This is a genomic window from Lysinibacillus sp. FN11, assembly GCF_024628845.1.
GTDB lineage: Bacteria > Bacillota > Bacilli > Bacillales_A > Planococcaceae > Lysinibacillus > Lysinibacillus capsici.
The window spans coordinates 115,343-173,013 of sequence record NZ_CP102383.1 but is presented as its reverse complement, the minus strand read 5'-3'; the positions used below and the strand labels follow the sequence as shown (position 1 = coordinate 173,013).

The following is a 57,671-nucleotide window of genomic DNA, read 5'->3' as shown; positions in this document are numbered from 1 at the left end:
ACTGTGCCGCAACCTGTTCAATATTTTCTACAGTAAACCATTCATTCAACGTCGACACCTCTATTTATACTGTAAAATTAAATGAAAAATTGTTAACCCTTCTGAAGTATTACGATATTCATGGGGTTGATGCCCTGAGAATACTAGTGTATCCCCTTCATCTAGTAATTCATGCATGTCTCCAGCAGAAATAACTGCTTGTCCTTTAATAACCATTACAGTTTCCTCTACCCCTTCTGTATGGGCTTCACTCCTACTAACTGCCCCTGGCTCCATTTCAACCTTATAAAACTCCCAGCCTCGCTCTGGATTATACGGAATAATGGAGTAGACACGATAGCGTCCCTCATCCTCATCTACATGTGGTACATCTTTACTGCTATAACGCATGTAATGAGCAGTTGGCGGCTGTAATAATGAAGAAAATGACATACGCATACCCGCTGCAATTTTCCAAATTGTTGAAACAGTCGGATTGGCCTCTCCTTTTTCGATTTGTGCAAGCTGTGCTTTACTGACACCTGTCGCTTTGGCCACATCATCGAGACTTAAATGACGTTGCTGTCTAATTTTCTTTAATTGAAATGCTAAATTTCGACTCATTTGTTCCATCTTTACTCACCAATTTCTATTGTTTATTTTATCAGACATATGTATACTTTAATAAACATCAAGAACTATCAAACAATTCCATCAATAGTATACATGGAAATTATCAAGAAAGGATGACCTATTTATGACAAGTACAACAGAGCTTCAACATGATGACACAACAAGCTCTTCCCATGACAGTTTTTTACAAGGCGTGAAAGATTGCGTGCCTACATTACTCGGTTATATTAGTATAGGACTGGCATTTGGGGTTGTAGGTTCCGCTTCAGGGTTATCTGTCCTTGAAATCGCGCTATTAACGATACTGATTTACGCAGGCTCTGCACAATTTATTTTTTGTGCACTTCTTTTAACAAGTAGCCCTGCCTCTGCTATCATTGTAACCATTTTCGTAGTGAATCTACGCCATTTATTAATGAGTTTAACATTAGCACCTCATTTTACGCGCTACTCCATGCTTAGAAATGTTGGCTTTGGTACATTATTAACGGATGAAACCTTTGGTGTAGCAGTAACAAAGCAAATGCAAACAGGTAAATTATACGGTAAATGGATGGATGGGTTAAATATAACAGCCTATATCTTTTGGATTCTTTCCTGTGTTACGGGTGCCTTTTTAGGACAGTGGGTAGCAAATCCTGAAAAATGGGGTTTAGATTTTGCCTTGGTTGCCATGTTTATTGCACTTTTAGTTTTGCAATTGAGCAGTGTTGGCAAAAGTAAAATCATGCATTATATCAAGTTAATTGGCTATATGGCGGTTATTATGTACGGTCTTTCTTTTGTAGTCCCTTCACATGTAGCTGTGCTCCTGGCAACCGTGATTGTCGCAACAATTGGGGTGGTGACAGATAAATGACAACAACTTCTTATATGGTCTGGCTTATTATCGGCTGCGCACTTGTAACATGGCTACCACGTGTCATTCCATTTATTTTTGTGCGTAGTGTAACACTACCTGATGTTGTGCTAAAATGGCTTAGTTTTATTCCTGTTTGTATATTAAGTGCTCTAGTCATTGAAAATTTAATAGATACTGAAAGCGGCAAAGTAGTGACACTTGATTGGCCAGTCTTTATTACATTTGTTCCTACTCTTATTATTGCCCTTGTCACAAAAAGCTTATCGATTACAGTAGTTGCAGGAGTAATCATTATGGCAGCAGTGCGATTTTTCATGTAAAAAGGTCAACTTATCCGTATACGTAATCGCTTTATTGTGCTTACAGCTTTTACATACGGATTCTTTTTTTATTCATTTTGTTAGTGGGGTGTTAAAAAGTTCTTAGTCATAGTAGTGGCTCCGAATCTTTTCTTTTCAATTAAACAAAAATGCCCTATAAGATGACCTTTTTCAAGTGTCTATCTTATAGGGTACAGTTTATTGCCTGGACTGACCTTTCGTTATTTATTCATTTTACTTGCTAGCCAAAAGCCTACTGTTAATGAAAATGCATCAATGACGAAAATAATAGGTGGGGATGTATAGCCTGCATATACTGAGGCAGCAATAAGTGCAATGGCTAATAATAATGCAACATAGCGATTATAGGTAATTCTAGTGAATAGTAATACCAATAAAGCTGGTATGAATAATGCTAACATCATTTTCCCAAAAACGTCCATTATACTTCCCTCGGCTCAGCTAATAATAATCCAATGCGGTAATGATCATTGCTATAAATCACATGTTGCGTTAAACGTAATTCATTGTTTCGGTCTAAAACCTCGAGACGACAATGAGCTGCATTTAATTGCAGTGCTTCGTATAACTCATTTTCTGTAAAAATTGACACACCATTTACTTTGCGGATACATTCCCCTGCAAGTAAGCCCATTTTCTCAGCAGGTGAATCAGGAAGCACGGCTGCAATAATAGCACCCTTTGTACTCGGAGCAACTGCATAATGATCTGTTTTTTCCTGTTGTGCATAGTAGATAGTAATTATAATACGGATAATTACACCAACTGCAAGTGTAATGTATCCAATCAATGGCTCAAAATATGCAGCCAATCCTCCTATTAAAATAAGCTGTCCTAGTAAAAAAACAGGTCGGCCAATTTTTGGATACATGTAAGCTGGTAATTCCTTTCTTGTCAGTTTAGTAAAGCCAATGACAAGTGGAAATAACACAAGTGCAAAGCTACTATGACCTATCGTAAACTGTGGCCAATATGGGAATATAGCCGAAATCGAATCGCCAGGAATAACAAAGAAAATAGGTAATACCCATACATTTTTTGACCGATAGACAATTGCCTGCATACCCCGCTTCGTTTTCTCAATACAAGGTGTTGTAACCTTCATCGCCATACGTCGAATTAATAGCCCTTCTGCAATGACACAAAGGCCCGCAAGAATGGTAATTGTCACAATTGCACCACTCTCTAAATGGACATCCTCTACTGAAATTTTCCACCAGGAAAATGACCAATTGTAATAGGACATACCCCATATGGCAAGTGTGGCAATCCCCATTGTCAAAATAGGTGACATTGCATTCATGACAAATAAGATAAGTGCTACTATAGAAACTGCCGTTAAAATGATTAAAAATTCCTTTGGGACAGTTAGACCTGCTCCAATACTAATGACAGAAATAATTAGTGCATAGAGCCACCCATCTTTCCATTGTCCGATTAGCTCCGTCCAGCCCCAAATAATACGTCTATTAAAATATTTACGCTCCTGTTTTACTCGACGATAACCTAAAATAATAGCAAATATTATGACTATATACAGTAATGGGTTGAGTAAAAAGCGGCCAATCGCTGTTACAATTTCTATTAATATCTCACTAACCATACGAACACCCGCCATTTCTTTCTTGAATACTATGAATTTATTGTATCAAAGGACTACACGCTTGCGTAGTACAAACTCATAGAAAGCTTTGTATTATGGTATTTTTGTTCTGTCAGCAAGTTTTATTGGTCAATCGTATGCAGTAAAAAACTAGTGGCCATTTGGAATTGTTGGTCATTTTGACGATCGGCTTTAAAATCCTTTAACGTTTCGTTTAAACTATTAAAGAAAGTCGTATCCATATAAAATTCATCTTCTGCTAGCTTTAATTTTTTCTGTTTACGATAAAGATTAACTGCTTCTGCGGTCGTTTCATCCATATAGCCATCTAAACGATCGATTTGATAGCCTAGTTTCTGCAAGGCATTTTGTGAATAGGAAATCTCTTCACTCATATCACCCACTTTAAACTTACCTGTTAGTGGATGAAGTTGAAAAGCAAACAATTCATTTTGCTCGATCATTAAACTGGCTTCAATGCCCTGCCCATGAATCCATTCCCGTTTTGGTGTTAGCCATTTGTTGGTTGATAATTTAAGCTCCCCGCCATTGGAAAGCTCCCAAGATTCTTGTACAGTCCCTTTTCCAAAGCTCTTAACCCCAACAAGTGAAGCGCGTCCCCAGCCTTTTAAAGCACCGCTCAATACTTCACTTGCAGATGCACTACCTTGATTTTGCAAAACAACAATTGGAATTTTATTCATTGTTTCTATATATTTTTCATCAAAGCCTTTTGTTTGCGTTTTTAATGGTTCCATAGCACCTTCCGCATTTTGCATATATGCAAATACTTTGCCATTGTCCAATACTGTGCTCAGTAGCGTTGCGACGCTATGTAAATAACCACCTGGATTATCCCGTACATCGATCACAATTCCTTCCACATCTTTACGAAGTAATTTACTCGTTTCTGCCACCCATTCATTGGCGGTTTTTTCACCGAATAATGAGATCACTACATAGCCAATGGCTGTATCTTCTACCTTCACTACCTCACTAGTTACCGTTTTATTGGAAATTGCTGCACGCTCCATCGTCATTTTAATATGCTTATCTTCACTTGGACGATAGACAACAATGGTTACTTTCGTTCCCTTTTCTCCTTGAATTAAATGCATTAATTCACTCATCGTTTTCCCATCTATCCGTACCCCATCAACTTGTACAATTTCATCGAGTGAACGCATGCCTGCTTTCTCTGCTGGTGATGAGCGAACAGGTGACACGACGATAAACTTCCCTTTATTTTCTGTTAGTTCAATACCGATGCCTACTCGTTCCTCAGCTAGCATTTGCCGATGTTGCTCAGCCTCTTCCTTGGAGTAATACGTACTATAAGGATCTTTAATGGCATCAGCCATCCCACGAAGAGCCCCCTCCACCAATGCATCCTTTTTTGTACTGTATACTGATTTTTCTTCAATGATTGTCATAGCCTCACCAATAGTATCAACCTCCGTAACAGGCTCCTTTTTATCGCCAATATTAAACCAATCAAAGTAAATACCACTGCCTACCACCAAACTACTAAGTAGGACTCCGACACCGGCTGTTAATTTGCGCAAATCTTCCCTCCTCCGTCTCTTTTACTGTATGACTCTATTTTTTCAAACATACAAAATTACCTTTCAAATTTGTTAAGAGAGAATATTTCACTTTACACATGCATGTTGGTTGTTGATTCTAGGGAATGTACCTTGGTTCCGCGAGTATTCATCCTGGCTTCATGAAAAATAAAAAAATCTGCTCGTTTCCACTATAGAAAACGAGCAGATTTTTTATGAATCAATCTAGTGCATCTACATAATCATTTAACATATCCACGTCCATCGGTCCTCTGATGGCGCGTTGAATAAGGCCCTTGGAATCAATAAAATAGGTGGTTGGAATCGTAATGACTTGATAATTCAAGCCAGCTTCATTGTCAGGGTCCAATAAAATAGGGAACGTTAGCTCAAAGCTATCTCTAAATGTCATCACTGTGTCCACTTTGGCATCAGCGGTCACATCACGTTCGGCTTCTGTTAAATTGACCGCTATAATTTCAACGTTTTTCTCTTCTGCGTACTCATCATAGAAGCTTTGCATATGCGGCATTTCCGCCTTACAAGGTGGGCACCATGTCGCCCAGAAATTTAAAACGACTTTTTTTCCACGAAGATCGCTTAACGTGATATCTTCCCCGTCTAAGCTTGTTAAGGTGAAATCAGGCGGTATATCGCCTTTGCTTAAGCCGGTTTCTAGCTCCTCCATATCCTTACCTAGGGCCGATTTATCAATAGCACGTTCTTCGTCAATTTGTTGTTTTACATATGTACCAATCATCGCAACCACTAATAGCACAACGATCAGCAGCCCAATATTTTTTTTCATTCCTTACCTCCCACATAGATTCGTTCATGCCGAATAGTTAAGCCCAAACAAAGTAGTATTACACTAACACCCACAGCTGTTTGCCCTATACCAAGCGGCTGTAAGATAGCCACTATCAAATAGCTAATTGTATAGAGTATGAGAGCTTGTTTCCCCGCTACTAATCTCCATAATATGACGAGCGTGACTACACTTAGCACAGCTAATGTTATAACTTCACTCGATATGTTGTTGTCATTAAGTAGCACAGCAAGCATTTGATAAATGGATTGCGTTAGAATAATAGCCCAGCTACCAGCTATCATCTCTTTTTCCTCAAGCTGTAGACTCTGTCGCTTTCTCCATATTTGCAAGGATGCTACGATGACACCGAGAAGAACACCCATTGTTCCGCCATTAAAATAAAGCAATGTAATTGGATTGTTTACTACCGTTTTGAAATCTGTCACAAGCAAACTTAACTTCCAAACAATAATAAAGGTGAAAATGGCATCACTATATAGCTCAGACCACTTTTTAGAAAATTGTAAGCGCAAGATAAGCCACACAATAAAAAAAGTAATAAGTAAAGCGACTGCAGTAGCTGGTAAAGTTAACGTCCGTATCGAGTACCACTCTGTATTTATCAAGTCAACGAATCCTCCTCCGAAAGCATAGCATAGAACCTTTTTAAAAAAAGACTATTTCACACTGTTTTAAGAAAATCTTCAGAAATAACAACATTAAAAATACCCCACTACGTATATATTCATCATAACATTATTTAGAATCTTATAATAGCGATGAAACTTTCAGTGGAATATTTCGCAAAATGAGAAAAGGGGAGGAGTTATACTTTCAAAGCGACTTATACTATGGATTGTTGCTATTTGTCTTAGTATTAGTGTTCTGATGCTGTACCCAGAGTATCGAACAAAGAATTTACTACAAGATTTTTTACCTAATAAAGATCTTCTAGAAATAATAAATAAGATAACCGTTTAGGAAGTTGACAATGGTACCAATAAAAGCTTTGCCATTATCAATCGTGACGATCCTCGATTAGAGGATATGCGTTTAGCCTTAAGTACTTGGGAAGTAAAAAGAACCTTATTAAATAACAAACAAGCTGATGTTGTCTATTAATTGGACATTACTTACTATGACCATACATTAAAAATATTGTTCTTCAATAATGGCTTATTGGCTGTAGATGGGCAAACCTATAAACTGATGAATGGTGAAACATTCGATGAAATATTAAAAGCTATACACTAGAAAACACTAGTGTATAGCTTTTATGTTTACAATGGAATATATTTCAGTGGATTTACACTGCCGACTGCTTGTCCTTTCCAAGGACCAATATGCACTTCAAAGTGTAAGTGTGGGCCAGTAGAGCGACCTGTACTACCCATCGCTGCTATTTGCTGACCTTGTGTTACTTCTTGTCCTACACTAACATTAAATGCACTTAAATGTGCATAAACGGTTGTATAAATTTGTCCATCGATTGAGTGCGTCACAATGACAACATTACCATACGAACTAAGTGGTGCTGCGTAAGAAACTACGCCATCTGCTGCTGCCCATATTGGTGTTCCTGTTGCATTTGCAAGATCGACACCATAATGGAATTCAGGTCCTGCTCCAAGATTTCGCCAACCATATGGTGATGTTAAGCGACCATTCGTTGGTTTAATCCATGTTCCGTTTGATTGAGGCGCATGAACTGTACCACCAGATGATCCGCCACCATTGTTAGCAGCAGCTGCTGCTGCGGCCGCAGCGGCTGCTTTACGTTTCGCCTCTTGCTGACGCGCAATTTCAGCCAAACGATTTTGTTCAGCAATAATTTGATCTTGCAATTCCTGACTTACTTCCAAAGCCTCCGAGTATTCTTTCTCAAGTAATACCTTTTCGGATTTCAGCTTTTCTTGCTCTTTCTCTAATTGGTCGACTAGTTTATTTTTCTCAGTTTTTTGACTGTCTAAGGATGCTTTTAATCGTTCAAGCTCAGCTTTTTTATCTTCAAGGTTTTTACGTTTCTCTTCTACACTTTGCTTTTGCTCTTCTAATTTTTGTTTATCATCATTTTGATCTTGAATAATTTGACGATCCGCTTCCAATAATGCATTAACTGCAGAGAAACGATCAATAAAGTCTACAAAACTATTAGAGCCTAGCAATACATCTAAATAACTTACAGAGCCCCCAGCTTGAATGGCACGTGCACGTTCTTGTAACAATAAATCACGCTCTTCAATTTTATGCAAAAGCTCTTCAATAGAAGCTTCTAACTTTTTAATTTCCTCATTTGTTACCCGAATATCTGCTTGTACTTTTTTAATATTACTATTAGTTTTGTCGATTTCAGCGTTCAATGCTTGAATTTGATCTAAGATTTGTTGTTGCTTTTCTTGATTAGCTGTAATTGCATTTGATTTATTGCTGATAGATGAATTTAACTGATTCTTCTTTGTTTCAACTTGTTTCTTTTCTTCTTTTAAATCCGATAAACTTGTTGCATATGCTGATGGAGTTTGGATAAAAAGAATTAGAGCAGATGCTGCTGCAAGTGTTTTTAATGTGTTTTTCGCCTTACTTTTCACCGATTGAACTCCCCTTCGACTATTCTTTTCTTTTTCACAAATATCTGTTGTGACTAAATTTTTAAAAACTTACGTACTGACATGAAACTTCCCCAAATACCGATCAGTACACCAATGAGTAACAGAAGACCGCTTACTTGATACACAAGTGGCGAAAAATCTAGTAATTGAACAAGCTCTCCTTGTAAACGTGGTGCAATAATTTTATATATATTGTGGTAAAGGGTTGTGACAACCGCAATCGGAATAATTGAACCTAAAATTCCGAGCCACATACCTTCTAATAAGAATGGGATACGCACGAATGAATTTGTAGCCCCTACAAGTTTCATAATTTCTATTTCATCACGACGAGCTATAATCGTTATACGAATTGTATTCGAAATTAAGAAAATTGCCGTAAATAATAACCCTAAAATAAGTACGATTCCTACATTACGACTAATATTTAAGAAGTTAAATAGTTTTTCAACTTTTCCTTCGCCATACATTACATCATATGTATACTCATATTTATCAATGGTTTTCGCAACTTTGGCTGTTTGCTGTGGATCAGCGGCTTTTACATAAATAACGTTACGTAAAGGGTTACTTTGTTCAAATAGTTTAAAATCATCACCGAAGTCTTTTACTAGCTTGGTTAACTCATCTTCCTTAGTGGAATATGTCATCTCGGAGACACCAGGCAATTTTTTGACTTTTTCGATGAGTGCTTTTTCCGCAGCTTCATCTGCTGTCTCATCAATTAGCACTTTAATTTCGACATCGTTTTCTAAATCCGTTGCTACTTTATTTAAATTCATCATAATAAGCGCAAAAACACCTACTAGAATAAGCGTAACGGTAACGGCACTGACAGAGGCAATGGTCATCCAGCTATTTCGACCAAGTGATTTGATACTTTCCCGGAAGTGGCGCTTTACTGTACTAAATTTCATAGCCGTATTCACCTCCGTGTTCATCACGGACAATTAAGCCGCCTTCAATGGCAATAACACGACGACGAATCGTATTTACAATTTCACGGTTGTGGGTCGCCATTACAATCGTTGTCCCACGTGCATTAATTTCCTCAAATAAATTCATAATTTCCCATGATGTTTCAGGGTCAAGGTTCCCTGTAGGTTCATCTGCAATCACCACTTTTGGAACATTGACGATTGAACGAGCAATCGATACACGTTGCTGCTCTCCGCCTGAAAGTTCATTTGGAAACATTCTTGCTTTATGCTTCAATCCAACTAGTTCTAGCACTTCCATAACCCGACGTCGGATTTCATCTGGCTTTTCCTCTATTACTTCAAGCGCAAACGCTACATTCTCATAGACATTTAAACGAGGTAGCAATTTGAAATCTTGGAAAACTACACCAAGTTGACGGCGCAAAAAAGGAACCTTCTTATTCTTTAAAGTTGCTAAATCAATACCATTTACAATTATTTGCCCTGATGTTGCTTTTTCTTCACGGTACATCAATTTAATAAATGTGGATTTCCCTGCCCCACTTGGGCCAACTACATACACAAATTCGCCTTGTTTTATATTAACGGAAATACCATTTGTCGCAACAACACCGTTTGGGTATTTCTTTGTCACATTTTTCATTTCTATCATGATTAAACCACCTAAAACTCTCATCTATGTAAGAGGTATTTCTTTTACTATTATAGCACTCTATTTCTGTTTTTTTATTACAGTTTCATTTCAATCCGTGGCAGTTCCTTCTATTTCATTCTTTCCTTGCCATTATCCTTAAAAATATGACAAAAATAAAAACAAGATTCGCCTCTATGTGCTAGGTCGAATCCTGTTTGAAAAGAAAAAGCATTCAAGCTTTACCTTGAATGCTCCTACTGTTAAATTTGTTGTTCATCTGTTGTTGTGTAGCGTACTAAAACAGCACCAGTTTTCGATTCACCTTCGATAAATAGGCGATTCGCATTTTCAACTTCTTTGTCGAAACGGACTACTTTGGATAAGAATTGATCTTGTGACTCCATTTTAGAAACATCCTGGATACCCACATCCACTTTACCGAAATTCGTAACGACTTTACCGCTCAATGAAATTGTTCGTGGGACATACAATTCCACTGCTCCAGCAACTGTTTGAGCTTTAATTTTAGAAGAATTTGTCGAGCATGTTGTTACGACTACATGTCCATTGACAGACTTAGCTTCAACTTCATCCAATGCGCCATCCAAATAAACACGCCCATTCAATGTTTCAGCCTCTAAATCCTTACCTCGAACATTCGTTAATTCAATGGAACCATTAGAAGAATCCACTTCAGCTTTTCCAAAATTAAACTTCGTACCTTTAATGGCACCGTTTAACGTTTTCACTTTTAATTCTTCAAATTCTGTATCCTGTAATGAAACACTACCATTCATTAGACGAACAGATAATTTTTCAAGTTTATCCTTTGGTACTAGCACCTTCACATTGACTTGAACAAGCTTTAATTGGCTCAAAATACGAAGTGATTGCTCTTCCTCTTTCACAACAAATTGCTCTAAGAAGTGATTACGAGTTTCTTCTTCACTTTCGTTCATCAAAGGTGCCTTTACCTTGCAAATCACCTGAATAGTTTCTCCTTCACTGGATTCCAATGAGAAGTTACCATTAGGTAATTCAACGATAATATTGTCTACATTGGCAGCAGCCACTTCTTCTGTATGGGTAAATTCAATTTTATCTCCAAATGGAGAAGCTACATCAAATTCCTTTACCTTTTTAACAGCCGTATTCATCATATCCATAAAAAGAGAACCGATTTGCGTTAAATCCTTACGAAAATCTTGCATTTCATCTTGGAAGTATTTCATAAAATCATCTTTTTTCTTGTCACCATCTTTTGATTTTTCTTCAAATAATGGCTCTTTTTCACTCGAAAAGGATTGCGTCTCTTTCGACACATCATTCATAACATGTTGAGTAGACTTGCCAGGTTGCTCTAATGCTTCTAATAATGTAATCGCCTCTTGTGCCGAAATTGTTCCTTTTTCTACAAGTTCTAAAATTCGTTGACGTTCATTTTGCATAAATAAATAGCCTCCCTCAGTTCGTTATACTATTTATACGATTCATCATGTGAAAAGTTTCACTGCAAAATTGAATAAATTGGGTCTTTTCATTTCAACATCGTCAGGCTTTTACCTATGAAGATTTTATTGCTCGTTTTTTAGATTAGTTGGATCACTTTTGACCTCTGTTTTAGTGGGTTCTTCACATTTCGAATCATTTTCAATCTGGATTGAGCGACTTTCCCCAATTTAAGATCACCTTTCAATCCAGATTAATCATTTCCGTTCGAATGTAAAACCCTTAAGACTTAGTAGCTTCTGCTAGCAATGCATCCATTCTCATACGATCACGTTCCAGAATTGGTTTTAAGTATTTGCCTGTATAGGAGCCTGCTACTTCTACTACCTCTTCAGGTGTACCAGTTGCAACAATCGTACCACCTTTGTCTCCGCCTTCTGGACCTAAGTCAATGATATAATCAGCTGTTTTAATCACATCCAAGTTATGCTCAATAACTAATACCGAATCACCGTTTTCAACAAGACGCTGTAAAACGACAAGTAAACGAGCAATATCATCGGCATGTAATCCTGTCGTTGGTTCATCTAAAATATAGAAGGATTTCCCTGTTGAGCGTCGATGTAATTCAGAGGCTAGTTTTACACGCTGCGCCTCACCACCCGATAAGGTTGTGGCTGGTTGCCCTAATTTCATATAGCCCAACCCCACATCAACAATCGTTTGTAGCTTACGCTGGATTTTTGGAATATTTTCAAAGAACACTACTGCATTTTCAATTGTCATATCGAGAATATCTGCAATACTCTTATCTTTATACTTCACTTCAAGTGTTTCACGGTTATACCGTTTGCCGTGACATACTTCACATGGTACATAAACATCTGGAAGGAAATGCATTTCAATTTTAATAATGCCGTCACCACGACATGCTTCACAGCGACCGCCCTTGACATTAAAGCTAAAGCGTCCTTTTTTATAGCCTCGTACCTTTGCTTCATTTGTTGCTGCGAAAACATCGCGAATATCATCAAAAACACCTGTATAAGTTGCTGGGTTTGAACGAGGTGTACGCCCAATTGGCGATTGATCAATATCGATTACTTTTTCAAGCTCATCGATACCTGTCACTTCTTTATGCTCGCCAGGCTTAACCTTTGAACGATTCAGCTTCTGTGCCAAAGATTTATATAAAATTTCATTTATCAGTGTAGATTTCCCTGAACCAGACACACCTGTCACTGCTACAAATAAGCCTAATGGAACATCTACTTTAACATTGCGTAAATTATTTTCCTTGGCACCTTTAATGGAGAGCTTTCGGCCATTTGGTTGGCGTCTTTCAATTGGTAAAGGAATAAACTTTCTACCACTTAAATATTGTCCAGTTAAGGATTTTTCATTATTCATAACTTCCTGTGGTGTACCTGCTGCCACAATTTGACCGCCATGGACGCCTGCTCCAGGTCCTACATCGATGAGATAATCTGCAGCAAGCATCGTATCTTCATCATGCTCTACCACAATCAGCGTATTTCCAATGTCACGCATATTTTGTAATGTGCTAATCAGTCGATCATTATCTCGCTGATGCAAACCAATCGAAGGCTCATCTAAAATATAGAGGACTCCCGTTAATCGTGAACCAATTTGTGTAGCAAGGCGAATACGTTGTGCCTCTCCACCAGATAATGTACCTGCTGCACGACTCAATGTTAAATAGTCTAAACCAACATTCACAAGGAAGCCCAATCGTTCTTCGATTTCTCTTAAAACTAATCGAGCAATTTGCATATCCTTTTCAGTGAGATCAAGCTCTTTAAAGAAAGTGTCTGCTTCCTGAATTGAATATTGTGTGACCTCACCGATATGTTTATCAGCTACTTTCACTGCTAGCGTCTCAGGCTTTAAACGATACCCTTTACATGAAGGGCAAGCCTGCTGTGCCATGTATTTTTCCATCTGCTCACGAACATAATCGGATGTCGTCTCTTTAAAACGACGCTCAACATTGCGCACCACCCCTTCAAATTCAATCATTTGATCTCGCACATTGCCAAACTCATTTTCATAATGGAAGTGTATCTTGTCTTTTCCAGAGCCATATAAAACTTTATCCATCTTTTCCTTTGGCAAATCCTTCACAGGCACGTCCATTGGAATATCGTAATGATCACATACAGCTTTTAGTAATTGTGGGTAGTACTGCGAACTTGTTGGTTCCCATGGTGCGATGGCATGCTCTAACAAGGAACGATCCCAATCAGGCACCACTAAATCTAAATCTACCTCTTGTGTTGAACCTAAGCCATCACAGCTTGGACAAGCACCAAACGGACTATTAAATGAAAACATACGAGGCTCTAACTCACCAATAGAAAAACCACATAATGGGCAGGCATGATGCTCACTAAATAGTAACTCTTCATGTTCCATCACATCGACAAGCACACGTCCATCTGCCAGTCGTAAAGCCGTTTCTAAAGAATCACTCAGACGAGCAGCAATCCCTTCCTTCATAACAACACGGTCCACTACTACTTCGATGGAATGCTTTTTATTTTTATCAAGTTCGATAGCATCATCTAAATCACGCAATTCCCCATCAATTCGTACACGAACAAACCCCTGCTTTTTTAAATCTTCTAGCAGTTTAACATGGGTACCCTTACGTCCAGAAACCATTGGAGCAAGGAGCTGCATCTTAGTTCTCTCAGGATAGGTTAATAAACGATCCACCATTTGCTCAATCGTTTGGGAAGTGATTTCTATACCATGATTTGGACAGATTGGTTTACCAATGCGGGCATAAAGTAAACGTAGATAATCATAAATTTCCGTTACCGTACCAACAGTAGATCGTGGGTTACGACTTGTCGTTTTTTGGTCAATGGAAATAGCAGGGGATAAACCTTCTATCGCATCGACATCTGGCTTATCCATTTGTCCAAGAAATTGACGGGCATACGCGGAAAGGGACTCAACGTAACGACGCTGGCCCTCCGCATAAATTGTGTCAAATGCTAGAGAAGACTTTCCAGAGCCCGATAATCCTGTTAAAACGACTAATTGGTCACGCGGAATTGTGACATTAATATTTTTTAAATTATGAGCACGTGCACCTTGCACGACGATTTCAGTATTTTTCACAAGTCATTCACCCTTCTACCTTCAATTCAAATATTGTATCTCGTAACTCAGCCGCACGTTCAAAATCAAGCGCTTTTGCTGCTTCCTTCATTTCGACTTCTAGAGAAGCAACAAGCTGTTCTCTTTCCGCCTTTGTCAGCTTTTTGCCTTTTGTTGCCTTTGTTACATAGGATTCCTCTTCTTCTGCTACTTGTGTTGCACGAATCACATCTGGGATTTTCTTAATGATCGTTTGAGGTGTTATACCATGCTCCTCGTTATAAGCCATTTGTAACGCACGACGACGTTTCGTTTCATCAATCGCCTTTTTCATCGAGTCTGTTACATGGTCTGCATACATAATGACATGACCATTCGCATTACGAGCAGCACGACCAATAGTTTGAATCAAAGAACGCTCTGAACGTAAAAATCCTTCTTTATCAGCATCTAGAATCGCCACAAGGGACACCTCAGGAATATCAAGACCTTCACGCAATAAATTAATACCAATTAGCACATCATACGTTCCTTTGCGTAGCTCACGGATAATTTCAATACGCTCTAGTGTCTTAATTTCTGAATGTAGGTATTCTACTTTTAAGCCCATTTCCTTCAAGTAGGCCGATAAATCCTCGGACATTTTCTTCGTTAGCGTTGTCACTAAAACTCGCTCATCACGCGCAATTCGATCTTGTATTTCATCGATTAAATTATCGATTTGCCCTTCAATAGGACGTACATCGATTAATGGATCTAATAATCCAGTTGGTCGGATAATTTGCTCTACCATTTCTGGTGTATGCTCCAACTCATAAGGACCTGGTGTGGCTGATACATAAATTGCTTGATGTATACGATTTTCATACTCTTCAAAACGTAATGGACGGTTATCTAGAGCAGATGGCAAGCGGAAGCCGTGTTCTACGAGCACACCTTTACGCGCTTGGTCACCATTGTACATCCCACGTACCTGTGGAAGTGTTACGTGACTTTCATCAACCACAAGTAAAAAATCTTCTGGGAAGTAGTCTAGTAACGTATATGGAGTAGCACCTGCTTCACGCAATGTTAAATGACGTGAATAGTTTTCAATCCCAGAGCAAAAGCCCATTTCACGCATCATCTCTAAGTCATAACGTGTACGTTGTTCTAAACGTTGTGCCTCTAGTAATTTATCTTCTGCACGTAATAATGCAAGTCGTTCCTCTAATTCTTTTTCAATATTTTCAATCGCTTTACGCAATTTCTCTTCTCGTGTAACGAAGTGGGATGCTGGGAAAATAGCAACATGCTCTCGATCCGATAAAATCTCTCCCGTTAGTGCATCTACCTCACGAATGCGATCGATTTCATCCCCAAAAAATTCCACACGAATACAATGCTCATCACGAGAGGCTGGGAAGATTTCCACAACATCTCCACGTACCCGAAATGTTCCGCGAGTAAAACTAACATCATTTCGCTCATACTGAACGTCCACAAGCTTGCGTAATAGCTGATTACGTTCAATTTCCATACCTGTACGAATGGAAACAACCATTTCTCGATATTCTTCGGGAGAACCTAAACCATAAATGCAGGACACAGATGCAATAATAATGACATCCTCACGCTCAAACAATGCAGAGGTAGCAGAGTGACGCAGCTTATCAATTTCATCGTTAATGCTAGAGTCTTTTTCTATATAGGTATCTGTCTGCGGTACATAAGCTTCTGGTTGGTAGTAATCATAGTAGCTGACAAAATATTCAACGGCGTTATTCGGGAAGAATTCTTTGAATTCACTATACAACTGGCCAGCTAGTGTTTTATTGTGTGCCATGATTAGTGTTGGTTTTTTGACTTGCTGGATGACATTCGAAATGGTAAACGTCTTACCTGTTCCAGTAGCACCAAGCAATGTTTGATGACGTTTGCCTGCTTTCACACCCTCCACTAATTCCGCAATGGCCTGTGGCTGATCCCCGTTAGGCTGATATGGCGCTTGTAAATCAAATGTTTGCACTCATGTCCCCGTCCTTTCCTTCCAATTTGTACATATATTTTAGCATAGCAATATTAAAATTTCGAACATTTAACGAACGAATGTTTGTAAAAATTTTTTTCATCTCTAAAATTTTTATTACATAACAATACGGTCAATTTAACTTGTTACTCTTATAATAGCCGTTTTATTAGGTTTTCAAGCTTCATCAATGGATGAGATTTCCTGTTTTGCTTTATGTGCAGCTCACACTCTCTCAGGAGCCGGGCTCTGTACTTTTGGAGCGGCTCTTCTCCTCTTATGAGCAGGGGCGCTTCCCTTTGGACCGGCTCTCACTTTTTTTATAAACAGCGTCTCAAACTTTTTAAATGACTTTCCACATTCTATAAGCAAAACCACTTCTTCTAACCAAAACATACACTCCTCACATCCACTGCAACTATTTTCAAAAGCAAAAAAAATCCCCCTCTCCAATAGATATGGAGAGCGGGTTCGTCAATATGATTCATCTTCTGTTTGCTGTAAGGAAGTTAGTTCGGATGCGTATTGATAAAATGCGTTTTCATCTTTTTCATCGAGTGCTCTATCTATCAGAACCATGAGCTGCTCTTGCCGATGCATACGCTGGATACGATTTAAAAATAAATCTAAATAAATCTCGTTTAATAATTTCTCTGCCTCATCAACTTTTTTCGACTGACCAACGGCTTTCAGAAAATCTGTATACGAATAATATTTATCCAACGATCTCACCTCGATCCTTTTCTAAATTATATGAAAATTGAAATTAAAAAGCAATGCTTACGATTCGAAAATATCTTGGATTAGCTATTAATCAATTGATATTTAGAGCAAATTCTCTAGGCGTTTCGCGCTTTTCTGAACGATTTTCAACTATTTCATTTAATTTAAGAAAGTCATATTCTGTTTTACACTACCGTTATCACTAGAAAAAAGGAGGCACTCCCTATATGACAACTAACTTTGTAAACGGCTACTTAATGTCATTCAATACTTATTTACTGCAACCTATTCAGCATGACTCCAAAGTCTTCACGCATGTGATTGATAAGCATAATGAGCTGATTGTTACACGCAAACCGATGCATGTCCTTCGAAAATCCTGTCTCTCATTAGGATCAACTTATGAAGCCGCAAAACAATCGGCTAAACGTTTTTTCGGCAATCAACACAAGCTACCAATCGTCGTGGCCTTTGATTACGGTTATCCCTGTATTTTTCTGCCAACTTATTCACCCAGCTCCATTCACAATATATGGATAGGGCTTCATGCAATTATTAATATTACACCTAGTGAAATGGGGTGTATTGTAACGTTAAAAAATAATAAACAAATCGAACTACCGATTCGATATGCTTCCATTAGTAAACAATTTCTTAACGCTTCTATGCTGTATAAATATTACATGAATGAACGAAAACAGCTTAGCCAAGATGCACCCTATCATCCACCCTTTTAACAAAAATTCCCCAAGAGTATCTCACTCTTGGGGAATCTGGGTATTAATTTATTTTTGAACGTAAATAGGCATTAATAAATGGATCTAAATCGCCATCCATCACAGCACCCACATTACCTGTTTCTTCATTTGTACGATGATCCTTCACCATCGAGTATGGATGGAAGACATACGAACGAATTTGGGAGCCCCAGCCTATTTCTTTTTGTTCACCGCGTATTTCATCTAATTGCGCCTGCTGTTTATCAAGTTCTAATTGATATAGCTTCCCTTTTAACATCGTCATCGCTTTTTCACGGTTTTTAATCTGTGAGCGCTCAGCTTGACATTGTACGATCGTACCAGTAGGAATATGCGTAATACGAACGGCAGAATCTGTGGTATTAATATGCTGACCACCTGCACCTGTTGCACGATACGTATCAATTTTTAAATCCTCTGTACGAATATCGATTTCAATATTGTCGTCAAACTCTGGCATAACATCACAGGAAACGAAAGACGTATGACGGCGGCCAGACGAATCGAATGGAGAAATACGTACTAGACGATGCACACCTTTTTCCGCTTGTAAATAACCGAAAGCATTGTGACCTTTAATTGACAATGTTACAGATTTAATCCCAGCTTCATCTCCTGGTAGATAGTCCACTGTTTCCACTTTAAATCCACGCTTCTCAGCCCACCGTGTATACATACGTAATAGCATTGAACCCCAGTCCTGTGACTCCGTACCACCAGCACCAGGATGCAACTCTAAAATGGCATTGTTTTGATCGTATGGGCCACTTAGCAGTAATTGAAGCTCAAAATCAGCCATCTTTTGTTGAAATTCTGCTAGTTCTTTGCCTAATTCTTCTTGTAATTCTTCGTCTGGTTCTTCACGCAAAAGTTCCAGTGTCATATCTAAATTTTCATGTGTTTCCACTAAATCTTTATATTCATTGACTATCGCTTTTAAGCCATTTCCTTCATTGATAATCACCTGAGCACCCTGCTGATCATCCCAAAAGCCTGGCTCTAGCATCATTTCATCTAGCTCCTGAATACGTGCCTCTTTGTTCTCTAAGTCAAAGAGACCCCCTAAAGTCCGCCAATTTTTTGGCTGTAGTGTCTAATACATTGCGTACATCTGCTAATTCAATCATCGTTAAATCCTCCGAACGTTAGTCATGAAGCTAACACTTTATTCATAAAGCTCCGTATCTTTTTATTATAACGTTTTTAGAAACGAAAACATACTATCTAGCAGATGTTTTGTGGAATTAAGTCAACTATCCTGCGTCTCGTCCTCAAACATATTCTTGGCAAGACGTTGAAATACTTTCACACGGTCATACTGAACAAGTAAATATTTTGTTCGTTTCTCTAGTCTATATTTTAATAAAAAAGCTCTTTGAATCCGAGACTCTAACGCATTGACACTGACATCCACAATAAATTCCTTGCCATTCATAAAAGTAACCTTTGTCCTCTTTTTATCCACAGCGACATAGTCATCTATATGATGAACAGCGAACCAGATACAGTCAGGATGTAAAGGAGACCTACTAGGAAACCATAAAATATTACAACGTTCGTGCACGACGATAGGATTTTTATTAAGCTTGCCTAGGATCATTTTCGAACCATCGAACGCTCCTCTTAAACTAGAACCAAAATAACGCAGATTAAAGTCCAATAATTTCGTTGGTGGTAGCGTAGATATATACTCATTATTTTTCTCATACACCTGCGTACATAAATTTCCAAAGGAATCATACACAGGCATATACATCATTGTTTCACTATTCATAATATCTTTTTTATGCATCTATAGTCCCCCTTTATACATTTTATGTTGCTTCCAGTCAAAATAAAAAGGAATATACTAAATATGCGTACATTCCCGCTATTTTCAATGAGTAAGATTGCTTGAAAATTCCGATCCTCCTTAAGACTTAGTATCACCATCAAAAATTCAGGATAATAATAGGATCAATAACTTGTACTATATACCTATTATTACAGCTATTGTATACCCATATTTTTCAATTGTCTATAAATTCTGACTTTTTATACTAAAATTTCTTCATTTTTGAGTTATTTTACAAAGAAAAAATCATTTCAACACGTAGTTAAAATGATTCTTTCACCTAGATATTATTGAGCTGTGCCATGACAGTTTTTAAATTTCTTACCGCTACCACAAGGACATAAATCATTACGGCCAATGTTTTCAGCTTTACGTACTGGTTGCTTTTTCGGCGCAGTGCCACCTTCTTCTTTTGGATTAACAGCCTGCCCCTTAGCCACCTCTTCACGCTCCAGATTATTGCGGATTTCTGCTTTCATCGCATATTTCGCAACATCCTCGCGAATAGAGGCTACCATATCCTCAAACATTGCAAAGCCTTCTTGTTGATATTCACGAAGAGGATCGTTTTGACCATAAGCACGCAGATGGATACCTTGACGTAGTTGATCCATTGCATCAATATGATCAATCCATTTTGTATCGATTGATCGTAATAAAATAACCTTTTCAAACTCACGCATACGCTCTGGTGTCAGTTCTGCCTCTTTTTCATCATAACGAACATGAACAGCATCAGAGATTAGCTGATTAATATCTTCAGCAGACTTGCCTTGGAAATCAGATACTTTAAGTTGACCTTCCTCTAAAAGATTAGCCGCTACAAAGTCTTCAATAGCCTTTAGGTTCCAATCCTTCTGTTCACCTTGAGTATACAGGCTAACAACATTATCGATTGTTTCTTGAATCATAGACTCAACAAGCACACGCATATTTTCTGTTTCTAGTACATCATAACGCTCTTTATAAATAATCTCACGTTGCTGACGTAGTACATCGTCATATTGTAATAAGCGTTTACGCGCATCAAAGTTATTACCTTCGACACGTTTCTGCGCTGATTCTACAGCTCTCGACACAACTTTAGATTGCAATGGCTGGGAATCATCCATACCTAAGCGCATCATCATCGACTTCATATTATCAGAGCCAAAACGACGCATTAAATCATCCTCTAAGGATAGGTAGAATTGTGTAACCCCTGGATTCCCTTGACGACCAGAACGTCCACGAAGCTGATTATCAATACGACGTGATTCATGTCGCTCTGTACCGATTACCGCTAAACCGCCAATTTCGAGTACTCCTTCGCCAGGTTTAATATCTGTACCACGTCCAGCCATGTTAGTTGCAATTGTCACTGCACCCTTTGTACCAGCGTTCGCAATGATTTCAGCTTCACGTTCATGATTTTTCGCATTTAATACATTATGAGGAATTTTATGTTTATCCAATAGTTTAGAAATAATCTCAGACGTTTCAATAGCAACTGTACCAACAAGAACAGGTTGACCAGCTCTATGACGCTCTGCGATATCAGCAGCAACTGCTTTATATTTCCCTTCCATCGTTGCAAAAATCAAGTCAGCACGATCATCACGAGCAATCGGTTTATTCGTCGGAATAGCGACAACATTCATATTGTAAATATTACGGAATTCCTCTTCCTCTGTTTTCGCTGTACCTGTCATCCCTGCAAGCTTTTGATACATACGGAAGTAGTTTTGGAAGGTAATTGTCGCCATTGTCATCGATTCATTTTGAATCTCAACGCCTTCTTTAGCCTCAATCGCTTGGTGTAAGCCATCAGAATAACGACGACCCTTCATCAAACGACCAGTAAAGCCATCAACGATCACAATTTCGCCATCCTGCACAACATAATCGACATCATTATGCATACTAACATGCGCCTTTAATGATTGATTGATCGCATGATTTAAACGAACATGCGTCAAATCAAATAGATTATCGATGCCAAATGCTTTTTCTGCCTTTTCCACACCTGCATCTGTTAACGTAACACCTTTTGTTGACTCTTCATACGTATAGTCTGTCTCTGCATTTAACATACGCACAAACGCATTAGACTGTTTATAAAGCTGTGCTGATTTCCCAGCTTGACCCGAAATAATTAATGGCGTACGCGCTTCATCAATTAAGATCGAGTCCACCTCATCAATGACAGCATAGTGCAATGGACGTTGGACACGTTCCTCTTTGTAAAGCACCATGTTATCACGTAAGTAGTCAAAGCCTAGCTCATTGTTTGTACTATACGTAATATCAGCCTCATAAGCAGTACGTTTTTCATCTTTTGAAAGGCTATTCAGATTAAGCCCAACAGATAAGCCTAAGAAATTATAAAGTTGTCCCATTTCAGCAGCATCACGACTCGCTAGATATTCGTTGACTGTTACAACATGTACACCTTTACCAGTGATCGCATTTAAATAAACAGCCATTGTCGCTGTTAAAGTTTTACCTTCCCCGGTTTTCATTTCCGCGATATTCCCCTCATCAAGAGCAGCTGCCCCCATGATTTGAACGCGGAATGGGTACATCTCTAATACACGTTTTGCCGCTTCTCGACAAACAGCAAACGCTTCGGCACGAATCGACTCTAAATGCTCACCCTCAGCGTAGCGCTTTTTAAATTCATCTGTTTTCGCTTGTAGTTGATCATCTGAAAGCTGTTCCATTTGAGAAGCGAATCTCTCAACTTGGTCAGCGATTTTTTCTAATTTTTTTAGCTCACGTTTATTGAAATCAAATAATTTATTTAATAGGTTTGCCATGAATGTTTTTCACTTCCTATATAGATTCAACTTTCATTTTACCATTGTGTAACAGTTTCATGCAAACTGTCACCCCGGCTACATATGATTGTCATACCAAAAAAAGGCCCTCGCCATCGCGAGAGCCTTCGTCATCATGAAGTTTTAAGTAGTTTCAATTAAGCCATATTTTCCATCTTTACGTTTATATACAATATTTGTGCCGTTCGATTCAGCATCTGTAAAGACATAGAAATCATGTCCAAGCATATTCATTTGTAGAACTGCCTCTTCTTGATCCATCGGTTTTAAATCAAATTGCTTTGTACGAACAATTGAGTATTCTTCTTCCTCTGACACAGCATCAGCGGCTGCTTGAGTAGTAGCAAAATAAAGGCCTGCACCTTCACGCTCGCGGAATTTACGGTTTACTTTTGTTTTATGCTTGCGGATCTGACGCTCTAATTTATCAACAATTAGATCAACAGCAGCATACATATCATTATGACGCTCTTCAGCACGAAGAGTTAGATTCTTCATTGGAATAGTGACTTCCACTTTCGTTTGTTTGTCATTGTAAACCTTTAAATTGACATTAGCGTTGGCATTAACATCTTCGTTAAAATAGCGTTCAACTTTATCGATTTTGTTCTCAACATACTCTCGAATAGCTGGAGTTACCTCAATATTTTCACCACGAATGTTAAAGTTTAACATGTAAACTCCTCCTTTATAACTGCTATACTATCTATTTCTACACAAGTGTGTGAAATTCCTCTAAAATCATTCTTTTTTTTACAAAAATTTTTATAAATTATTATTTTGTTTTTTCGCTTCAGCTGCTTCCTTTTTTCGTCGAAGCTTTAGCTCTTCAATAATCAAATCTTCCACGGGTCCTTGATTATTGAAATAGATGCCGTATTGCTTGCCATTCCCAAATGGACGACTCCAAATTACTTCTCCATAAGCGCGAACTTCTTGTGTATCAAGCACAAAATGGATATCTAATGGAGGAGGGTTTATACCTAAATCCACTTCCGTAAACATCTTCAACCCACGTGGACTAATATCCAACAAGTCAGCCATAGCCGTTTGGCCATGATTGACCTTTCCATTCTCATAAATAGCAAAAGTTATTTGAATAGGCTCCTTAAATTTAAATCGGAAACCTTCTTGACGCTTAAAGATCATATTCCCACCCCAGTACTCTTTTAAACATGTTTATTGCTTTGATTATGCCATGATGCCCAACTAACAGCCACAGGGAATAAGTAACATATTTTACCTTTGTATGGCCTAATTTATGACTATTTCGTGATCATAACGATTTAACAAAAAAGAGACCATCACTTTCGATGGTCTCTAATTGTGTCTAAATTTGTCCGCTGTTTCCCTGACCAAATTGCTGTTGTCGATTAATGCGAATTACTTCCTTCCACGTATCGCGAAATTCTGTCACAAATCCTTCCACTTCCTCAATAATGGCAACATCATTTTGAATGTTGGCTTCAATTAAACGACGATTTAAAAATTCGTAAAGAGGTAGCAATTGCTTGGAAACCTCAACGTCCATATTGAGTGTTGACATCAGTTCACCGATAATGGATTGTGCTTTTTGAAGGTTCGTATTTTTTTCTTGAATATTCTTTTCTTGAATAGCTAGTTTCGCCTTATGCAAGAATTTTAGGCATCCATTATAAAGCATTAATGTTAGTTCGCCAGGTGAAGCAGTAGTCACACTATTTTGTTTATATGCATTTTGTGCTGTTAAATTTGCTGCCAATAAAGGACAACTCCTTTGATAGGTTACTTATTTACTAGTTTAAACCATTTTACGAAGAAAAGCTATTTGATCAATTACGTCTAGTCGTAATTGTGTCTGGATTTTGAAGTGTGGACACAATTCCTTCGAGGTTCGATCTTCCATTCAACTGGCGATTTCCTTTATGCTGAATGAAGGAAATCTATTAATTCTTTTTGTCATAATATATCCCATCCATTACACGAATATTCGAATAAGGATTGAAATATTGCTGTTCACTTTTTTTCGTTTTTTGTAGGTTTGCCATATCTTGTTTGACTGCATCCATAACAACTGCTAACCGCTCTTTAATGCCATTATCTAGTTCCAATAGTGTACGATGAATTCTATTTTGTTCATCGAAACGAAATCCTTCCTTCATTAGGTCTTCCATAATCGTACCACGCTTGTCCAACATGCTGTTAATCGTGACGATAAATTCGTCTCGTTCTTCACCTTTTGGAATTTCACCCAAATGCTTAAATAAATTAGCTGACGTTTGCAATAATTGATCTATGTGTTGCATAGTACACTCCTATTCTAGCTAATTAGTTGCCACCAGCAAATTGCATGAACATACCAGATTGTTGATTTGCTTTATTAATTGCTTGTTCCATAGCCGTGAATTGTTTCCAATATCGAGATTCAATGTTTTCCAGTTTTAGTTTCCAAGTGTCAATACGTTTATCCATATCAATAAGATTTTTACCAATAGAGTATTGACTGTCAGTCATTGTTGCACGACCAGCTTTACTTTCTATCTTTTTACCAAATTCATCCATAGCACTACGTAATCTAACAATAACTCCACGTGTATCCGTACCATCCGCTTTCTTTTCACCCGTTTGTGTTAAAGTACTCATTACACGATCTGGATCGTCTGCTAATGCTTTACGTAACTTATTTTCATCAATTTGTAACTTACCACCGTCATTATAGGACTTTGTTGTTGTAATACCCATTTCTGCTAAAGTATCAATGACATTATCACCTAGACCATCAACATGTCCACCAAGAGCACTACGCATATCACTTAAACCTTGTCGTAGCATGGCATCGCTTCGTAAGAGCCCACTCTTCGCTTTTTCATCCCACATTTTTTGCTCAGTTTCAGTCATTTCTTTACGTTGTTCATCTGTTAAAGGCATGTAAGAGCGATATTTAGTTTCTTTTAACTGATCATTAATACCAGCTATAAATTCATTGTATTTATTGACAAATTCTTTAATTTTATCAACCATATGATTAATATCGTTAGTTGATTTTACTGACACTGTGTTGGCAGGATCAATTCCACCTTTATTGAATTCACCATTTAATGTAATTTCATATCCTGAAACATTTACCAGATTAGAAGTACTTTCCATATCTAATCCATTGATAGTGTATTTCGCATTTTGTCCTTCTGTACCACCACCAAATTTTGTTAAATCAAATGTATCAATATCATTACCATCTTTATCCTTAGTCTTTCCATCAGGTGCAGCACCGAATCCTAACGCATTGAGCATATTCGTAGCATCATTGTTATCGCCTTTTAAAAGCTGAATACTACTTGTACTTCCGCCTTTTACCTCACCAGAATTATTAGCACTCATTGTCAACTTACCATTAGAAAATAATGCCGTTACGCCAGCTCCCGAGCGATTTAAGCTAGTAATAAAGGAATCCAGTGTGTCGGATTTATTGAAAGAAATCTTAGTTTGTTTAGTTTCTCCATTTGCTTGAATAACATTAAGTGTTATAGAGCCGTTTTCTAACCCTAGCTCCCCTAATCTCGTGCTGCCATTCGGAGTGACTCCAAACCCTGGGCCGCCATCAACAAATTGTGAATCACTAACGCCATTTGACGAAAAATTTAATACTTCAGCATTTGTTTGACTAATAACTGTGACATTATTTCCAGCCATTGAAATTTGACCAGTCGCTGCATTAAAGGAAGCATTGGATACACCTACATCCTTTAATTTTTGTACAAAATCTGATATTTTATCAGTTGGTTCAAATGTAACTGTTTTTTCTGTAGCATTTCCCTTATCATCTGTTATTTTTAATTTTAACTCACCTTGTGATGCAATACCTATCTCACTTAGTATATTATTTTCTCCTGCAATTTTACGTTGAGTGTTACTAACATTTACAACATCTGTTTTTGCATTCGACGCTAGTTGTGACACTTGTTGAATTTCTAGATTACCAGATGCTCCTGCGCCTGCTTTTACCGATACTTTATCGCTACTTCCACCACTCACAGAAGCTGTTTTCTTCATAAAATTACTAGATAGAATGATGTTATCAAATGAGTAGTCATTAAATGTCTTCATTTTTGTATTAATTGAACGATAAGCGTCTCGTTGCCATTCAGCAATTTGTTTTTTCTGATATAATTTATTTAATGGAGCTCTTTCTGCAGTCATTAATTTTGCAACCATACTATCTATATCCATACCTGATGCTAATCCGCCAATTCGTGTTACCATAATGTTTCCTCCTAATTACAATAATTATATTTTTTCGTCTACAATAATCCCAAGCATCTTTTGCATCTCATAAAAAGCATCTAATAAACGCTTTGGTGGAATTTCCTTAATAACTTCTTCTGTGTCTCTATCAACTATTGTTACATAATAACGTTCTAACCCTTCATGAAACATAAATTTTGAAGCACTATGATTTGTTTCTAACATATCGTTCATAGTAGAGATTGCTTGTTGTAAAACTTTTTTTGTACTCTCCTCATTCTCTGGAGATAATACTGGTTCATTCTGGGTTGGACTATTAGAAGTAATCTCAATTGCCTCAGTATTATTTTCTTCCATAGCTTTTTCGTAAGTCATAGTTTTATTTGGAGTAGCCGCTAGATCAATCGAACTCTGTCCTGTAATTCGCATATTAAAAACCCTCTCCTATTAAAATCATTTTATAGTAATTATAATATCGGCTTAATTTACATATAATGTAGAAGTATTAGTAACTAAAATTCGACATGTTCATTGAAAAACATAAATTATTTCATTTCATTGTTTTTTCTATACTATAGTCATGAGTATCTGGAGTTAGGAGATTAGGTTTTTATTTTTATTGTTATTTTGAATATTTATCGGAATTTCCCACTAAAAATTAATAGATATTTATGTATGACACAAACTCGCTAAATATTAACAACAAAAAAAACCTTTGACATTGGTACAATTACATACCGTTGTCTAAGGTACTTTATCTTTAAAGATACTTATTTTGCTTCAATTATTCTTCGTTAACAATAGACAAAATGGTAAATTATTTCGTTTATCGCCATGCACGATTGTATTGACTGTTTTAACTGAACATTTAACTTTTTGATTTCCACCTAAGGAAAGCATATGCGACTAATGATTTCCTCTCGTCTAGAGTCTCTTGGGTCTTCTAAAATACTATCTTGTTTCACAATTAAAACTTTCTCCAAGAAACTGTTTTCAATCTCCCTCTTTACAGTCCATATTGATCCTTTCCAAAAGAGAAATGCTTATGTATATATTAGAATGAGTAAACGCACAAATTCATTAATTTAGTTTTGTACCTTTTCGAATGTCCATTCAGAAGCACTTTCAAACATTGGGCCGATTTCATATTCAAATAAGTCAGCTACTGTAACAAAGTCACCAATTTCTAATGCTTCGTTCACTTCATTTAACATGTCCACAACTTCTTTCAATCTACTATTTACTCGAAAGAAGTTTTCTGCCATATGCTGTTCTACAGATACAAGCCAAGCAATTCCTTCACTTAGATTGGCAATCACCTCAAAAGCTTCCGCCTGTTTACCTCCACGCAAGTAGTCAGCTATTTGTTGGCAACCACCTTTTATTTTAACGACATAGTCGTAATAAGATTGTTGAGTTTCCATTAATAATTCGTTTTGCATCATAAATTCCTCCAGTTGTTCTTTATTCTATTATATCGGTTTATGTTTATTTTTATATAGCCTTTATATCTACAACCGGTAATTGCCTCGTAGATTCGGTAAAAGTGCTAAATAGGAGCTATTAATTTCGCTAGAAGTGCTTGTAATGATTGTTCTATTTGTTGAATAGTTTGGTGAGCAGTTGCTTCATTCTCATTTCGAACGCCAATATAAAATTTACATTTCGGTTCCGTTCCAGAAGGTCGAATACAAATCCAACTACCATCTTTAAGAATATATTTCAGGACGTCCGCTTTTGGTAAGGCGAGTATAGCTTCTTTACCCTTCACTTGACCGCTCTGATAGTCTTCAAATCGTATAACTTCAATGTCAGCAAAGTACTTTGGCTGATTTTCACGGAAAGTATGCATAATTGACGAAATCATTTGCTGTCCTTGCAATCCGTCAAATGTAAAAGAAATTAACTTTTCTTGAAAGTAACCAAACTGCTCATATAACATTTCAAGTGCGTCAAGTAAGCTTTTATTCTGCTCTTTATAAAAAGCAACCATTTCAGCAGTCAATAATGCAATTTGTACAGCATCTTTATCACGTACAAAATCTCCCGCTAGGTAACCGTAACTTTCCTCGTAGCCAAACAAAAAAGTATGACTCCCTGTTGCTTCAAACTCTGCGATTTGTTCTGCAATATATTTAAAACCGGTTAATGTATTTATTGTTGTTACACCGAACGAATCCGCAATCATTGTTCCTAGTTCTGAAGTCACAATCGTTTTTATCATTGCTGCATTCGCTGGTAATGTTCCGTTTTCTTTATGCGTTTTTAAAATGTAATAAAGTAATAAAGCACCAAGCTGATTACCTGTTAATAGCTTATATTTGTCACCACTCCAAATAGCAACGCCGAGGCGATCAGCATCTGGATCTGTTGCAAGTAGAAGATCGGCATTTACTTTTTGCCCAAGTTCAATAGACATTTTAAACGCAACTGATTCTTCTGGATTAGGATAGGCCACTGTCGGAAACTCACCGTCCTGCTTCGCTTGCTCCGTTACAATATGTACATTCGTAAAACCAAATTCCTTTAATCCACGCATTGTAGGTACTAACCCCGCTCCATGAAGTGGCGTATACACAATGGAGACATCCTTTTGTACAGTTGGCCGCAAACTTAGTTTCTTTAGCGCTTGAGCATAACTGTCATCTAGGTTATCTAATATTTCGACGCAGTAACCTGATGTTGGTAGTTCTGATTTTTCTAATGAATTAATTTCAAAAATATCTTCCACATCATTCATGTATGCTTCAATTTGATTCGCAATCTGTGGTGTTAATTGCGCCCCATCCTCACCGTATACTTTAAAGCCGTTGTACTGCTTTGGATTATGGCTCGCTGTAATGACCACACCTGCAAAGGCAGCTAAATAGCGCACCCCAAAGCTTAACTCAGGCGTCGGACGGCTCTCACTAAAGACATAGCTTTGAATACCATGTGATGCTAGCACACCTGCTGTTTCGTAAGCAAATTCCTTTGAGAAATGGCGCGTGTCATATGCAATGACAACGCCGCGTAATTTCGCATTGTCTCCCTGTGCTGCAATTTGGCGTGCAAGCCCTTCTGCAACTAGGCGAATTGTGTGCACATTTATGCGATTTATCCCCGCCCCAAGTTTACCACGTATACCGCCTGTTCCAAATGGGATTATTTGGTAGAAACGTTCGGTGATTTCAGCAGTGTTACCTTTAATGGCTGTTAGTTCTTCGATATAATTTGATTTCTCTAGCCACCTATGATATTGCTCATACATTGACTTTCACCACATTTTCTTTTAATAATTCCAACATTTTTGATTTGTAAGCTTCAACACCTGGTTGATCAAACGGATTGACTTCTAATAAGCTTGCACTAATTACACAAGCTTTCATAAAGAACATCATTAAGTAGCCAACATGATAAGCATCAAGCCTTGGTAGTTCAATTTTAAGTACAGGTACTCCGCCTTCTTCATGCGCCAATGCCACCCCATCCTTAGATGTCGCATTAATATCATTTAGTGAACGACCTGCTAAATAATTGAGTCCATCTAAATCATCTAGCGAAAATGGAATTTCTAGATCCTCCTCAATTTCATCAAAATGAACAAGCGTTTCAAACATAATTCGGCTACCTTCTTGAATAAATTGACCAATTGCATGTAAATCTGTTGAGTAATTAACAGTTGAAGGATAAAGCCCTTTATATTCTTTTCCTTCACTTTCACCAAATAACTGCTTCCACCACTCATGTAACTTGTTTAAACGTGGTTCAAAAGAAGCTAACAATTCTACTGAATAACCTTGTTTATACAATTCATAACGAGCAAGTGCATAACGGTATGCATCATTTTCTTTTAGATTTTCACTAGAAAAATCCTCTTCTGCCTGCTTTCCTCCACGTATGAATGCTTCAATATCAATACCAGCAACAGCTATTGGTAACAGCCCTACCGGTGTAAATACCGAATAACGTCCACCAACATCTGTAGGCACATTCAACTGATGGTAGCCTTCCTTTTCTGCTATTCTCTTTAAAATACCTTTTTCAGAGTCTGTCGTCACAATAATTCTTTGCTGAGATTCATGACCATACCTAGACACCATATATTCTTTTATTACTCGGAAAGCAAGTGCAGGTTCCATAGTAGAACCTGATTTTGAAATGACATTCACATATACTTCTTTTGAGTCTAAATAGGTAAGTAGCTGATTTAAATACGTACCACTCATGTTATTTCCAGCATATAAAATTTCTATATCATTTTTTTTACGGAAATATGGCGTAAGTGCATCTATTACAGCGCGAGCCCCAAGAAATGAGCCGCCTACTCCTATGACTATTAGGATTTGAGTTTTAGTCATAATTTCAGAAGCTAACTGATGAACTTCATGTAAATCATCAACAATAAAACGCTTATGTGGAGTAACAATATCTAATGGATATTCTATTTTATTGATTAATCTATTATTGAATGTTAGCATAATGACCTCTGTATTTTTAAAATTAATCAAGTAGAAGGGAGCGACTAACTCCCTTCCTCTCATATCACCGTACATACTGATTCGTATACGGCGGTTCCATAAAGTATGACAGACAGCATCTCCCTGTCCGTTTACCCACAGATATAGGCTCATAATATACAAGCGCAGTCTTCTTAAAGAAATATGAAATAATCCCGTCATTCAGCCGAAAAAAATGCGTGCATCGAATCTTTTCACGCAGTATCGAAAAAAGAAGAAGTGTATCAAACCCACTATGACAGCTTTGAAATGGTGCGTGTTGTCTTATTTAAATACATCGCGACCTAATACATTAGCAAATAAACCCACTTTGGCATTTATTATTTCACACCCGATGAATAAGAAAAAATGAGCCTTACAGTATCGTGAAAACAAGGGGGAAAAGAAATTTACCCCACAAGATATTTCGTGAGCAACATATATATTTTGTCGCTCAACATCCTGGGTAGTTTGCCCAAAGGCTCTTTACCTTAGCCGACTACCCAGGATGTGAAACACTCCAAAAGTGGGCGTTTCGCAACACAAAAAAGAAACTTGAAAGCGTATAAACCTTGACGCAGACCAGCATTTATACTTTTTTATTATTATTTTTCATTAAATAATATTTAATCGTAATATCTATAGCTTCTTTAAAAGAATACACCGGTGACCATGCCAATTCATTTCTAATCTTGCTTGCATCTATGGCATACCTAAAATCATGTCCTGCACGATCTTCTACAAAAGTTATTAATTCTTTGAATGATGCAAGTTCACTATTACTAAGCATATCTTTACATTTGTCATCCAAAAGCTCACATATTGTTGTTGCAATTTCAATATTTGTCCGCTCGTTATTACCACCTATTAAATAGGTTTCACCAGCTACTCCATTTTGAAATACTAAATCAATTGCTCTACAATGATCTTCTACATATAACCAGTCCCTAACATTATTACCTTTTCCGTAAATAGGTATTTCCTCAAAAGATAATACTTTTTGTATAATTGTTGGAATTAACTTTTCCTGATGTTGCTTAGCTCCAAAATTATTCGAACAATTAGTCGTTACAACATTCATGCCGTATGTATGATAATAACTACGTACTAACATATCAGATGCTGCTTTACTTGCTGAATAAGGACTGTTTGGTGCATATGGCGAAAATTCTGTGAAATATCCTACTGCTCCAAGTGTTCCGTATACCTCATCAGTCGATACATGATGAAAACGTGCATGTTCAAATTGCTTTTTATAGCGATTTGGTGCCTCCATCCAAAAATTTCGAGCTACATCAATTAGATTGAAAGTTCCATTCACATTTGTTTCTACGAAAGTACCGGGATTTTTAATAGAATTATCTACATGTGACTCAGCTGCAAAATGGATTACACCATCAAATTGATATTGTTTAAATAAGCTTTCAATTAGTACTCGATCGCAAATGTCTCCATGAATAAAATGATAATTTTGATAATCTTCAACTTCACTTAAATTATTTAAATCACCTGCATAGGTAAGTAAATCTAAATTAATAATATTGACATCTAAATACTTATCAAGCATGTAATGAATAAAATTTGAACCTATAAATCCTGCACCACCAGTGACTAATAGATTTCGTTGTAAATTCATAACGCAGAGGCACCACCCTAATTAATGATATTTAGAGAAACAAATTACCTTATGTATAATCAGAAATATTCTATCTCTTTGTAATATATTCTTTTGAACGCTCGAATCCTACGTTAAAAAATAAATCAATTATACTAACTCCGTGTACAAACTCTCCAAATTGTTGATTATATATCGGATATCCCTCGTAGCTCATCCACTCTACATTAACTCCATTTGCATTAAACAAATTTTCATCCAGATATGCTCTGGCAGCCGGACCTGAAACATAATGTGTAGTTTCAGTAGCCTTACAAATATCTAACAACCTTAAATTGCGGTCGCTAGATACATCAAATTCCGAAGAATCTCTAATAGTCGTACTGATATTTAGAATACTACTAAATTTTTTTATGAATAATAAATTTATATCCGAAAGTTTTATTAAACTTCTGCACTCTAAATAGACTTCTTCAAGAAATGCTATGACCTCATCATAAAATGGACTTTTAATATAGTTTTGCTTTACTAAAGATAAATGACTATTTATCCAAGAATCAGAAACAACCTCTATTGAATCAATATTATCGAAAAAACAACCTTTTTGTTTTACAGGGATAGTTATCCATTTCAATCCATTTGGAGTTTTAATATAATTTCTATTTCGCCAATCACGTTTTGTATATTGAACGGAATCCAGTATTATAAATTCATCAACACTATTTATTAAATCAAAATAGCCTTTCCATGGAATATAATTTGACTGCAAAATAGCTAATTTCTTCATTAAACATCACCACTCCATAATTCCATAAAATACACTATACAACAATACATCCTTTTATTTATCCCTCCACCTATGTACTTTAGCCGTTAACGCTAAACAAGACTAGGATTCTATGGATTTGAATACTTATATCAGATACTAAATCATTCATTAATTATCTTCACACTTGATTTTTTCCCACCAATCCTAGTACCTTGATAAAGATTCTCATAAAAAAAAGATTCAAATCCATTATTCTTCATCTTTTTAGCAATACTATCAATATCGTATTTTACTCTTTTCAAAAGAATATTTTCTCCATCCAAAATCGCATAGGATGCTCTGGCATCTCCATCTCTTGGTTGTCCAACTGAACCAGGATTACAATAAACTTTTTCATTAAAATCAACTAACGTTTGTACATGTGTATGACCTGAGAAGAAAAATTTCCCTGCTATTTCTGAAAAATAACTTAAGGAAATGCTATACAAGTATTCATCTATAGGATCTTTCCATCCACCATGAATAAAATTTATGTCCCCCATCGTTAAATATTCCCTAGAATTTTCCAACCATTCCCTATTTTCTTCTTTAAGAATAGCAGATTGAAATTCTATACAACGATTAGCAGAATTAGAGCGTGGACAACCAGTTCCTTGAATTAAGTACTGGTCATGATTTCCTAGCAAATTTATTACGTTCCTACCACGTAATTCTTCAATGCACTCATTAATCATACAATAATATCCAGCTACATCACCTAAGCATATAATTTGTTCACAACCTACTTCATCAATATTCTCCAAAACTCTTTTTAATGCTGGATAATTTCCATGTACATCAGATATTATTGCTATCATAAATTATCAAATCCTTAACGTACCTTACTGCAGAGCCTTTTTTGATTTCACGTAATAAAGGCACTTCCCCTCTTAAATAATACTCAATACACATTTCTGCCTCATTAAAACCAAAAGAATTTCGAATTGAAGTAGATGAAGAAATTCTCGGATTAATTTCTAATAGCAAGAATTCCCCCTGATGTTTACGAAATTGGAAATTAGTTGGACCGATTGGTTTAAATATTGAAACTAATTGATCTACAATTTGATTCAACTCTACAATGTCAACAACTTTTGCCTTTGAGGTTGCACCATCTGATCCTAATACTCTTTGTAACGATAACTTTTGTGCACTTTGTCCATCTCCTAATCCAAATACTCCTACCGTATACTCTGAATTAGTATTTCCAACAATTTGTTGAACCATAAAGTTATCTTTCATTTTCAACTTCCAATAGTCATAATCTATACGATTTTCTATTTGATGAATACCTTTTGAAGCATATGATCTTCTTGGCTTTAATAACATCGGAGTCTTTAACTGATTTTCTATTTCATAGAAATCTCCATCAATGTATGTTTTTATTACAGGTATTTTATTCTCAACTAATTGAAGATGAGTATTCCACTTATCATTAGCAATCTGTATTAACTCTATATTATTTAAAGCGAATTCCACATCTAAGTGTTTAAATTTGTCAAATTCCTTTACTATTCTATTAATATCCTGTTCTATACCCGGAATAACTAAGTTAATATTATATTCTTTAATAGTTTTAATTAAAAAATTCGGATACTCTTCATGACTGGCCATTACTCCCGGTACAAATGCATCGCACCATTCTTTTCCTACAGCATCATTGTAAATATCAGTTCCTATTATATTTACTTTAAAATTTGAAGATCTTAATGATTGTATAATCCCGTATCCGATAATTGCACCAACACCTGTAACTAGAATATTATACATACTATTCTCACCTGCTATTTTTATGACATGGCAACTTTTTATTTATTATAGAGATTCTTTTTAATTAACCTTATACCATGATACAAATCAATTTGAGGAATGTAATTTACTAAGTTAAATATTTTAATACGATCCGTAGGGATATACACTTTTTTTATATTTTCTTTCATCGAATCGAAACAAATTTCCCCTTTCTTCTCAAACACCTCATAAGCAATAGATGCTATTTGACTTAAACTATAGTTTTGCAGGTCACAACACGGGAAGCTACCTACTATTTCACTATCTATTAATCTAATAATAATATCCACCAAGTCTCTGACGTGTAAAAAATTTCTGGTTACATCTAAGTCTCCATATATAATAATATCTTCGCCTCTACTAGCTTTATCTATAATATAATAGAAAAGTGGTTGATGTTTCTTTGCTTCCCCGAACTCATCATAAATTTGTGCACATATTAGTTCAACAAAATCAATTCCCTCGTTTTTACATATTAACTCTAAATAATCTGATCCATGCTTTTTTGATATACCATAAGATCCATAATATTCATTTTCAATATGTTTATAGGTGAATATACTAGATAAGTAAATAATTTTTTTACAGTTAAGCTTAGTGGATAAATTTGCAATTTGAATAGCCCCTAAGGAATTAATAATTACGTTTTTAGTACATCCCTCCGTATCATCCCCATAAAAGCTTGCTGCGCAATGAACAATTACATCCACTTTTATATCCTTATTCAATATTTTCGTATCCATTTTCTCAAAATCAATATATATGTCTAAATCGTTTCCATTTCTACCTGCAGTGAATACATTATAAATCCCTTGATTTCTTAATTGATTAATAAGTCGCTTACCTATCATGGAATTATTTCCAATTACAAGAATATTCATATTCCCACCTATTTATTCATTTATTTTCCAAACATATCCCCACTAAAATTGCTGCACATAATTCTGGATAGTTAATACCTACTTTAAGCATTGAATTTAAAATTTCTTTCGAAAGCTCTAGATCTTTAATCTGTTGAGTTGTAATCGGTTTAAGAAAAATTCCCTCAACATGCTTAATGCAATATCCATTTCGAATACATACATCCTTCAATTTTTCAAGATTATATATTCGCTTATGACCTAACTGTAAATCTGCTTCGGTTAGTTCGGACATATTATTAATTAACCCAGCTTCATAACCAAACCGTTTATTTAGAGCGTCACTGTTAGGTACTGCTATATATACTGTACCGTTTGGTTTTAACATTTTTTTATATTTTTCTAGTATTAAATCCGGATTTTCTACATGCTCTAAAATAAATCCCATAACTATCACATCAAACTTTTCATCAGTTTCAAACTCTTCAAAATAGGAGTGAACAATATTCATACTTTCTGCTTCTTTATGTTTTTGTAAAAAGTCAGAAATTATTTCTAGCGATCCATCCACAACAACGTGTTTTTTAAAGCTTTTTGAGAAAATCACAGAGGTATATCCATGACCTAATCCTAGTTCTAAAATAGACTCTCCTGTAACATGATTTAAAACCCTTTTAGGGTACCAGTTTAACATCAATTCATTATCCAAAGAATAAGCAAAACTGTCACTATACGCCTCTGAATAGTCATCTAAATAATTTTTTTTCATAAATTAACCCTCTCTATATTTCCATCTTTAAATAGTTACAATTTTATTTTTAAAATCGGGTGACATTTATTTAAATTTTCCTTTTTTTTAAATACCGACTGATAAGTGCAAGGCTAAGAGTAAATACGATCAAAAGATGGTGAAGTCAAACCACATATTTGTACATTAAAAAACCCTTAATTATGTTTACAATTTCAATAATATCTTGATTAGATAGTTCTAAATGTAATGGCAATCTTAAAAGTCTATTGCTTTCATCGGTTGTCCATTCATCATCAGAAGAGAAACGTCCATATTTCATACCAGCAGGTGCTGTGTGTAATGGAACATAATGAAATGATGAACTTACTTTGTTTTCTTTTAAATAATTTATGAGGCCAATTTTTTCTTTTTTATCTTTAACCTTAATATAAAAAATGTGACCATTATGTGTTATCCCCTCTGGTATAACAGGTAAAGTTATTCCCATTTCTGTTACTAAAGGTTTAAGTGTTTCATAATAAACATTCCATTTTTCCAGCCTACGATGTAATAATGTACTCATATCATCTAATTGAGCATATAAATATGCAGCAGTTAATTCATTCGGTAAGTATGATGATCCTATATCTTGCCAGGTATATTTATCGACTTCTCCTCGGAAAAATTGTGAGCGATTTGTACCTTTTTCTCGAATTATTTCAGCTCGTTTCATAAATCGCTCATCATTAATGAGCAATGCTCCACCTTCTCCAGAAACAAAATTTTTTGTTTCATGAAAACTATATGTTCCTAAATGACCAATTGTCCCAAGCATTTTACCTTTATATGTAGACATTAACCCTTGTGCAGCATCTTCAACAACAAATAGTTTATAACGATTGGCAATATCCATAATAGTATCCATTTCGCATCCAACACCAGCATAATGTACAGGTACAATTACTTTTGTATGCTCAGTAATTGCAGCTTCGATTTTAGTCTCATCAATATTCATTGTATCCGGTCGAATATCAACAAAGACAATTTTCGCACCCCTTAGCACAAATGCATTTGCAGTTGAAACAAATGTATAGGATGGCATAATAACTTCATCGCCTGGCCGAACATCTAATAGTAGAGCTGCCATCTCAAGAGCATGTGTGCAACTCGTCGTTAATAAAGCTTTTTTTGCTCCTGTATTCTTCTCTAACCACTCATGACAAAGCCTAGTATATTTACCATCTCCAGCAAGATGTCTACTATTCACGACATCTTGTATATACTCAACTTCTTTCCCAGTTACTGGTGGCACGTTAAACTTAATCATAACTTTCTCCTACTAATTCAATTAGATATTGACCATAACTATTTTTATTGTATGCTTTTACTATTTCTGTTAACTGGTCTTTTGTAATCCATCCATTGTTATAAGCTATTTCTTCTAGGCAAGCAATCTTGTAGCCCTGCCTCTTTTCAATTGTTTCAACAAATTGTCCAGCCTCTAATAAGCTACTAAACGTACCTGTGTCTAGCCATGTAAAACCTCGGCCCAATATTCCCACTTTTAATTCTTTTCGCTCTAGGTACACTTTATTGATATCCGTAATTTCAAGTTCTCCACGTGCAGATGGGTGTAGCTGTTTCGCTATTTCAATCACCGAAGAGTCGTAGAAATATAATCCAGTAACAGCATAATTTGATTTTGGTTGAAGTGGCTTCTCTTCTATTGAAATAGCATTCATATGATTATCAAATTCCACTACCCCAAAGCGCTCTGGGTCCTTCACAGCGTATCCAAATACCATCGCTCCTTTTTGAATGTCAGTTGCACTTTTTAATACCGGTGTAAACCCTTGTCCATAGAAAATATTATCTCCTAATATTAAGCAAACTGAATTATCACCTATAAAATCCTCAGCTAGTATAAATGCCTCTGCAATGCCATTAGGTACTTCTTGAATATAATACTCAATCTGAATCCCTAGTTGTTCTCCATTACCTAGTAATTTTTTATAAAGTGGTTTATCATTTGGAGTTGTAATAATGCAGATTTCCTTAATGCCACTTAACATCAATACAGATAAGGGGTAATAAATCATCGGTTTGTCATATATCGGTAGTAGATGTTTAGAAATTGATTTTGTTAATGGAAATAGTCTTGAACCCGTTCCTCCTGCTAGTAAAATCCCTCTCACTTCTCTTTACTCCTCTTTTCAAATCTTTGTTTAGCTAGTTCAAAAATCTTTTTTAAATCTTCATTTGTATTTTTAAATGAAAAATAGTCCTCTATACGCCTAAACATTGAATATGACCTTTCTTCGTAGTATTTAATATCATTTTTTAATTTTAAAATCTCCTGAGGATATTCATTCAAACATATACAATTATCCTTTCCAGCAAATTCACCAACATCTGAAACAGGGTTGTTTGTAATAATAGGCAATCTAGCTTTCATTGCCCATGCAGCACTGGTTCCTCCTGCTTGGCGGACTGGATTGACATAAACATCACATATTTTATAAAAATCAAATAATTGTTTCTCATACGGTATAAAAATTATTCTCTTCTCGACTATATATCTTCCATAATTATTTTTTATAATTGATATATTCTTTACACCAACAATTAACCACTTAATATCCTTATCACTATCTAAAGTTTCAATTATTCTATCTACAAATTCTACTGTGATTTCTGATTCCAATCTATTTCCAACAGTAACTATTACAAAATCTGAATCCGATAATTTATACATAGCACGGCTTTTTATCGTAGTACTTTTAGGTGTTTCTACACCTATTCTATGATGATAATATTCTTGTTGTATAATATTTTGTTCATCATACATTCGTTTCATATCATATTCATGGTATCCACCTGTAAATATATCTACAAACTCACAATCTTCTGCTCCACCCATTGTATGACTAATTATGGGGAAGTAAGGATATAATAAATCCACACTTATGTTATAAATTGAACTCATTTTATAAATAATAGATGGTCGGAAACTAGCAATCGCATTCATATCCTGCTGAATTCGTTTTTTTCTTTCTAATTTACTATCAGAGTAATACACTTCTATCTCTGAATGTAGAAATTCTTTATGCTGTTCATGACACATAGCTGAATTAGCTGATGTAAAAATATTCATCCAAGTTAATTCCCCTGGTGAATAATTCGCCCAATCCTCCACAAAAATTTTAATTTCTAATTCTGGATTATACTTTTTCAACATGTTTGCATAATCTATAGCCCATTTTGTAGGGGCATGACTGATTCCTAAAAGCTGCCCTGAAACAATAGCAACTCTATTACTAATTCTTTTTTGTACTTTTGGAAGATAAACTTTTTTTCTAAAAAAATGGTTTATCTTTCCCATTAAACACATGCGATCCTTAGATAATTCACTATATGTATTTTGATTTAGCATAGATTGATAAAATAAACTATTTGTGATTAGCGCATGAACTTGAATCGGATTCAATACATTATAATTCTTTTTTAAAAATGTATATTGTCTCTTCAATGCTGATTTGTCTTCAAGTAACATACAAAAATAATTATAATCTGCAAATGTTTGTAGTGGCAGAGTCTCAGTATCAATATATTCAATAATGTAATTTAATAATTCATCCTTTTTATTAACTTTAACTGCATGGGTTAAAATACTTCGTAAATAATAATTTTTATCCTCTAATGAAAATGTTTCTATGCTCATGAAAAATTTTAATAATTGATACATTCCGAACGATTCGAAAAGGTAAGTAACGGGGTCGTCTTCTATATGCAAATCATCATTTTGAAAATAATTTTTATTATTTAAAGAAAAGTTTGTTTCTATTGACCCTCCATCAATTTCAAATATAGAATCAAATCTCAACTTTTCAACTTTCTCTATTTTTATATACTTAACAGGTTCAATCTCGTTAAATAGTCGATTTAAATATAAAAATTTTAAGTAATCTAAGTCTATTTTGTTATTGTCATGAATGTAAATTTTGTTTAATCTCAATTTCTCCATATTCGTTCGAAGAACCTTTAGCATAAAATTATAATCCTTCAGAGTATCAGTTAATAGCTCGACATTTTTCGTAATAATAATAACCGCATCTAATAATTCCGCATAAAATTTAGCACAGAAGTGACCAAGGTCTGCTACATTTGTTTGTAATACAATTGATGTATTTAATAGATCAACTCCTACCTCTTTTTGTAAAGTATTTATTATCGCTTCAACAATATCTGGAAACATTTCATTGACAGAGAATTGATAGTTATAGATTTCAAATTTATCTGGTACTTCATTAGAGAAGGATTCAAAATCTTCAACTGTTAAACTTTTCGAAAAAAGATTGATTAGTATTTTTTTCATATATATCTCCCATTCTTTAGTAGTAAGGATTATACTCAAAAACCTTCGTGAGCTGTTAAACACATTTTAAAACTAATAATGTGTACTTGCTGTCAATTTAAAGTTATAGAAACCCACTTATTGGTGGTATATAGACTGAGAGCATAAAGTCTTTTGTATACTCTTTCGTTTGTTAGGGTAAATTAGAAGAATGATTTTTATAATCATGGCTAACTGCCACATCCGCTACACAGCGCAAACTTTTCACTAAAAGTATAAAAACTCCTAAAATTATGAAACAAGTGTGTAAACGTAGCACTTTCAGACAGTAACTACGAATCCATATTTGATTAAATTTTCATCTATATATTCAATGATTAATACTTAGAGTTTTAAACAAAGATATTCTACTGTAGATTCCTGTATTTTGTTGATTTTACGATTAAATATCTGAACCGCTTAACATATTTGTTCGCTTTAGGATAGAATAAAAACTTAAAATTCAACAATTGTATATTGGGTTTCTTAGTCACCGAATACTTCACCTGTTTCGTAATCTAGTACACAATCAGTTTCATGCCTTGATGACGACCATATGTATAAATCTTTTTTGCTTACCTTTAGCAAACCACTTGTTAGAAATCTTTTGGGAATCTTTAATCACTGACTCTTCTTCAATCAAAATGCTGTCTATATGTCTGTTAAGGAGCTTTTAATAACCGTTTCATATACTTCTTTAAAAAGCTCTTGTTTCGCTACATCCGCTTTTTCCAATGTGTATGTTGGTTTCGTATAAGAGATACAGTAGGTCACGTGTACCGAGGTCGGTGTATTTAACTTGATACTTCTGTTCAATCCATTTTCAAACGAGTGGTGCTATCCAGTTCATTTCTATAGGAAAACCCACATCCATAGGTCTGCATTCGAAAACCGTTTGATACACATGTTGTTTCTGTTCAGGTGTTGAAAGTTTTGGACGACCCATCACAAATTTTCCCGCAAGACTAGCTAAATCTTTTTCATAGTAAGCTTTTCAATAAATTAAAAGCTGTTACTAGTGATACCCCTTAATAAGAGGCAATTTTCCCATAGGCTTGACTTCTAACTCTCAGTTAAAAGTAATATTTGTTGAATATTTGCTCGCATAAAAAAAAATCCATCTCCGTATCGATATCTAATGACCGCTCTTTTGACATAATATATGCTTTGGTTTCGCTAGTTAAAAATGACCGTTCTTTTAGTAATGCATCCACCTTTGCCACATATATCGCCCCGTTTAAAGCATAGACATCTGGTAAATCCTGACGTCTCTCTATTACGTGGCTCTGCTCAAAAAGTGGCTTCATATTCCCATGATTGACTGTATACATCCAATACGGAGACTTTTCTGATTCCGATACAGAAACACAATAATTGGCTTGTTGCTCTAATATATATTCGATACACCCATCAATATCTTCAATTTTTCTTAGGGGGGATGTGGGTTGCAATAAAACAACATAATCATATCCTGGACATTGTTCAATCGCGTGTAAAACTGGAGCAATTCCTGGAGTATCATCCTGTGCTAATTCTAGCGGACGAACAAAAGGAACATCACATCCATGTTGCTTTGCAATATCAATTATTTCTGGATCTTCTGAAGATAAGATTGTTCTAGTTATATATTTTGATTTTTTTGCCTCTTTAATTGTCCATGCAATTAGTGGTTTTCCAGCAAACATCCTTATGTTTTTTCGTACCACCCCTTTTGAACCTCCACGAGCTGGTATTATTGCTAAAATAGACACCATTTTAATTCTCCCAAATTGGATTTTTCAAAACCCATTCTCCAAATTTATTTTTCTCAAATATTTCATTATTATAAAATGAATCTATAATAGAATAAAAATCTGTTAGAGTGTATCCTAAAAAATCACAAAATTCTTTTACCGATCTTTGATCAATTCTATGATCATATTTTTTTACTAAATCTATACCTTCATCTCTAGAAATCAGTCCATATCGAATAAATTTTGATGCATAATCCGTAGCACTTGCATGTCCAAATTTAGGATATTTCAACCATGGATGAATTAAGTAGGCAGGTGTTTCTATTTGATCAAAATTTTCAAATGTATGCTCCCTAGTCCATTCATGCGATAAATCTTTGAATCCATTTTTCTTTGCAAAAATATAATTTGCATAACTATTCCATCTAACAAAATAACTTAGGTAAATTGGATTTAATTTATCAATGACCTCTTGATTAGGCGGTTTACAAAAAATTAAATCATTAATTGAAATATTATCATCTAGTAATTCATCATACGGAATATCTGAAGCTACACCATTATTTAATTGATTTTTAGCAGAATATGTTTCTATTCTCTCTTTACCACCATATTCATAGCTAATATTTTCGCCATAAATAATTAGAGGTATATTAAATTTATTTGCAATATGAAGAGGGTAAGTATAAATCAAACGATCAATATACCATGTAGGTTTACCATATTTTTCGAAAGTTTTTTTCATTATTGCCTTCTGTGCTTTACGATTAGGCTTAAGAGTTATTAGGTGGCATCCAAATCTTTCTGAAATATTTTGTAAGTTATGTTTACCCGCACTAGTCATCTCAAAATTGTCTTCAACTGAAACTAATAATGGATTCATATTCATTATCTCTTTGAAATAGTGTACTTGAAAATGACTGTCCTTTCCGCCACTCACCGCAATAATACAATCATATTCGCCTTCATTATTTCTACGATATTTATTGCAAATATCATCTAAATTTTTTCTTCGCTCATTCCAATTTGTTAGATCTTTTTGCTCTTCTGCACGACAAGCCTGACATATTCCCACTTCATCAAAATAAATCCCAGGTCTAGTATCTGGCATCACACATTTTTTACAATAATTCATCTTAACTTTCCCTCTCTTGCTTTTAATTATATTTATCAAACCAATAATTTACTCTAAATGGTGCGTGAGTTACTTAAAATACTTCGTAAAAATATTTTTTATATACTATTATCTTTTAATAGGCGAATAATCTTTTTGGGCTTTTTCAAAATCATCAACATGACCAATATCTAACCAATACTCTCTTATAGGAAACACTGTTGTTTGTTGTTTGTTAGATATAATTCTTTGAAATAAATCGGGCATATCAAAAAATTCATCCTTCGGAATATATTCAAATACCTCTGGATTTAATATATATATTCCTGCATTTACAAATTTTTTATGTACAGGCTTTTCATGTATAGAAATCAAATTTGGTCCATCCGTTTCAATTACTCCAAATGGAATTTGGTATTCATATTCACGCACGCACATAGTTGCAATAGATTGATGTTCTATATGAAATTGCATTAGCTGATCAAAATTTACCTGTGTTAATAAATCGCCATTCATCACAAAAAAGGGTCTCGTCGGTCTATTTTCTAATAATGAAAGTGCACCAGCTGTTCCCATTCTTTTGTTTTCTTCAATATACTCAATCGTCACATCAAAAGCTTCTCCATTTTGAAAATAATCCTGGATTACTTCCTTTTTGTAATTTACGGAGAAAATAAAATGCGAATAGCCATATTGTTTAAAACCTTCAAGGATGGTTTCTAAAATCGGTTTATTCCCTATTTTCAACATTGGCTTGGGTATATTATTAGTTAAGGGGCGCAATCTAGTACCTAATCCCCCTAGCATTAAAACGACTGTATTTTTATTTAATGAAGTGGCTAAATTATCCGCAAATATAATATCTATTATTCTATTAAATTCATCGACAATCGGTAGCTGCTTTAGCATTTTAGATTTCATTAATTGCTTATATTTATGATACTTTAATCCACTTCTCGCGCTTATTGGGGTTGGATTCATAATAGATGTAATCGGCACATCAAGCCCTTCTCCTCGTAAAATACCACGGCGAATATCCCCATCCGTTACTGTTCCTAGTAAGCGCTGTTTTTCATCAACGACCACCGCAAATTGTAAAGATGAATCATCAATAATTTTCATTGTATTTAATAATGTATCCTTGTTAGTAACTATTGCTTTTTTCCATTGTTTCATAAAGCTACACTTCCTTTGCAGGTACACCCATTGCTTTACTACCAGAAGGAATGTTATGAACAACTACTGATCCAGCGCCAATTAAACAATTAGATCCTATGTGGATTCCCTGAATAATTGTTGTCCCCGTACCAATATGTGTCCCTTGCTGTATATGGACGCCTCCTGATACTTTAGTGCCTGGTGCAATATGTATGTGGGTACCAATATGACAATCATGATCAATTAGCGCACCTGTATTTATAATACTATTATCGGCAATACTCGTATTTGTTTGAATAATAGAACCTGCCATTATTTGTACTCCTGTCCCCAATTTTACAGAGGGAGCAATAATAGCAGATGGATGAATAACAGATCTAAAATGATAATTTTTATTGACATAAGTATAAAATATTTTTTCTCGTAATGGTGACGGCTTAATTGTTCCTATTCCAAGTACTAGTTCAATGTCATTCGATTTATAGCTCTCTATCGCTTCATCTGTTCCTAAGTAAGATAAATGAAATATATTATCCTCATGAGTAGGTGCAGTGAAACCGATAATCGTTTGCTTTTGTGCAAGCAAAATTTCAGTTAATACAGAAGCATGTCCACCATTCCCAATGATAATAATAGGTTTATTCATCTATTAACGCATCCTCATCATATGATTTTAAAGCTGTTTCTCCAATATATGACCAGTACTTCGAAGGCGCAATGCCAAGTCCAGGCCTTTTTACAGTTAAATTATCTGTAGTAAATAATTCGCCTGCTTTTATAGGCGTTTTAGCAACTAGACTTTTGCGAGCAGGCATACGATTTTGTAACTCAATAGTAGTGGGTTTTTTAATACCATCACCTAATGCTAACTCTACATCCCTAATTCCTTTTACCATTGCCTTTAACTCTACTGGATTTAAGGATGCAATATGATCTGGACCTTCTAATGTTTTATCCAACGTAAAGTGCTTTTCTATTATCTTAGCTCCCATACTAACAGCAACTATGGGAATATTAATACCTTCTGAATGGTCAGATAAACCAATAGGTAGATTAAAAATTTTCACCATTTCATTCATTGCTCTTAAATTTATAGAATCTATTGGTGCTGGATATTGTGTCGTACAATGTAATAATGTTACATATTTTTTTAATGCTTCTTTGGCTTCTTTCGTCTCATAAAAAGCACCCACATGTTTCAATATCACTGGTTCATTAGGTTGAGCTAAACCATAAGCAATAAACGCCAATGCTTCATTAATTTCCTCAATAGTAGCCATACCAGTTGATAAAATAATTTGCTTCCTTTTAGTCGCAATATAATGAATGAAAGGTGCATTTGTTAATTCTCCCGAAGGAATTTTAGCCTTTGTAATTGCTAATTCATCAAGCAAAAAATCGACACTCTCAAAATCAAAAGGTGTCGACAGAAATTCAATTTGCTCTTTTTGACAAAACGACTGTAATTCAACAAATTCATTGTAGGTTAATTCCAGCTTTTTTAACATCGCAAATTGAGACGAAGCCTCTCCTAAATTTTCAATTTGGTAAGCTGCTTGCTGTGCTTGCTTTGTTACTAGGTTCTCAGCTTTAAAAGTTTGAAATTTTACTGCATCTGCTCCTGCTTCTTTAGCAACCTTAACTAGCTCCTTTGCCATTTCTAATGAGCCATTATGGTTGACGCCTGCCTCAGCAATGATATATGTGTTCTTTTTCATAAATCATAAAACTCCTTTTGCACAGAAAATGATGGTAAATTACGTAATATTTTCAATATTTTCTTTGATACTTTCCCATCACCAAAAATATGTTCATATTCACCTCTGAATTTCCTTGCTTTTTCAATAGTGGAATAAATCTCATCAGCATATATCTCGGTATTAAACACCGAATTTGGTTGCTCTCTGCCAGCTTGACGGGTTCCACAATTAACTGTAGGTGTCTCTAAATAAGGCACTTCAATTAGACCACTGGAGGAATTTCCGATCACCACTTCAGCATACTTCACTGCACTTAAATAATTTAATTGACCAAGCGAATCATATAGTTTAGCATTACTGTGTTTTAATACAAATTGTTGGATAGCATCATTAATTCTGCGTCCACCATTATCCGCATTTGATTTAGTAAATAACAAATTAATATCAGGATATTTTTCTAATACTGTTAATAATTCATAAATCCCATCTGTTTGTCCATTCGTTTCAGGATGATAAGTAATTAAAAACATAGGACGATGCTCATTGAGCTCTAGATATTGATATAGTTCATGTTTCGTCAGGAGATTTAAATTTATAATGTTTTCTATACCAATTGCACCGACATTTATAACACGATCTGGAGATTCACCTAATTGAATAACTCGTTTACGATGTGATTCTGTACTTGTAAAATGCCAAGTAGACATTTTTGTAATAGAATGACGAATAGCATCATCGTACGCACCAAAAGTACATTCACCACCATGAATATGTGCAATAGGAATTTGCATAATAAGTGCCGTTTGAGCAACTGCTAGCATTTCAAAACGATCGCCTAAAATAATTATTAAATCAGGTTGTAAACGGTTAAATGCATCTGCAAAACCAATTGAAGCCAGTCCTATCGATTTAACGATGCCAGTGGCCGAGTCAGCAGATAACAGTATTTCTACTTTTTCATCAATTAAAAAACCATCATTTTCAATTTGTTTATATGTGTTCCCAAACTCTGGAGATAAATGCATGCCTGTTACGACCATTTGTAATTCAAAATTATTATCTTCTTTAATTTCCCTTGCAAGGTTTGACAGTAAACCATACTCTGCTCTAGTTCCAGTTACAATACAAATTTTTCTTTTCAATAGTTATACCTCATTTAATGGCGTACTCGGAATATTGACAACACTGCGATTTAAGTGGTCCGTCACACTCAAATCTGCTCTTGGACAATTTTTATACATGATAAGTTTATGCATTGGAGTCCAAATAGGGCGGCTCATTATACCCTTTTCATTTAAAAAGTCCAATATCTCGTCACGGTTATATCGTTCATCAAGTAATATCGTTTGTAACCAATAATTACTTTTAGTTTGTGCAGGTTCCTTAAATAAGTGTACACCATCTATATTTACTAACCAGCTCTCATAATGGTTTGTTAGCTCTCGTTTTTGTTCAATAAACGTTGGCATTTTTTCTAGTTGCGCACAGCCTAATGCAGCATTTAAATTCGGCATGCGATAATTATAGCCAATTTCATCATGTTCATATGCCCAACGATGTGGAGTTTTAGCAGTCGTTGTTAAATGTTTTGCATAATCCGCTAATGCATCATCATTTGTCACAATTGCACCCCCACCTCCAGTTGTCATAATTTTATTGCCATTAAAGCTAACTGCACTTACTTTTCCAAAGCTACCTGAATGTTTTCCCTTATAATACGAGCCTAATGATTCTGCCGCATCTTCAATAAGTGTAAGATGATACACCTCGCATACTTCGAGTAAACCGTCTAAATCAACTACATGCCCGAATGTATGCATGGGTACAAGTGCTGAAATTCGCCGACCTGTTTTTCTATTATAAAGTTCGTTGTTTCGTAGCTCTCCAATTTGCATTAAATAGCTTTTTAACTTTTCTGCATCAACACCTAATGTATTTAAAGAAACATCTACAAAATGTGGCACAGCGCCCATATACGACACAGCATTCGCAGTTGCAATGAAAGTAAGCGCAGGCATTAAAATTTCATCCTCCGCTTTAACACCAGCAACTTTTAAAGCAATATGCAGTGCTGCTGTACCATTTACTGTAGCAACAGCACGTTTAACACCAACAAATCTAGCTAAATCCTCCTCAAAGCGATTAACATAAGCGCCAACTGATGAAACCCAACCTGTTTTTATACAATCCGTCACATAATCAATTTCTCTTTCATTAAATGTCGGTTCATGTAAAGGCACAAACTCTTTTCCGTAATATGACTTTACATAATCTGTGAATGTTAACCATTGATTATTCATATGTTATAAACATCTGCCTTATATTGAGATAAGTTCTTTGGATTCGTAAACCATTCAATTGTTTCTTTAAGACCTCGGCGGAAACCTTCCTTACCACCGTACTGTGGTTCCCAGCCAAGCAACTCCATCGCCTTTTTATTTTCTGCCCAAAGACGCTCCACTTCACTTTTTTCTGGCCGTAAACGCTGCTCATCGGTTTCAATCGTTAATTTCACATTCATAATATCCGCAATCATTTCTGCAGTTTCACTAATTGACACTTCATAATTTGACCCAATATTAATCACTTCACCAATCGAATTAGGAGATTCCATCACTGAGATAAAACCATTTACTGTATCTTTTACATAGTTAAAATCACGAGTTGGGCTAACTGCTCCGAGCTTTATCGTCTTTTTGCCACTTGCTAACTGACTAATAATAGTCGGTATAACTGCACGAGCCGATTGACGTGGACCGTATGTATTGAATGGTCGAATAATCGAAACTGGTGTTCCAAATGAACGATAAAATGACAAAGCCATTTGATCAGCCCCAATTTTAGAAGCCGAGTAGGGCGACTGCCCCTGCAATGGGTGATTCTCATCAATCGGCACATAGAGAGCTGTTCCATACACTTCACTTGTTGACGTATGAACAACTTTCTCTATACCCAATTCACGTGCTGCCTGAACAATATTTAATGTACCATTAATATTCGTATCTACATACGTAGCTGGTGAATGATATGAGTAGGGTATTGCAATTAGAGAAGCTAAATGCAATACATGCGTACAACCTTTCATCGCTTCTTTCACACCATAAGCATCTCGAATGTCTCCTGTAAAAACATCTAATGTTGCTTTAATATCACGTGGGGACTGATCTAGCCAGCCCCAAGAGTTAAATGAATTATAGTATACAAAGGCACGGACATCGTAACCTTCACGCACAAGCTGTTCAGTTAAATGTGAGCCGATAAAACCATCTGCACCTGTAACTAATACTTTTGTCAATGAAATAACCAACTTTCTTATAGAAAATTAAAAATACTCATTTAAAATCTTTCTTTTCTACATTACAATCTATGACCAATTTCGGTCGATATCCATTCATTTTTAATGTTTTATTAGGTAAACATTTGGTACTATGCCCGAAGCCATCTTCCATCTTAATAACTCCATCTTCTCCTATACAGCTACCACGTAGAAGTGCAAATTCGGTATCATCCTCATTCAAATCATTTACCCAACTCGCTGTTACAGAGTCAGCATTCCATTTTAAATTATTCGTCTTAATATCAGATTGAGACACTAAATATCGATCCCACTCACTGTTCTGTAAATCAGGTGAACTAGTTAATAGACTAATAATACCCTTATGCTGATTTTGTGTAATCTCTTTATTTATGATAACATTTTTACTAATATTACTTTGAAGAATGCGATCAGCAACTAATGTTATTTGATTTTCATTTTTATCTACTGTTATAAAATAAAAATCTCCATCAGGATTAGATGTAGCTTCAAGCGGTAAAGTATCTGCTGTTTCATCACCTAGATTAGTAAAGTTACCTAACTCATTATATCTAGCTTCATAATGGCAACGTATACGCTTACCAACCTCTAGTTGTTCCACGTCTTCAACTTCATCAATATGATAAACCCGACCATCCTCTGATATTTCAACACCTAATATATTACAATGCACTTGATTCGATAAAATTTGAACCGTAACTTCATGCATACCTTCTAATAATCTAGGGCTTTCAAATAATATATAAGGATAAAATGATGAAAATCTATCTTCATCGATTGAGTCCCGTATAGTCACAATCTTTTCTTTTTGATTAATTGTAAACTTTAGCCTCAAATCACTCTTCGCATGATTTACACCAATTAGTTTAAAAGCTGTCCCACTAAACTTAAATTTTAATGTAGCCCCTGTTGCTAACGCTTCAGCACTAGTACCATACAATTCCAACATACCATATTCACTAAACTCTTGACGCATTAACCATTTTTTTCTCCAATCACCTTCATAATGGATTACACCACTTGATGATTCATAAAATTTAAACCCATCTTGTACACCCATTTTTGAAATCACATGCATTTGTAAAATCGGAGAGATTTTTTGGTAAATATTCAATGTCTTTAGCATATATTCACCATACACTTGACAAACCGTTTTGATTTTCTCACTTGTTTTTATTATACTCTGACACAACTTTACATCGGAATAAAACCGTTCCGTGTGTATACTTATGAGCGGACCAATTATTATTTCAAACAGTGGATTTTTTGTTAATTCACTTAATAATCTATACATTTTTTCAAGCATCCGATTCAATTCCCTTGGATTATTTGAATCGGCTTTTTTCTCAAGTCTCCTTAATAACTCTTTCATATTGTTATACACAGCTATATAGTCTTTACAAGCTTTAACTAATCGCTGAATTACTTTAAAATTCAATTTCTCTGTTGGTGTTCCTAGTTTCCCCCACCATTTCTCTTCTACAACAGACTTCTTAAGGTTACTAATAATATCATCTAATGGTTGATATTGCGTACCTGCAATTTTTGCTCCACCCTTTGTGGTGTTTATAATCTTTAAGTCAGGCATAAGTTGAATATATTGTTCCATTTCCTGACGCATTTGTATATATCCCTGTTCTGTTTGTACTTGCCCACCGTAAACATCTTCAACATATATGGCTTTCTGCTGCTTTATACTATTTTTAAATTCTAAGGAATTATAGCGTTCTATCTCTTCTGCATAAAATATATCATTTTTATAAGCAAAATTTTGACCAACTAATATTACCTGTTCCACTTGCAATTTATGTAATAACTGTAGAGTAACATTGGAAATGGTTGTTGCATCATTTACTGTAGCAAATGATGTTTCATGTAAAAAAGGCGTGATTTTATCTCGATTCATAACCATATGAATTAATGGACCGGGAAACATTGATAAAGTTTCATGTCCTACCGAAGTACCGAAAATAATTGGAATATCAGTAATATGTTGCGCTGCTAATTTCTCAAATACTGTAGCATTTATGACTGTGGGGTCATAGGATAGAACTGCGTCAGGATAAATTTCATGAGCAATTAATGCTTCATTTGCTGCCCCCACCGCAAATATATAAGCTAAACGTTGTTCTTTAATTATACGTAAATTATCGAGTTCCTCTGAAAGTGATGGTCCTGCAGATACTAGTAAAACAGGCTTCCCTTCTAAAGGATTTTCTTGTTGACTTAATATATTTGGCGTAGAAAACGTATATTTAGCATTCATAATCGTGTTAATTAGCCAACGCTCATTAAATGCGTTTGTTATTTGTTTTTGTCCCTTTGTATTCTCCACTATTTCTTGGAATTTATTAGAAAATTGTTTAAATGGTTGTTGAGCAATTTTTTCATACACAGGATGAATTAAGATAAAAATACGCTGTGCTAAATTCACTTTAAATTCATTCAAATTATTTTTGATGTCCTCTTCCGTTCGCTCAACATACTGACCAACTAGTTTATTAACATGTATACCAATAACATTTTTATTAGAAATAAATGAGTCGAACACTTCTTCAAAAGGCTCATAAATAGAAATAAGCTTTTCTGGATAGCGCTGTTGTGCCACCTTTATATGGTAGCCTAAACCCACGCCGTAAAAGAAAATATGATCATTTTCTTCTATTTGTGAAGCATAAGCATCTATCAATCGCTCAGCTTCAGAAACAGGATTATATTTACTATGTACAGGAAGCATATGTCCCTCATGTTCTACTTGGATTATAGGAAGGTTACTCTTATTAAAAAGTACTTCTATATTTTTTTTCGCCACTTTGTATACCCCTTTAACTTATTTCGAATCTTTTATTTATACCTATAATTTTAATTTACTTCACTTATAATATATCGGCACAATACTATTTTTGTACACAAAAAACCTTCCAACTATTAAAGTTGAAAGGTTTTTGATTTATTCAGGTATTAACCTAATAATTGAAGTACGCCTTGTGGTTGTTGGTTCGCTTGCGCTAACATAGATTGAGCGGCTTGAGTTAAGATGTTATTCTTAGTGAATTCCATCATCTCTTTCGCCATGTCAACGTCACGGATACGAGACTCAGCAGCTGTTAAGTTTTCTGAAGTTGCACCTAAGTTATTGATTGTATGCTCAAGACGGTTTTGTACCGCACCAAGGTTAGAACGTTGCTCAGAAACTTTTGCAATCGCTTTGTCTAGTGTATCAAGTGCATTTGTAGCACCTGCAGCTGACGATACATCAACACCTGTAATGCCTAAAGATGCTGAACGCATATCACCAATACCAAATGTTAATGACTGACCTTTGTTTGCACCAATTTGAAGCGTCATGCCTCCATTACCTGCAGCAGAAGTTTGTGCTTGGGATAAACCTAAGTCTTTAACTGCTGTAGAACCAGCTTTATCAGTTAAATTAACCGGACCTGTTTCACTAACGATTTCAAAACGACCATCTTCAGTCACATTTACTTTCACTTTAGCAATAAATCCTGCATCTGCAGCTGAAGAAGCACCTGCTAATGCATTTGCTCCAGAAATAGCTGCATTTAAGCCACTTTGTAAAATAGCAGCACCAGACTCCATTGTTGTTGTATTACTAAATTCACCTGCACCTGATAATGTTACATTTAAAGTAACACCATTAATATCAGCTAAGAAAGTAGATCCTGAAGCAATGCTTGATCCATTATAGTTAGTTGTTCCTGCTGTTGAAGTACTAGCACCAGTCATAACATCAGCAACACCACCACCTGTGCCAACAGCAATTTTAGAGTTTGTTCCTTGAGAACCACTTTCAAGTACCATGTTACCACCAGTTGAAACATAACCACTAATATGACTAACATTTGCACCAGAAGCATCAATTGCTTCATTAATTTTTTTAACAACTAATTCAGTAGATTTATTTTTATCAGAACCCTTTAAAATGTCTCTTTCTTCAGTTGTTAAATTTTGCCAATTAACAGTGATTTCTGTACCGTCAATATTGATTTTTTCACTTTGGAAGCTTGCATCTGTTGCAACAGTATGTGCACCTGAAACTGTTCCTGCAGCTAGTTTAGCAACTTGAGCTCCAGTAGTCGTATTTTGACCTACTGAAACAGTACCAGCTGATTTTAAGTTACCGTTAAGTAATTTTTGAGTGTTGAACTCAGTTGTGTTACCGATACGGTCGATTTCTTCTTTAAGTTGTTTTACTTCGCTTTGGATTGCTTCGCGGTCTGCGTCTGTGTTTGTACCGTTTGCAGATTGGTCAGCTAATTCACGCATACGTTGTAGGATTGAGTGAGTTTCACTTAGTGCACCCTCAGCAGTTTGGATTAAAGAGATACCGTCTTGAGAGTTTTTAGTTGCCATATCAAGACCACGGATTTGAGAACGCATTTTTTCAGAGATAGAAAGACCAGCAGCGTCATCGCCAGCACGGTTGATTTTGTATCCTGAAGATAATTTTTCTAGGTTTTTCGCTGATTGCGTGTTGTTGAAACCTAGGTTACGGTGCGTATTTAACGCAGCAATGTTATGTTGAATTCTCATAATAGAATTCCTCCTTGAATTGTATTTTTTACTTCACATCCGTGTGAAGTATAGTATGTAACTTTTGAATCACGTTAGTGTTTCGCTGTTACATAGTTTATATCGTATAAGTTTTGGATAGTTTAATAGTTTTTTATAGAAAGTTTTATTTTTTTTCCGAGGAATTACTTTTTGTAATTCCCTGAAGAATACTTGCCTCTATATTTAATGATGCATGATTTTCTGCCTGAATAGCCTCAAAAATTTCAGAACGATGAACTTTAACATTTTTCGGAGCCACAATTCCAATTTTTATCTGCTCACCATCAATAGATAGGATTTTAATTTCTATATCATTATTAATCATAATAGATTCATCTTTTTTTCGAGATAATACGAGCATTTATTTACACCTCATTTTTAGAAAATGGAAAGTGTAGTGGATAAGTATGGTTATCGTTTAGTACTATTTGCTTCCCAAGTTTCTTTTTTATATTAATAATAATTGGTGCTAGTAAATTCATAGTTGATTTATTAAGAGAATCTTTCAATGTGACAATGGCATATGTAACAACATCTTCTTCACTTTCAATCTGTAAATCAGCAATATCTTCCTCACTTATATCAAAAGCATAGTCAGTTTTAAATGTATATGGGTAGGCAATAACAAATCCAATACTAGCATCGTTTATTGATTGCAGAATGGCTATAGGAAGCTCAGAATCTATTGGTAATAAAACAAATCTTTTTTCAGTTGGAAAACCAGGCAATCCACGTTCAAAAGTTAAAATCTCTTTTTCATCAATTACTACTTCGCCTAATAATTTTGTTTGGATTTGCATATAAATTCTCCTTTAACTTATAACATCAATCGTTACAGATGGTCTTTGTAACATTGTACCAGTTACCTTACCAGGTGTATATTCATGGATAGGCTTGTTCACCTTAGTGTCAATTTTAGGTTCTTGACGTGTAATGTTTACATCTGTAGTACCTGGGGTATAGTCAATTTTCACAGATCCTACTGATGGCACAAATTTTATGTTATAGGGACCTGGACGTTTTGGACCTGTATTTTGCTTCGCAATACTTTGCATGACAGAACGCCCCTGGTCCTTACCTGCTCCATTCATCATTTGATACCCCTCTTGCACCCTCCTTGCAATTCCTTTGAGGTTACCTTCTCTCCCGGCTTGAGCATATTTCTCTATTGATTCTTTCGTAGTTAACATTCCGATATCACGTCTAGCTTGCGAGGAATCAATTTTCAAGTCACTTTTGGTTGTATGAATCTCCAGAATTGCAGCTGGCTGAGATATACTTTGCTCAGCTCTTGGTTGTTGAATTCGTTGTACTGGTTCTTGTATGTTCCAATCCATTTGAATGTCTTTTGCTGTGATTTGAATTTGTGGAAACCTCATCATTTAACCCTCTCTTTCAAAAAAGCGTCTGAACATAGTGTTCAAACGCCTTAAAGTATTTGTTGAGTAATTGTATTTGTTACAAAATATAAGCTGTAGGTTTATCGAATAAAATCTACTAGTGTTTGTTGAATAATTTTAGCCCCTACGGAAAGTGCTGCTTGGTGAATGGATTCACTGGTAACCAGCTCTGTAATAGCCTTAGAATAGTCTACATCTTCGTTATTTGATAATTGTTTGGTAACACTTATCTCACGGATGGATAGACGATTCTCCATCATTTCAACACGATTTTGACGAGCACCAATATCGGCCTGAGCCTCTAACACTTTATTGTGTAAAGTTGTAATATCATCAGAAGTACTAGTGGAGGAGAATCCTCCTAATGCACTACTAATCTCTTCACTTGTTGCTAAAGGACTTCGTTTAGGATCTAAAAGATCTGATATTTTCCCCATCAATGCATCTAAATTCCCAAATAAATCAGCACCAGGTGTATTAACCTGTATTTGAAGATCGTCATAGATTTCTATTTTCACTTCACCATTCGGAGCATTTACTTTTTGATCTGCTGTTGCTCCTGTAGTAATAACCGTATTATTCACCAAATTTGTATAGTCAGCATTTATCGTTTTATTGCCATTTGCATCTGTATCTGGTCCAAATAATGCTTTTCCAGTATTTGTTCCGCTGAAAATGTATCTATCAGCAATTTTCGTATTACCTACTTCTTGTAGGTGCTTGCGAATTTGATCTATCTCTGTTTTGATTTTTTCACGTTCGTCAATAGAATTCGTTCCACTAGCTGCCTGAATTACTAACTCTCGAACACGCTTCATTTGCTCCCCTACTTGATTTAATGATTCATCAGAAGCATCTAGCCAGTTATTGACTTCATTCATATTACGTGTATATTGTTCAACTTTACCTAAATCTCGACGATAGCCCATCCCTTTTACAGCAATAACAGGGTCATCTGAAGGTCTAGTAATTTTTGAACCCGAATTCAGTTGATCTTGCAACTTTGACATCTTTCCGTAACTTCTATTTAAGTTTAATAACATGTTATTAGATAACATAGATTGCGTAACACGCATTTTTA

General features: G+C 35.5%; 53 protein-coding genes and 1 pseudogene (1 of these 54 cut by a window edge). 5 read left to right on the top strand and 49 right to left on the bottom strand.

Features of this window, described 5'->3' with window-relative positions; genetic code table 11:
- On the bottom strand, positions 1-49 hold the 5' portion of the coding sequence (locus NP781_RS00765) for a TVP38/TMEM64 family protein (protein WP_004227497.1). Its footprint begins 590 nt before the window's first position; only the first 49 of its 639 coding nucleotides appear in the window; it begins with the start codon at positions 47-49; the stop codon falls past the left edge of the window.
- Positions 50-60: 11 nt separating this feature from the next.
- Positions 61-612, bottom strand: a complete 552-nt coding sequence (locus tag NP781_RS00760; protein WP_048392043.1) for a helix-turn-helix domain-containing protein — start codon at positions 610-612, stop codon at positions 61-63.
- A gap of 124 nt (positions 613-736) precedes the next feature.
- Between NP781_RS00760 and NP781_RS00755 the strand changes: the two genes are divergently transcribed.
- Positions 737-1,471, top strand: coding sequence for an AzlC family ABC transporter permease (locus tag NP781_RS00755; RefSeq protein WP_257521200.1), 735 nt, complete (start codon positions 737-739; stop codon positions 1,469-1,471).
- Entirely contained in the window at positions 1,468-1,794 is a 327-nt protein-coding gene (locus NP781_RS00750) for an AzlD domain-containing protein (protein ID WP_048392045.1), read from the top strand. Before NP781_RS00755 ends, NP781_RS00750 begins: the two co-directional genes overlap by 4 nt.
- A 221-nt stretch (positions 1,795-2,015) precedes the next feature.
- On the opposite strand, the gene NP781_RS00745 is transcribed toward NP781_RS00750, so the two are convergent.
- The 5 genes from NP781_RS00745 to NP781_RS00725 all read right to left on the bottom strand — a co-directional run bounded on the left by NP781_RS00745 (position 2,016) and on the right by NP781_RS00725 (position 6,420).
- On the bottom strand, positions 2,016-2,237 hold the full coding sequence (locus NP781_RS00745) for a DUF2198 family protein (RefSeq protein ID WP_004227503.1): 222 nt from the start codon (positions 2,235-2,237) through the stop codon (positions 2,016-2,018).
- A complete protein-coding gene (locus tag NP781_RS00740) occupies positions 2,237-3,418 on the bottom strand; it encodes a PDZ domain-containing protein (protein ID WP_257521199.1) in 1,182 nt (393 codons plus the stop codon). The genes NP781_RS00745 and NP781_RS00740 overlap by 1 nt, the downstream gene beginning before the upstream one ends.
- Positions 3,419-3,540: 122 nt before the next feature.
- The gene (locus NP781_RS00735; RefSeq protein ID WP_257521198.1) at positions 3,541-4,983 is read right to left on the bottom strand and encodes a S41 family peptidase; all 1,443 of its coding nucleotides are present in this window, start codon (positions 4,981-4,983) and stop codon (positions 3,541-3,543) included.
- A gap of 220 nt (positions 4,984-5,203) precedes the next feature.
- Complete coding sequence (locus NP781_RS00730) at positions 5,204-5,791, bottom strand: redoxin domain-containing protein (RefSeq protein ID WP_009374154.1); 588 nt, start codon at positions 5,789-5,791, stop codon at positions 5,204-5,206.
- On the bottom strand, positions 5,788-6,420 hold the full coding sequence (locus tag NP781_RS00725) for a hypothetical protein (RefSeq protein ID WP_257521197.1): 633 nt from the start codon (positions 6,418-6,420) through the stop codon (positions 5,788-5,790). Before NP781_RS00725 ends, NP781_RS00730 begins: the two co-directional genes overlap by 4 nt.
- 496 nt (positions 6,421-6,916) lie before the next feature.
- On the opposite strand from NP781_RS00725, the gene NP781_RS00720 reads away from it, so the two are divergent.
- Positions 6,917-7,048: a hypothetical protein gene (locus NP781_RS00720; protein WP_257521196.1), complete on the top strand. Its 132-nt coding sequence runs from the start codon at positions 6,917-6,919 to the stop codon at positions 7,046-7,048.
- A gap of 26 nt (positions 7,049-7,074) precedes the next feature.
- On the opposite strand, the gene NP781_RS00715 is transcribed toward NP781_RS00720, so the two are convergent.
- From NP781_RS00715 to NP781_RS00685, 7 genes are all read right to left on the bottom strand, one after another.
- Positions 7,075-8,382, bottom strand: coding sequence for a murein hydrolase activator EnvC family protein (locus tag NP781_RS00715; protein WP_257521195.1), 1,308 nt, complete (start codon positions 8,380-8,382; stop codon positions 7,075-7,077).
- Positions 8,383-8,435: 53 nt separating this feature from the next.
- On the bottom strand, positions 8,436-9,320 hold the full coding sequence (ftsX, locus tag NP781_RS00710; RefSeq protein ID WP_004227513.1) for a permease-like cell division protein FtsX: 885 nt from the start codon (positions 9,318-9,320) through the stop codon (positions 8,436-8,438).
- Entirely contained in the window at positions 9,310-9,996 is a 687-nt protein-coding gene (gene ftsE, locus NP781_RS00705; protein WP_016991524.1) for a cell division ATP-binding protein FtsE, read from the bottom strand. The genes ftsX and ftsE overlap by 11 nt, the downstream gene beginning before the upstream one ends.
- Positions 9,997-10,238: 242 nt before the next feature.
- Positions 10,239-11,426 (bottom strand): DUF4097 family beta strand repeat-containing protein, encoded by a 1,188-nt coding sequence (locus NP781_RS00700; RefSeq protein WP_112117404.1) that lies wholly within the window; start codon positions 11,424-11,426, stop codon positions 10,239-10,241.
- A gap of 283 nt (positions 11,427-11,709) precedes the next feature.
- Positions 11,710-14,577, bottom strand: a complete 2,868-nt coding sequence (uvrA, locus tag NP781_RS00695) for an excinuclease ABC subunit UvrA (RefSeq protein WP_112117403.1) — start codon at positions 14,575-14,577, stop codon at positions 11,710-11,712.
- A 7-nt stretch (positions 14,578-14,584) separates the two neighbouring features.
- Positions 14,585-16,564 (bottom strand): excinuclease ABC subunit UvrB, encoded by a 1,980-nt coding sequence (gene uvrB / locus NP781_RS00690; RefSeq protein ID WP_221679470.1) that lies wholly within the window; start codon positions 16,562-16,564, stop codon positions 14,585-14,587.
- Positions 16,565-17,038: 474 nt separating this feature from the next.
- Positions 17,039-17,287 carry an IDEAL domain-containing protein gene (locus tag NP781_RS00685; protein ID WP_004227526.1) on the bottom strand — a complete coding sequence of 83 codons (249 nt, stop codon included), beginning with the start codon at positions 17,285-17,287 and terminating at the stop codon, positions 17,039-17,041.
- A gap of 227 nt (positions 17,288-17,514) precedes the next feature.
- Between NP781_RS00685 and NP781_RS00680 the strand changes: the two genes are divergently transcribed.
- Positions 17,515-18,024 (top strand): competence protein ComK, encoded by a 510-nt coding sequence (locus NP781_RS00680; RefSeq protein ID WP_131522091.1) that lies wholly within the window; start codon positions 17,515-17,517, stop codon positions 18,022-18,024.
- A gap of 43 nt (positions 18,025-18,067) precedes the next feature.
- On the opposite strand, the gene prfB is transcribed toward NP781_RS00680, so the two are convergent.
- The 12 genes from prfB to NP781_RS00620 form a co-directional block, all read right to left on the bottom strand.
- Positions 18,068-19,172 (bottom strand): peptide chain release factor 2 gene (gene prfB, locus NP781_RS00675; protein WP_237497242.1). Its coding sequence is split into 2 segments (ribosomal slippage): positions 18,068-19,096 and positions 19,098-19,172, totalling 1,104 coding nucleotides; the frame shifts between segments, so codons are not numbered across the junction.
- 122 nt (positions 19,173-19,294) lie between these two features.
- On the bottom strand, positions 19,295-19,837 hold the full coding sequence (locus tag NP781_RS00670) for a competence protein ComK (protein WP_048392056.1): 543 nt from the start codon (positions 19,835-19,837) through the stop codon (positions 19,295-19,297).
- A gap of 329 nt (positions 19,838-20,166) precedes the next feature.
- The gene (gene secA / locus NP781_RS00665) at positions 20,167-22,677 is read right to left on the bottom strand and encodes a preprotein translocase subunit SecA (protein WP_221679467.1); all 2,511 of its coding nucleotides are present in this window, start codon (positions 22,675-22,677) and stop codon (positions 20,167-20,169) included.
- Between the two features lie 144 nt (positions 22,678-22,821).
- A complete protein-coding gene (hpf, locus tag NP781_RS00660) occupies positions 22,822-23,373 on the bottom strand; it encodes a ribosome hibernation-promoting factor, HPF/YfiA family (RefSeq protein ID WP_004227537.1) in 552 nt (183 codons plus the stop codon).
- A gap of 90 nt (positions 23,374-23,463) precedes the next feature.
- Positions 23,464-23,847, bottom strand: a complete 384-nt coding sequence (locus tag NP781_RS00655; protein ID WP_257521194.1) for a PilZ domain-containing protein — start codon at positions 23,845-23,847, stop codon at positions 23,464-23,466.
- Between the two features lie 181 nt (positions 23,848-24,028).
- On the bottom strand, positions 24,029-24,439 hold the full coding sequence (fliS, locus tag NP781_RS00650) for a flagellar export chaperone FliS (protein ID WP_221679463.1): 411 nt from the start codon (positions 24,437-24,439) through the stop codon (positions 24,029-24,031).
- A 184-nt stretch (positions 24,440-24,623) separates the two neighbouring features.
- On the bottom strand, positions 24,624-24,983 hold the full coding sequence (locus tag NP781_RS00645) for a flagellar protein FliT (RefSeq protein ID WP_257521193.1): 360 nt from the start codon (positions 24,981-24,983) through the stop codon (positions 24,624-24,626).
- A gap of 22 nt (positions 24,984-25,005) precedes the next feature.
- Positions 25,006-26,937: a flagellar filament capping protein FliD gene (gene fliD, locus NP781_RS00640; protein WP_257521192.1), complete on the bottom strand. Its 1,932-nt coding sequence runs from the start codon at positions 26,935-26,937 to the stop codon at positions 25,006-25,008.
- A 24-nt stretch (positions 26,938-26,961) separates the two neighbouring features.
- Positions 26,962-27,348 carry a flagellar protein FlaG gene (locus NP781_RS00635; RefSeq protein ID WP_257521191.1) on the bottom strand — a complete coding sequence of 129 codons (387 nt, stop codon included), beginning with the start codon at positions 27,346-27,348 and terminating at the stop codon, positions 26,962-26,964.
- Between the two features lie 656 nt (positions 27,349-28,004).
- Positions 28,005-28,361: a DUF8042 domain-containing protein gene (locus NP781_RS00630; protein WP_257521190.1), complete on the bottom strand. Its 357-nt coding sequence runs from the start codon at positions 28,359-28,361 to the stop codon at positions 28,005-28,007.
- A 107-nt stretch (positions 28,362-28,468) separates the two neighbouring features.
- Positions 28,469-30,169 carry a phospho-sugar mutase gene (locus NP781_RS00625; RefSeq protein WP_257521189.1) on the bottom strand — a complete coding sequence of 567 codons (1,701 nt, stop codon included), beginning with the start codon at positions 30,167-30,169 and terminating at the stop codon, positions 28,469-28,471.
- Positions 30,162-31,379, bottom strand: coding sequence for a glucose-6-phosphate isomerase (locus NP781_RS00620; protein ID WP_257521188.1), 1,218 nt, complete (start codon positions 31,377-31,379; stop codon positions 30,162-30,164). Before NP781_RS00620 ends, NP781_RS00625 begins: the two co-directional genes overlap by 8 nt.
- Positions 31,380-31,534: 155 nt before the next feature.
- Between NP781_RS00620 and NP781_RS00615 the strand changes: the two are divergent.
- A pseudogene (locus NP781_RS00615) lies at positions 31,535-31,697 on the top strand (IS3 family transposase); the annotation flags it as partial.
- Positions 31,698-31,986: 289 nt separating this feature from the next.
- On the opposite strand, the gene rfbB reads toward NP781_RS00615, so the two are convergent.
- From rfbB to flgL, 23 genes are all read right to left on the bottom strand, one after another.
- Positions 31,987-33,033 (bottom strand): dTDP-glucose 4,6-dehydratase, encoded by a 1,047-nt coding sequence (gene rfbB, locus NP781_RS00610; RefSeq protein ID WP_257521187.1) that lies wholly within the window; start codon positions 33,031-33,033, stop codon positions 31,987-31,989.
- Positions 33,034-33,103: 70 nt separating this feature from the next.
- Positions 33,104-33,799, bottom strand: coding sequence for a WbqC family protein (locus NP781_RS00605; protein WP_257521186.1), 696 nt, complete (start codon positions 33,797-33,799; stop codon positions 33,104-33,106).
- Positions 33,800-33,942: 143 nt separating this feature from the next.
- On the bottom strand, positions 33,943-34,638 hold the full coding sequence (locus NP781_RS00600) for a metallophosphoesterase family protein (RefSeq protein ID WP_257521185.1): 696 nt from the start codon (positions 34,636-34,638) through the stop codon (positions 33,943-33,945).
- Positions 34,619-35,590, bottom strand: coding sequence for an ATP-grasp domain-containing protein (locus NP781_RS00595; protein WP_257521184.1), 972 nt, complete (start codon positions 35,588-35,590; stop codon positions 34,619-34,621). Before NP781_RS00595 ends, NP781_RS00600 begins: the two co-directional genes overlap by 20 nt.
- A 38-nt stretch (positions 35,591-35,628) precedes the next feature.
- Positions 35,629-36,492 (bottom strand): NAD-dependent epimerase/dehydratase family protein, encoded by an 864-nt coding sequence (locus NP781_RS00590; protein WP_257521183.1) that lies wholly within the window; start codon positions 36,490-36,492, stop codon positions 35,629-35,631.
- 16 nt (positions 36,493-36,508) lie between these two features.
- Positions 36,509-37,240: a class I SAM-dependent methyltransferase gene (locus tag NP781_RS00585; RefSeq protein ID WP_257521182.1), complete on the bottom strand. Its 732-nt coding sequence runs from the start codon at positions 37,238-37,240 to the stop codon at positions 36,509-36,511.
- Between the two features lie 145 nt (positions 37,241-37,385).
- Positions 37,386-38,528: a dTDP-4-amino-4,6-dideoxygalactose transaminase gene (gene rffA / locus NP781_RS00580; protein WP_257521181.1), complete on the bottom strand. Its 1,143-nt coding sequence runs from the start codon at positions 38,526-38,528 to the stop codon at positions 37,386-37,388.
- Entirely contained in the window at positions 38,521-39,396 is an 876-nt protein-coding gene (rfbA, locus tag NP781_RS00575) for a glucose-1-phosphate thymidylyltransferase RfbA (RefSeq protein ID WP_257521180.1), read from the bottom strand. Before rfbA ends, rffA begins: the two co-directional genes overlap by 8 nt.
- Entirely contained in the window at positions 39,393-41,576 is a 2,184-nt protein-coding gene (locus NP781_RS00570; RefSeq protein ID WP_257521179.1) for a glycosyltransferase, read from the bottom strand. The genes rfbA and NP781_RS00570 overlap by 4 nt, the downstream gene beginning before the upstream one ends.
- Positions 41,577-42,667: 1,091 nt before the next feature.
- On the bottom strand, positions 42,668-43,348 hold the full coding sequence (locus NP781_RS00565; RefSeq protein ID WP_257521178.1) for an acylneuraminate cytidylyltransferase family protein: 681 nt from the start codon (positions 43,346-43,348) through the stop codon (positions 42,668-42,670).
- Between the two features lies 1 nt (position 43,349).
- The gene (locus NP781_RS00560; protein ID WP_257521177.1) at positions 43,350-44,462 is read right to left on the bottom strand and encodes an N-acetyl sugar amidotransferase; all 1,113 of its coding nucleotides are present in this window, start codon (positions 44,460-44,462) and stop codon (positions 43,350-43,352) included.
- A gap of 108 nt (positions 44,463-44,570) precedes the next feature.
- Positions 44,571-45,617 carry a nucleotidyltransferase family protein gene (locus NP781_RS00555; protein ID WP_257521176.1) on the bottom strand — a complete coding sequence of 349 codons (1,047 nt, stop codon included), beginning with the start codon at positions 45,615-45,617 and terminating at the stop codon, positions 44,571-44,573.
- A 4-nt stretch (positions 45,618-45,621) separates the two neighbouring features.
- Positions 45,622-46,245 (bottom strand): acetyltransferase, encoded by a 624-nt coding sequence (locus tag NP781_RS00550; protein WP_257521175.1) that lies wholly within the window; start codon positions 46,243-46,245, stop codon positions 45,622-45,624.
- Positions 46,238-47,317: an N-acetylneuraminate synthase gene (gene neuB, locus NP781_RS00545; RefSeq protein WP_257521174.1), complete on the bottom strand. Its 1,080-nt coding sequence runs from the start codon at positions 47,315-47,317 to the stop codon at positions 46,238-46,240. Before neuB ends, NP781_RS00550 begins: the two co-directional genes overlap by 8 nt.
- The gene (gene neuC, locus NP781_RS00540; protein ID WP_257521173.1) at positions 47,314-48,441 is read right to left on the bottom strand and encodes a UDP-N-acetylglucosamine 2-epimerase; all 1,128 of its coding nucleotides are present in this window, start codon (positions 48,439-48,441) and stop codon (positions 47,314-47,316) included. Before neuC ends, neuB begins: the two co-directional genes overlap by 4 nt.
- A 3-nt stretch (positions 48,442-48,444) precedes the next feature.
- Complete coding sequence (locus tag NP781_RS00535; RefSeq protein WP_257521172.1) at positions 48,445-49,599, bottom strand: LegC family aminotransferase; 1,155 nt, start codon at positions 49,597-49,599, stop codon at positions 48,445-48,447.
- Complete coding sequence (locus NP781_RS00530; RefSeq protein WP_257521171.1) at positions 49,596-50,594, bottom strand: NAD-dependent 4,6-dehydratase LegB; 999 nt, start codon at positions 50,592-50,594, stop codon at positions 49,596-49,598. Before NP781_RS00530 ends, NP781_RS00535 begins: the two co-directional genes overlap by 4 nt.
- Before the next feature lie 37 nt (positions 50,595-50,631).
- Positions 50,632-53,427, bottom strand: a complete 2,796-nt coding sequence (locus NP781_RS00525; RefSeq protein ID WP_257521170.1) for a motility associated factor glycosyltransferase family protein — start codon at positions 53,425-53,427, stop codon at positions 50,632-50,634.
- 149 nt (positions 53,428-53,576) lie between these two features.
- Positions 53,577-55,169 carry a flagellin N-terminal helical domain-containing protein gene (locus NP781_RS25470; RefSeq protein WP_306829424.1) on the bottom strand — a complete coding sequence of 531 codons (1,593 nt, stop codon included), beginning with the start codon at positions 55,167-55,169 and terminating at the stop codon, positions 53,577-53,579.
- A 145-nt stretch (positions 55,170-55,314) separates the two neighbouring features.
- Complete coding sequence (gene csrA, locus NP781_RS00510; RefSeq protein WP_257521169.1) at positions 55,315-55,551, bottom strand: carbon storage regulator CsrA; 237 nt, start codon at positions 55,549-55,551, stop codon at positions 55,315-55,317.
- A 4-nt stretch (positions 55,552-55,555) separates the two neighbouring features.
- Positions 55,556-55,990 carry a flagellar assembly protein FliW gene (gene fliW, locus NP781_RS00505; RefSeq protein ID WP_221679446.1) on the bottom strand — a complete coding sequence of 145 codons (435 nt, stop codon included), beginning with the start codon at positions 55,988-55,990 and terminating at the stop codon, positions 55,556-55,558.
- A gap of 12 nt (positions 55,991-56,002) precedes the next feature.
- Complete coding sequence (locus NP781_RS00500) at positions 56,003-56,572, bottom strand: DUF6470 family protein (protein ID WP_306829421.1); 570 nt, start codon at positions 56,570-56,572, stop codon at positions 56,003-56,005.
- Positions 56,573-56,670: 98 nt separating this feature from the next.
- Positions 56,671-57,666, bottom strand: a complete 996-nt coding sequence (gene flgL, locus NP781_RS00495; RefSeq protein ID WP_257521168.1) for a flagellar hook-associated protein FlgL — start codon at positions 57,664-57,666, stop codon at positions 56,671-56,673.
- Between the last annotated feature and the right edge of the window lie 5 nt (positions 57,667-57,671).

What these genes read in the sequence shown, in the direction of transcription:
- NP781_RS00565 (WP_257521178.1), bottom strand. Translation starts at nt 43,348, where the DNA reads ATGGTGTCTATTTTAGCAATAATACCAGCTCGTGGAGGTTCAAAAGGG.
- fliD (WP_257521192.1), bottom strand. Translation starts at nt 26,937, where the DNA reads ATGGTAACACGAATTGGCGGATTAGCATCAGGTATGGATATAGATAGT.
- secA (WP_221679467.1), bottom strand. Translation starts at nt 22,677, where the DNA reads ATGGCAAACCTATTAAATAAATTATTTGATTTCAATAAACGTGAGCTA.
- NP781_RS00745 (WP_004227503.1), bottom strand. Translation starts at nt 2,237, where the DNA reads ATGGACGTTTTTGGGAAAATGATGTTAGCATTATTCATACCAGCTTTA.
- NP781_RS00620 (WP_257521188.1), bottom strand. Translation starts at nt 31,379, where the DNA reads ATGCTAACATTCAATAATAGATTAATCAATAAAATAGAATATCCATTA.
- NP781_RS00760 (WP_048392043.1), bottom strand. Translation starts at nt 612, where the DNA reads ATGGAACAAATGAGTCGAAATTTAGCATTTCAATTAAAGAAAATTAGA.
- NP781_RS00605 (WP_257521186.1), bottom strand. Translation starts at nt 33,799, where the DNA reads ATGAAGAAATTAGCTATTTTGCAGTCAAATTATATTCCATGGAAAGGC.
- NP781_RS00590 (WP_257521183.1), bottom strand. Translation starts at nt 36,492, where the DNA reads ATGAATATTCTTGTAATTGGAAATAATTCCATGATAGGTAAGCGACTT.
- NP781_RS00740 (WP_257521199.1), bottom strand. Translation starts at nt 3,418, where the DNA reads ATGGTTAGTGAGATATTAATAGAAATTGTAACAGCGATTGGCCGCTTT.
- NP781_RS00500 (WP_306829421.1), bottom strand. Translation starts at nt 56,572, where the DNA reads ATGATGAGGTTTCCACAAATTCAAATCACAGCAAAAGACATTCAAATG.
- NP781_RS00595 (WP_257521184.1), bottom strand. Translation starts at nt 35,590, where the DNA reads ATGTATAATATTCTAGTTACAGGTGTTGGTGCAATTATCGGATACGGG.
- NP781_RS25470 (WP_306829424.1), bottom strand. Translation starts at nt 55,169, where the DNA reads ATGAGAATTCAACATAACATTGCTGCGTTAAATACGCACCGTAACCTA.
- NP781_RS00635 (WP_257521191.1), bottom strand. Translation starts at nt 27,348, where the DNA reads ATGCGAATTACAGGACAGAGTTCGATTGATCTAGCGGCTACTCCAAAT.
- NP781_RS00570 (WP_257521179.1), bottom strand. Translation starts at nt 41,576, where the DNA reads ATGAAAAAAATACTAATCAATCTTTTTTCGAAAAGTTTAACAGTTGAA.
- ftsE (WP_016991524.1), bottom strand. Translation starts at nt 9,996, where the DNA reads ATGATAGAAATGAAAAATGTGACAAAGAAATACCCAAACGGTGTTGTT.
- hpf (WP_004227537.1), bottom strand. Translation starts at nt 23,373, where the DNA reads ATGTTAAACTTTAACATTCGTGGTGAAAATATTGAGGTAACTCCAGCT.
- fliW (WP_221679446.1), bottom strand. Translation starts at nt 55,990, where the DNA reads ATGCAAATCCAAACAAAATTATTAGGCGAAGTAGTAATTGATGAAAAA.
- NP781_RS00680 (WP_131522091.1), top strand. Translation starts at nt 17,515, where the DNA reads ATGACAACTAACTTTGTAAACGGCTACTTAATGTCATTCAATACTTAT.
- NP781_RS00655 (WP_257521194.1), bottom strand. Translation starts at nt 23,847, where the DNA reads ATGATCTTTAAGCGTCAAGAAGGTTTCCGATTTAAATTTAAGGAGCCT.
- NP781_RS00755 (WP_257521200.1), top strand. Translation starts at nt 737, where the DNA reads ATGACAAGTACAACAGAGCTTCAACATGATGACACAACAAGCTCTTCC.
- NP781_RS00535 (WP_257521172.1), bottom strand. Translation starts at nt 49,599, where the DNA reads ATGAATAATCAATGGTTAACATTCACAGATTATGTAAAGTCATATTAC.
- NP781_RS00730 (WP_009374154.1), bottom strand. Translation starts at nt 5,791, where the DNA reads ATGAAAAAAAATATTGGGCTGCTGATCGTTGTGCTATTAGTGGTTGCG.
- neuB (WP_257521174.1), bottom strand. Translation starts at nt 47,317, where the DNA reads ATGAAAAAGAACACATATATCATTGCTGAGGCAGGCGTCAACCATAAT.
- NP781_RS00645 (WP_257521193.1), bottom strand. Translation starts at nt 24,983, where the DNA reads ATGCAACACATAGATCAATTATTGCAAACGTCAGCTAATTTATTTAAG.
- NP781_RS00550 (WP_257521175.1), bottom strand. Translation starts at nt 46,245, where the DNA reads ATGAATAAACCTATTATTATCATTGGGAATGGTGGACATGCTTCTGTA.
- NP781_RS00585 (WP_257521182.1), bottom strand. Translation starts at nt 37,240, where the DNA reads ATGAAAAAAAATTATTTAGATGACTATTCAGAGGCGTATAGTGACAGT.
- NP781_RS00600 (WP_257521185.1), bottom strand. Translation starts at nt 34,638, where the DNA reads ATGATAGCAATAATATCTGATGTACATGGAAATTATCCAGCATTAAAA.
- NP781_RS00625 (WP_257521189.1), bottom strand. Translation starts at nt 30,169, where the DNA reads ATGTATGAGCAATATCATAGGTGGCTAGAGAAATCAAATTATATCGAA.
- NP781_RS00750 (WP_048392045.1), top strand. Translation starts at nt 1,468, where the DNA reads ATGACAACAACTTCTTATATGGTCTGGCTTATTATCGGCTGCGCACTT.
- rffA (WP_257521181.1), bottom strand. Translation starts at nt 38,528, where the DNA reads ATGATTAAGTTTAACGTGCCACCAGTAACTGGGAAAGAAGTTGAGTAT.
- NP781_RS00670 (WP_048392056.1), bottom strand. Translation starts at nt 19,837, where the DNA reads ATGCATAAAAAAGATATTATGAATAGTGAAACAATGATGTATATGCCT.
- flgL (WP_257521168.1), bottom strand. Translation starts at nt 57,666, where the DNA reads ATGCGTGTTACGCAATCTATGTTATCTAATAACATGTTATTAAACTTA.
- ftsX (WP_004227513.1), bottom strand. Translation starts at nt 9,320, where the DNA reads ATGAAATTTAGTACAGTAAAGCGCCACTTCCGGGAAAGTATCAAATCA.
- NP781_RS00700 (WP_112117404.1), bottom strand. Translation starts at nt 11,426, where the DNA reads ATGCAAAATGAACGTCAACGAATTTTAGAACTTGTAGAAAAAGGAACA.
- csrA (WP_257521169.1), bottom strand. Translation starts at nt 55,551, where the DNA reads ATGCTCGTATTATCTCGAAAAAAAGATGAATCTATTATGATTAATAAT.
- NP781_RS00630 (WP_257521190.1), bottom strand. Translation starts at nt 28,361, where the DNA reads ATGCAAAACGAATTATTAATGGAAACTCAACAATCTTATTACGACTAT.
- NP781_RS00555 (WP_257521176.1), bottom strand. Translation starts at nt 45,617, where the DNA reads ATGAAACAATGGAAAAAAGCAATAGTTACTAACAAGGATACATTATTA.
- rfbB (WP_257521187.1), bottom strand. Translation starts at nt 33,033, where the DNA reads ATGAATTTACAACGAAATCTATTAGTCACTGGTGGTGCAGGATTTATA.
- NP781_RS00560 (WP_257521177.1), bottom strand. Translation starts at nt 44,462, where the DNA reads ATGAATTATTGTAAAAAATGTGTGATGCCAGATACTAGACCTGGGATT.